This is a genomic window from Vibrio sp. 1S139 (assembly GCF_041439475.1).
Lineage (GTDB): Bacteria > Pseudomonadota > Gammaproteobacteria > Enterobacterales > Vibrionaceae > Vibrio > Vibrio crassostreae_C.
The window spans coordinates 1-57,671 of the sequence record NZ_JBGOOD010000025.1 but is presented as its reverse complement, the minus strand read 5'-3'; the positions used below and the strand labels follow the sequence as shown (position 1 = coordinate 57,671).

At 43.6% G+C, this 57,671-nt stretch carries 47 protein-coding genes (1 of these 47 running past the window's edge); 20 read left to right on the top strand and 27 right to left on the bottom strand.

All coding sequences use genetic code 11. From position 1 onward, the window contains the following. From ACED46_RS10610 to ACED46_RS10600, 3 genes are all read left to right on the top strand, one after another. A protein-coding gene (locus ACED46_RS10610) for a hypothetical protein (RefSeq protein WP_371721418.1) crosses the window boundary here: on the top strand, positions 1–880 show its 3' portion. 779 nt of this gene lie to the left of the window's left edge; 880 of the gene's 1,659 nt are visible here — the last part of the coding sequence; its start codon lies off the left edge, out of view; the stop codon is at positions 878–880. A gap of 129 nt (positions 881–1,009) precedes the next feature. Continuing rightward, on the top strand, positions 1,010–3,196 hold the full coding sequence (locus ACED46_RS10605) for a carboxylesterase family protein (RefSeq protein WP_371721417.1): 2,187 nt from the start codon (positions 1,010–1,012) through the stop codon (positions 3,194–3,196). A gap of 84 nt (positions 3,197–3,280) precedes the next feature. Beyond that, the gene (locus tag ACED46_RS10600; protein ID WP_371721416.1) at positions 3,281–4,738 is read left to right on the top strand and encodes a phospholipase D family protein; all 1,458 of its coding nucleotides are present in this window, start codon (positions 3,281–3,283) and stop codon (positions 4,736–4,738) included. 94 nt (positions 4,739–4,832) lie between these two features. Here the strand turns inward: ACED46_RS10600 and ACED46_RS10595 are convergent, their stop codons facing one another. The 7 genes from ACED46_RS10595 to ACED46_RS10565 all read right to left on the bottom strand — a co-directional run bounded on the left by ACED46_RS10595 (position 4,833) and on the right by ACED46_RS10565 (position 13,968). Then, positions 4,833–5,582: an aspartate/glutamate racemase family protein gene (locus ACED46_RS10595; protein WP_371721415.1), complete on the bottom strand. Its 750-nt coding sequence runs from the start codon at positions 5,580–5,582 to the stop codon at positions 4,833–4,835. A 228-nt stretch (positions 5,583–5,810) separates the two neighbouring features. Next, entirely contained in the window at positions 5,811–7,529 is a 1,719-nt protein-coding gene (locus ACED46_RS10590; protein WP_371721414.1) for an autotransporter assembly complex family protein, read from the bottom strand. A gap of 214 nt (positions 7,530–7,743) precedes the next feature. Further along, complete coding sequence (locus tag ACED46_RS10585; RefSeq protein WP_371721413.1) at positions 7,744–9,033, bottom strand: DEAD/DEAH box helicase; 1,290 nt, start codon at positions 9,031–9,033, stop codon at positions 7,744–7,746. Positions 9,034–9,236: 203 nt separating this feature from the next. After that, the gene (locus tag ACED46_RS10580) at positions 9,237–9,977 is read right to left on the bottom strand and encodes a DUF1223 domain-containing protein (protein WP_136978574.1); all 741 of its coding nucleotides are present in this window, start codon (positions 9,975–9,977) and stop codon (positions 9,237–9,239) included. Between the two features lie 173 nt (positions 9,978–10,150). Further along, a complete protein-coding gene (locus ACED46_RS10575; RefSeq protein WP_017059812.1) occupies positions 10,151–10,339 on the bottom strand; it encodes a hypothetical protein in 189 nt (62 codons plus the stop codon). A gap of 313 nt (positions 10,340–10,652) precedes the next feature. Continuing rightward, a complete protein-coding gene (locus ACED46_RS10570; RefSeq protein WP_371721412.1) occupies positions 10,653–11,654 on the bottom strand; it encodes a TerC/Alx family metal homeostasis membrane protein in 1,002 nt (333 codons plus the stop codon). 574 nt (positions 11,655–12,228) lie between these two features. Further along, entirely contained in the window at positions 12,229–13,968 is a 1,740-nt protein-coding gene (locus ACED46_RS10565) for a bifunctional UDP-sugar hydrolase/5'-nucleotidase (RefSeq protein WP_371721411.1), read from the bottom strand. 238 nt (positions 13,969–14,206) lie between these two features. On the opposite strand from ACED46_RS10565, the gene ACED46_RS10560 reads away from it, so the two are divergent. Further along, complete coding sequence (locus ACED46_RS10560) at positions 14,207–15,958, top strand: ATP-dependent endonuclease (protein WP_017059816.1); 1,752 nt, start codon at positions 14,207–14,209, stop codon at positions 15,956–15,958. A gap of 171 nt (positions 15,959–16,129) precedes the next feature. Here the strand turns inward: ACED46_RS10560 and ACED46_RS10555 are convergent, their stop codons facing one another. Continuing rightward, positions 16,130–16,624 (bottom strand): DUF1097 domain-containing protein, encoded by a 495-nt coding sequence (locus ACED46_RS10555; protein WP_017059817.1) that lies wholly within the window; start codon positions 16,622–16,624, stop codon positions 16,130–16,132. A gap of 204 nt (positions 16,625–16,828) precedes the next feature. Continuing rightward, on the bottom strand, positions 16,829–17,734 hold the full coding sequence (locus tag ACED46_RS10550; RefSeq protein WP_017064628.1) for a LysR substrate-binding domain-containing protein: 906 nt from the start codon (positions 17,732–17,734) through the stop codon (positions 16,829–16,831). A 273-nt stretch (positions 17,735–18,007) separates the two neighbouring features. On the opposite strand from ACED46_RS10550, the gene focA reads away from it, so the two are divergent. Next, positions 18,008–19,459, top strand: a complete 1,452-nt coding sequence (gene focA, locus ACED46_RS10545; RefSeq protein ID WP_371721410.1) for a formate transporter FocA — start codon at positions 18,008–18,010, stop codon at positions 19,457–19,459. A gap of 272 nt (positions 19,460–19,731) precedes the next feature. Here focA and ACED46_RS10540 read toward each other — a convergent pair whose 3' ends face one another. From ACED46_RS10540 to ACED46_RS10530, 3 genes are all read right to left on the bottom strand, one after another. Next, positions 19,732–20,301: a YceI family protein gene (locus ACED46_RS10540; protein ID WP_017059819.1), complete on the bottom strand. Its 570-nt coding sequence runs from the start codon at positions 20,299–20,301 to the stop codon at positions 19,732–19,734. Continuing rightward, positions 20,298–20,837 carry a cytochrome b gene (locus ACED46_RS10535; RefSeq protein WP_172379045.1) on the bottom strand — a complete coding sequence of 180 codons (540 nt, stop codon included), beginning with the start codon at positions 20,835–20,837 and terminating at the stop codon, positions 20,298–20,300. The genes ACED46_RS10540 and ACED46_RS10535 overlap by 4 nt, the downstream gene beginning before the upstream one ends. A 153-nt stretch (positions 20,838–20,990) precedes the next feature. Beyond that, positions 20,991–21,236: a DUF2164 domain-containing protein gene (locus ACED46_RS10530; protein WP_017059821.1), complete on the bottom strand. Its 246-nt coding sequence runs from the start codon at positions 21,234–21,236 to the stop codon at positions 20,991–20,993. Positions 21,237–21,488: 252 nt separating this feature from the next. On the opposite strand from ACED46_RS10530, the gene ACED46_RS10525 reads away from it, so the two are divergent. Next, positions 21,489–22,124, top strand: a complete 636-nt coding sequence (locus tag ACED46_RS10525; protein ID WP_017067365.1) for a hypothetical protein — start codon at positions 21,489–21,491, stop codon at positions 22,122–22,124. A gap of 575 nt (positions 22,125–22,699) precedes the next feature. Further along, positions 22,700–23,437 carry an EAL domain-containing protein gene (locus tag ACED46_RS10520; protein ID WP_029235240.1) on the top strand — a complete coding sequence of 246 codons (738 nt, stop codon included), beginning with the start codon at positions 22,700–22,702 and terminating at the stop codon, positions 23,435–23,437. Between the two features lie 179 nt (positions 23,438–23,616). Here the strand turns inward: ACED46_RS10520 and ACED46_RS10515 are convergent, their stop codons facing one another. The 3 genes from ACED46_RS10515 to ACED46_RS10505 are packed head-to-tail and all read right to left on the bottom strand — an operon-like array spanning position 23,617 to position 28,816. Next, complete coding sequence (locus tag ACED46_RS10515; RefSeq protein WP_371721409.1) at positions 23,617–26,676, bottom strand: efflux RND transporter permease subunit; 3,060 nt, start codon at positions 26,674–26,676, stop codon at positions 23,617–23,619. Then, positions 26,673–27,728, bottom strand: a complete 1,056-nt coding sequence (locus tag ACED46_RS10510) for an efflux RND transporter periplasmic adaptor subunit (RefSeq protein ID WP_371721408.1) — start codon at positions 27,726–27,728, stop codon at positions 26,673–26,675. The genes ACED46_RS10515 and ACED46_RS10510 overlap by 4 nt, the downstream gene beginning before the upstream one ends. Then, on the bottom strand, positions 27,725–28,816 hold the full coding sequence (locus ACED46_RS10505; RefSeq protein ID WP_371721407.1) for an efflux RND transporter periplasmic adaptor subunit: 1,092 nt from the start codon (positions 28,814–28,816) through the stop codon (positions 27,725–27,727). Before ACED46_RS10505 ends, ACED46_RS10510 begins: the two co-directional genes overlap by 4 nt. A 150-nt stretch (positions 28,817–28,966) precedes the next feature. On the opposite strand from ACED46_RS10505, the gene ACED46_RS10500 reads away from it, so the two are divergent. Then, complete coding sequence (locus ACED46_RS10500) at positions 28,967–29,710, top strand: TetR/AcrR family transcriptional regulator (protein ID WP_017064637.1); 744 nt, start codon at positions 28,967–28,969, stop codon at positions 29,708–29,710. 115 nt (positions 29,711–29,825) lie between these two features. Here the strand turns inward: ACED46_RS10500 and ACED46_RS10495 are convergent, their stop codons facing one another. From ACED46_RS10495 to ACED46_RS10485, 3 genes are all read right to left on the bottom strand, one after another. Further along, entirely contained in the window at positions 29,826–31,097 is a 1,272-nt protein-coding gene (locus tag ACED46_RS10495; RefSeq protein ID WP_371721406.1) for a DEAD/DEAH box helicase, read from the bottom strand. 57 nt (positions 31,098–31,154) lie between these two features. Continuing rightward, positions 31,155–31,766 (bottom strand): ACP phosphodiesterase, encoded by a 612-nt coding sequence (locus tag ACED46_RS10490; RefSeq protein WP_371721405.1) that lies wholly within the window; start codon positions 31,764–31,766, stop codon positions 31,155–31,157. Between the two features lie 205 nt (positions 31,767–31,971). Continuing rightward, the gene (locus tag ACED46_RS10485) at positions 31,972–32,100 is read right to left on the bottom strand and encodes a hypothetical protein (protein ID WP_017059831.1); all 129 of its coding nucleotides are present in this window, start codon (positions 32,098–32,100) and stop codon (positions 31,972–31,974) included. A 446-nt stretch (positions 32,101–32,546) separates the two neighbouring features. Here ACED46_RS10485 and ACED46_RS10480 point away from each other — a divergent pair, with 446 nt between their 5' ends. Together ACED46_RS10480 and ACED46_RS10475 are read left to right on the top strand one after the other, a co-directional pair. Continuing rightward, positions 32,547–33,770 carry an aromatic amino acid transport family protein gene (locus tag ACED46_RS10480; protein ID WP_017059832.1) on the top strand — a complete coding sequence of 408 codons (1,224 nt, stop codon included), beginning with the start codon at positions 32,547–32,549 and terminating at the stop codon, positions 33,768–33,770. Positions 33,771–33,918: 148 nt separating this feature from the next. Further along, entirely contained in the window at positions 33,919–35,343 is a 1,425-nt protein-coding gene (locus ACED46_RS10475) for a methyl-accepting chemotaxis protein (protein WP_371721404.1), read from the top strand. 408 nt (positions 35,344–35,751) lie between these two features. On the opposite strand, the gene ACED46_RS10470 is transcribed toward ACED46_RS10475, so the two are convergent. From ACED46_RS10470 to ACED46_RS10460, 3 genes are all read right to left on the bottom strand, one after another. Continuing rightward, on the bottom strand, positions 35,752–36,477 hold the full coding sequence (locus ACED46_RS10470; RefSeq protein ID WP_017059834.1) for an HAD-IA family hydrolase: 726 nt from the start codon (positions 36,475–36,477) through the stop codon (positions 35,752–35,754). A gap of 303 nt (positions 36,478–36,780) precedes the next feature. Next, the gene (locus ACED46_RS10465; protein ID WP_371721403.1) at positions 36,781–38,589 is read right to left on the bottom strand and encodes an HD domain-containing phosphohydrolase; all 1,809 of its coding nucleotides are present in this window, start codon (positions 38,587–38,589) and stop codon (positions 36,781–36,783) included. Positions 38,590–38,649: 60 nt separating this feature from the next. Further along, complete coding sequence (locus ACED46_RS10460) at positions 38,650–39,144, bottom strand: hypothetical protein (protein WP_017064644.1); 495 nt, start codon at positions 39,142–39,144, stop codon at positions 38,650–38,652. A 248-nt stretch (positions 39,145–39,392) separates the two neighbouring features. Here ACED46_RS10460 and ACED46_RS10455 point away from each other — a divergent pair, with 248 nt between their 5' ends. The 4 genes from ACED46_RS10455 (at position 39,393) to ACED46_RS10440 (ending at position 45,461) form a co-directional block, all read left to right on the top strand. After that, positions 39,393–39,872 (top strand): CreA family protein, encoded by a 480-nt coding sequence (locus ACED46_RS10455; RefSeq protein WP_017064645.1) that lies wholly within the window; start codon positions 39,393–39,395, stop codon positions 39,870–39,872. A 129-nt stretch (positions 39,873–40,001) separates the two neighbouring features. Then, entirely contained in the window at positions 40,002–41,306 is a 1,305-nt protein-coding gene (locus ACED46_RS10450; RefSeq protein WP_017069885.1) for an inosine/guanosine kinase, read from the top strand. Positions 41,307–41,600: 294 nt separating this feature from the next. After that, positions 41,601–43,349, top strand: coding sequence for a formate--tetrahydrofolate ligase (locus tag ACED46_RS10445; protein WP_371721402.1), 1,749 nt, complete (start codon positions 41,601–41,603; stop codon positions 43,347–43,349). Between the two features lie 207 nt (positions 43,350–43,556). After that, on the top strand, positions 43,557–45,461 hold the full coding sequence (locus ACED46_RS10440; protein WP_371721401.1) for a diguanylate cyclase: 1,905 nt from the start codon (positions 43,557–43,559) through the stop codon (positions 45,459–45,461). Positions 45,462–45,524: 63 nt separating this feature from the next. Here ACED46_RS10440 and ACED46_RS10435 read toward each other — a convergent pair whose 3' ends face one another. Beyond that, complete coding sequence (locus tag ACED46_RS10435; protein ID WP_371721400.1) at positions 45,525–46,130, bottom strand: beta-phosphoglucomutase family hydrolase; 606 nt, start codon at positions 46,128–46,130, stop codon at positions 45,525–45,527. 87 nt (positions 46,131–46,217) lie between these two features. Here ACED46_RS10435 and arfB point away from each other — a divergent pair, with 87 nt between their 5' ends. Further along, positions 46,218–46,628, top strand: coding sequence for an alternative ribosome rescue aminoacyl-tRNA hydrolase ArfB (gene arfB, locus ACED46_RS10430; RefSeq protein ID WP_017059842.1), 411 nt, complete (start codon positions 46,218–46,220; stop codon positions 46,626–46,628). 93 nt (positions 46,629–46,721) lie between these two features. Here the strand turns inward: arfB and ACED46_RS10425 are convergent, their stop codons facing one another. Further along, positions 46,722–47,039: a helix-turn-helix transcriptional regulator gene (locus ACED46_RS10425; RefSeq protein WP_017059843.1), complete on the bottom strand. Its 318-nt coding sequence runs from the start codon at positions 47,037–47,039 to the stop codon at positions 46,722–46,724. A 200-nt stretch (positions 47,040–47,239) separates the two neighbouring features. Between ACED46_RS10425 and ACED46_RS10420 the strand changes: the two genes are divergently transcribed. Next, positions 47,240–47,566 (top strand): hypothetical protein, encoded by a 327-nt coding sequence (locus ACED46_RS10420; RefSeq protein WP_371721399.1) that lies wholly within the window; start codon positions 47,240–47,242, stop codon positions 47,564–47,566. 91 nt (positions 47,567–47,657) lie between these two features. On the opposite strand, the gene ACED46_RS10415 is transcribed toward ACED46_RS10420, so the two are convergent. The 3 genes from ACED46_RS10415 to ACED46_RS10405 all read right to left on the bottom strand — a co-directional run bounded on the left by ACED46_RS10415 (position 47,658) and on the right by ACED46_RS10405 (position 51,212). Then, positions 47,658–48,728, bottom strand: coding sequence for a trypsin-like serine protease (locus ACED46_RS10415; protein ID WP_371721398.1), 1,071 nt, complete (start codon positions 48,726–48,728; stop codon positions 47,658–47,660). A gap of 279 nt (positions 48,729–49,007) precedes the next feature. Beyond that, on the bottom strand, positions 49,008–50,141 hold the full coding sequence (gcvT, locus tag ACED46_RS10410; protein ID WP_017059846.1) for a glycine cleavage system aminomethyltransferase GcvT: 1,134 nt from the start codon (positions 50,139–50,141) through the stop codon (positions 49,008–49,010). Between the two features lie 447 nt (positions 50,142–50,588). Then, on the bottom strand, positions 50,589–51,212 hold the full coding sequence (locus ACED46_RS10405) for a helix-turn-helix domain-containing protein (protein WP_017059847.1): 624 nt from the start codon (positions 51,210–51,212) through the stop codon (positions 50,589–50,591). A 440-nt stretch (positions 51,213–51,652) separates the two neighbouring features. On the opposite strand from ACED46_RS10405, the gene ACED46_RS10400 reads away from it, so the two are divergent. The 4 genes from ACED46_RS10400 (at position 51,653) to ACED46_RS10385 (ending at position 56,548) form a co-directional block, all read left to right on the top strand. Further along, positions 51,653–52,945 (top strand): serine hydroxymethyltransferase, encoded by a 1,293-nt coding sequence (locus ACED46_RS10400; RefSeq protein ID WP_371721397.1) that lies wholly within the window; start codon positions 51,653–51,655, stop codon positions 52,943–52,945. A 51-nt stretch (positions 52,946–52,996) separates the two neighbouring features. Beyond that, positions 52,997–53,377 (top strand): glycine cleavage system protein GcvH, encoded by a 381-nt coding sequence (gene gcvH, locus ACED46_RS10395; RefSeq protein WP_017067508.1) that lies wholly within the window; start codon positions 52,997–52,999, stop codon positions 53,375–53,377. Between the two features lie 90 nt (positions 53,378–53,467). Next, entirely contained in the window at positions 53,468–56,347 is a 2,880-nt protein-coding gene (gene gcvP, locus ACED46_RS10390; protein ID WP_371721396.1) for an aminomethyl-transferring glycine dehydrogenase, read from the top strand. Between the two features lie 63 nt (positions 56,348–56,410). Continuing rightward, positions 56,411–56,548 carry a hypothetical protein gene (locus ACED46_RS10385; protein WP_371721423.1) on the top strand — a complete coding sequence of 46 codons (138 nt, stop codon included), beginning with the start codon at positions 56,411–56,413 and terminating at the stop codon, positions 56,546–56,548. Between the two features lie 91 nt (positions 56,549–56,639). Here the strand turns inward: ACED46_RS10385 and ACED46_RS10380 are convergent, their stop codons facing one another. After that, positions 56,640–57,512 carry a hypothetical protein gene (locus tag ACED46_RS10380; protein WP_371721395.1) on the bottom strand — a complete coding sequence of 291 codons (873 nt, stop codon included), beginning with the start codon at positions 57,510–57,512 and terminating at the stop codon, positions 56,640–56,642. Between the last annotated feature and the right edge of the window lie 159 nt (positions 57,513–57,671).

Below are 57,671 nucleotides of genomic sequence, written 5' to 3'. Positions count from 1 at the left end.
TAATGTCCTGCATGAAGAGCGTCTAAAAGAAGTTTCAGATCCTCGTATGCAAGAAGCGAGTGTTAAGTTAGATCGAGTATTCCCTTTAATGGGTGACATGGTGCGTCGTCAAGGTATCGATTTACCCCTTCCATTCGGCGTATCAGTGGCTTATCGCAATCAAGATATGGATATACCCATGACAGATTACGTGATTGGTGGAGTGCGCTTGAATGATTTATTTGACCCGGAAGACAGTGTTGCGACGGTCAAAGCGGAAAGTGTTTCGATACGCGGCGACGTAAATATCTTGCCATTCTGGAATGTATTCGGGTACGTAGGAAAGGTAAACGTTGATGCGAATATTGACGCCTCTTATACCGGCGCCGCAGGTGAATACTTAAAAGACAAGCTCAATAACAAATTGCCAGGGCTAGGTAACGCACTTTGCGAAGGTGTCTCTGCCTTATGTAACAGTGGCCGTTTAAATATACCACTGCATCTCGAATATGACTTACGCGGCGCGGGCACCACATTATCTGTTGGTTACAAAGAATTCTTTGCCTCAGTGACGGGTACTTACTCCCAAACACGCCTGAAAGGGTTGGATGATTGGGGCGACGGCATTGTCACGATTCAGCCAATGTTGGGCTACCAATTGGTTGATTATCGAGCTCAGTTTTTCGTGGGTGCTGAATACCAAGGTTTAAATTCACGTATGCAAGGCACCGTAAAAACCGACGACATCGAATTTGATTATGACGTTGGCGTCGATATCGACCAGTGGGCATTCCTAACAGGTGTTAACAAGCAGATCGGCAAAAACTACAACATGACCATGTTGTACAACAAAGGCGAAACTCGTTCGGCTGTAACGCTGAATCTTGGCTACCGATTCTAGTCACCGAACTTTGATTACCAGCCTAGCCCTTAAACCAGGTTGTTCTTAATAAGAAATTTTGTAGTTCTGTTATCTACGCAGATAGTGATGAAACAGACTACGCCGAATACTATTGTGGAAACTCATTTTATGACTATTGCATACCGTTCAATGATCGCTCTTACTATTACTACTGCCTTAGCAGGTTGCGATACTGATAGTGCCCCTACTGTTCCATTCCCAGACAAGCCCGAACCGTTAGTTCCGGCACCGGCTAAACCGTTTGATGCTCAAATCGGTAACGTAACGATTAAAGCGACGATAGAAGAACTGGTTATAACTTCGAATACCGAAGACGACAAACTGGCTTCCGTTGAATCTTTCAAAGGGATTCAATATGCAGAGGCTCAGCGCTTTGAACACAGTGAAGTTGTAAACCTTGTTGAAGGTACTTTGGATGCGACTCAGTTCGGTTATACTTGTCCTCAACTAAAAACGACAACACAAACACAAGATGAGAACTGCCTTAACCTCAATATCTGGCGCCCAGCAGGCGTAGATGCTGATGCAGATCTACCGGTTTATGTATTCATCCACGGTGGTGATTTCGAATACGGTTCTGGTGCAGAGCCGCTCATCCAAGGTGATACCGTGGTTGCTCAAGGAAGCGACGATGGTAAGCCTTTCATCTATGTAAGCTTTAACTACCGTCTTGGTCAGTTAGGTACTCAATGGGTTAAAGGCGCTTACAAAGATGGCAACTATGGCCTAGGTGACCAGAAGCGTGCCTTGGAGTGGGTACACAATAATATTACCGACTTCGGTGGTAACGCTCAAAACGTAACCGTTATGGGTCAAGGCTCAGGTGCTATGTCTATCGGTTTCTTACAGCAAGATCATGATATCGCAGGTCAATATTTCCAACGTGCAATCATGCAAAGCAACCCTTATGGGTTTGAGTATCCAAGCTATGAAGTTGCAAAAGATCGCAGTAAGGGTTTTACAGCAGACACTTCGCTTGACAAGATCATGGCGTCGCAAGAAACAGCTTTGGATGGTATTGAACAACTGAAAAACTGGTTACTTAGTTCTCTGTCACTCTCACTGAATTACAAACTCAAGTTTAAAGATATAGACGAACAAGGAAATATAAAATGGGGTTCCAACTCTGATAAGACACCAATGTCTACCCTTATGCCATTTGCTCCCTATATTCTTTGTAAAGAGCTAGAGACAGACTCAGACGCTGATGAAATTTGCGTAAGTTCTATTGAAGCACCTATAAAAACAGATTTCGCCGTATCTACAGTACTTGGAAATAACGCTAGTGAATCTAACAGCTTCGGCATGTTATTCAATGTGACTTTTTTAGTTCCTACCATAATTGAGTATATAAAGCCCGAGCTCAACGAAGGTACAAACTCAGAAGAACTTGCATTAAGTATATTGGATTGGTTAAGTGATGAAGATAACGTAGCCATGCTTGAAACTAAAATGGGGGGGATGAGTACTGAAGAGTTAACCCAAAACATGACGCTTTCCCTTACGGCATACAAGTCTGTAACAGAGCTATTTTTTGGTTTAGATACAGACATCAACATTGACGTAAATTTGTTAAATTCGATTGCATTTGGTATGTGCCTAGCAAATGCAGCTAATGGTGAGGATAGTTACTTAAGTTGCTTATCAATTATTGGAGACATAGAACTTGCTAGTCATGATGAAGTAAAAGCTGCTCTAGATCTAACAGACTTCTACCCTAACTCAGAAGCTGACATAGGTGGTGCTCTTGACAACATGACGCAATTTAAAACCTTGCTAAATGACACCTTGTTCAATGGTCCAGCTCGTCACATGGCAGCAAACAGCGGAGTAGAAGCAACGCTATACCACTTTGAGCACAAACCAAGCTTTAACATGTGGAACTATAAAACAGGTCTAAATGAAGAAACGGGCGAATACGACCAACTGCCAATCATTGATCTATTCAAAACGATTGGTTGCATCAGCGGTGCATGTAACGGTTCAGAACTGCCATTTATGTTCAACAAAGCTGTACGTTTTGATGGAAGCGAAGTAAATCCATCAAGCAAAGATAAAGCCCTTATGAACGAAATGTCGCGTCTTTGGTTTAGCGATGAATTGTTCCAGAGCTACCAGTACAGCGATGCTACCGACAATGTGCTTGTCATTGATGGTGCAGGATTCAGCGACAACAGCACTACCTTCGACTGGGACTATGTCACAAACCCAGGTGTTGATCCTAAGCTTCGTGAAGGTCGCTTAACGGGTCTAGCAGAGCAAGGTCTTATGCCTTGGGACTGGTACCTAAACTAAACATATTCAACACCCTTCCTACTTTAACGGCCAGCTCGCTGGCCGTTTCTATATCCAAATTTTATGTTTAAACGCAGGTTAGTTATGACACTTAGCAAACTAAAAACAGCATGCACAATAATGTTGATTGCTTTGGTCACAGGATGTGCCCAACCTTACCCCGATGTTGAACCTGACTTCGAAGCTAACTGGCAAAGCACAGAACATCAAGCCGAAGTCTATTTGATCCCGAGTGCGCCTGAAGCCTTTGCGCGCCGCATTGATCTGGTTCGCCAAGCAAAACACTCGATTGATATGACTTACTTCTCTTGGGAAAACGACACTCTGGGTCTGATGCTGTTAAACGAGCTGAAACACGCCGCTGACCGCGATGTGGCCGTGCGCCTCACACTGGATGACTTGTTGGTATTCAATGACAAATGGCTTGCGGAGTTGGACTCACACGCCAATATTGAGATTCGACTGTTCAACCCTTTTGAGTCACGTAAAGCCAGCTGGATTGGTCGTGCGCTCAACTTCTCTACTCATCAAAAACAGTTAGATAATCGACTGCATGAGAAATACTTTAACGTTGATCACCAATCGATGATCCTCGGTGGCCGCAACATCGGTGATGACTACTTTGGCTACAGCGAAAGTGCCAACTTCTTTGATATGGATGTGCTGTTTAAAGGCGACGTGATTGCTGCTTTCGACCGAAACTACCAAGCGTTGTGGAACAGTGAGCATGTAGTGCCAATTCAAGAACGCATTAAAATCAAAGAGAAAGAGCAATACCAAGCGTTCACCAAAGCGTTGAACAAAGGTGAAAAGAATCAAGCATTGATCACGTCTGAAGTCGAAAGGCAGATAAAGAGCTTAAACCAACCGAAGTTCATTTCAGCCTCTGTCACGCCGGTATTTGACTCACTGGAGAAACTCAATGACAACAAGCCCTACTTTCGCCAACGTATTGAACACTTGATGAAGCAAAAAGTACCGACACCTTCTAAGGTTATTATTTCTACGCCTTATATGATGCCAAGCGATAACAAGTTTGTATTCGTCGATGCACTTAGAGAGAGCGAAGCCGAAGTCACCTTACTGACGAATTCATCGGCTTCTAATGATTCGGGCTTTGTGCCTGCGTATTACGAAAAACACCGTGAGACTCTACTCGACAAGGGCGTAAGTATCTATGAGTACAAAAGCCAAGCGATCAATGATGATCACTACTTTCATGTTGATACCTACTACCACAACAAGACAGTAATTTTAGATGAGCGTGTCACCTATATTGGCTCTTCTAACTTCGATCCAAGATCAGACTTTCTCAACGTTGAGTTTGGGGTGTTGGTTGACAGTGAAGAGTTTGCGAAGCAAGTGACACACTACTTAACACGTCAGAAAGAGGAGTTGTTCTGGGCTGTGTCGCGAGAACAATCAGGTGACACCATCTGGGCTTCAGAGGAACAAATCCATACTAAGAACCCGAACTACAGTTCATGGAACAAGGTACCTGATTGGTTATTTCGAAAAATGAATGGCGAGTTCGAGCTTTAAGTGTTCAGCTTCGAATCTTAATTTTCTCCAGTCAAAATGTAAAAAAGCCGCGTAATTCGCGGCTTTTTCATGTTTCAAATACACGTATCTGAGCTTATAGACGGTAGGTCATCGCTCTTTGGGCTACGTAGTTCACCATATCAAGCGTTGTGAAGATCGAATTAACATCATTAATGTTGTAATCCACATGTCCACGCTCCACATATTGCTCAGCGAGACGGTAAATATCAACGACACGCTCAGCTACCGCTTCCATAGGATCAATAAAAGTGACTGTTGGAAATGCCGTTTCAAGTTGCTTTCTAACCAAAGGAAGTTCCGTGCATCCCCAAATAACCGTATCAACGCCCTTCTCTACGATGGATTGAATCGCTACAGCAAGCAGTGCGGCATTACGCTCAAACTCGCCCGCTTTGATCCCGTTGGTTTCTCGGATTGCTTGTCCACACTCTGTCATCTCACCGGTTACTTCACCATAGATAGCACTATGCACGTTATGCTCTTGCTCAAAGGAATCTGGCTTAACGAACACCAGATTCGCGTCCGTTAGGTAACGATCATAGATTCCCGAATTGTATGTGCCGTTGGTACATAAAATACCAACAACAGATTCAGAGTTCTGCTCTTTGATTTGATCAACGGTGGTTTGAAGCATGTCGACGATATAAACGTTGGTGTGCTTTTGAACCTCAGGTCTAAAGTAATGAGCGGTGTTACAGGTCATTACGCCAAACTGAACATTGGCATGTTCTAAAATGCACGCTGACTCAATCAGTTCAGGCACAGGATCGGTACCTTCAGATCGATCGGGGATATCTGAGTTTTTCACCACCATCATGGCCATGTGGTCTTAGTCTTTAAGTGCGCCGTGTTCAATTTCTTTCTTGGCGACGATATCTTGGAACAGAGCATCTGCTTCAGGGCCCATATTACCAAATACACCGAATCGTAGCTTTTTCATTGTTTTTACCTTTGTGTTTGCTAAAGCACAAAGGTTATTACGCTCTTTCGATTTACTTGAATCCTATTAGATGGTTCGCATCCTCGCGAGTGCATAAACAGCGTACAAAAATCAGAATTGAGTACCAAAGGAAAAATGAATACGAAATTCGTCGCCTTCAGGCGCATCTAAGCCGTAAGCAAAATCGAGCTTAACTGGCATTAACTGTGAGTTCCAAATCAAACTCACGCCCGTCCCACGCTTCCAATCCGCTTGTTGATCAAATGCATCACCCACATCAAGAAATGCGCCCAACCAAATTGAACGATAGACTTGATGCTGATATTCGAGCCCAGCAGTTAACATATAACGTGCCCCCGTTAGTTCACCATTCTCGTCTCTAGGGGAGATAGATTCGTAACCATAACCTCGCAAGTTTCCATCGCCACCAGCAAAATACCGCAGTGACGACGGCACATCAGATAATGATTTGGCAATGTTGATGCCTACGTTGGAGCGGAAATGGAGCTTCTGCCTGTCACTAATATCCCATGAAAGGACACTGTTTCCTTCCAACCGCAACAGCCTTGAGTCAGAGAACAGACTAGGGTCAGAATACTCGACAGAATAGATGTGTCGATGATTGAGCTCCAACTGATCATTTTTACGATCAACCTGAGAAAAACTGATGCCAGGTAACAGCAATTGCGATTGCTCTTCCTCAGACGCCTGACGGTACTGTTCGTGCAAGTATTTGACATAAATGGTGCTTTGCCAATCATTGTCTAATTGCCAGTAACGTTCGAACTTAAGATCGTTTGTAAAGCTATTGGTGTCTCGATGATCAATTCGTTTCGATTCAAACTGAATACCAAAGTAATCCGTTGTGACTTTCTCTGTGGGGATTTTGTACCCCAACTGAAGTGATTGCTCCTGTTCAGACAAATATGTCTGTGTTTCAAAGCTGTGGCCTCTCCGGTTATACCAAGGCTTTGACCAACTGAGAGAGGCGCGTAAACCGAGATCAGTAGAATAGCCGCCACCGACCTGCACGATATTTCGAGAACTTGGCTCGGCAATGATTTCAATTGGAACTTCTAGGTTGTAATCAAGTTTGTCAAAGTCACCATGTACGATGACACTTCGAAACCATTGAGTGTCTGACAAATCAGATTGCAGTTCACCTAACTTGATGGTGTCAAAGTCATCACCTTTTTTAAAGGTGGGTATTTTCTCGATACGAGTAGGGTCAACCCCATCATCAGGAATACTTATAGAACCGAACTTGTAGCGTGGACCACTTGCAAAATACAAGTGTATATTCGCGATGTTCTCGCTAGGAATAACTTCAATCTTTGACTCGATAAACCTGCCGTCAAAATAACCTTTCCGCTTTGCTAAAGAGAAAATCGCACGCTTAGTTTGGTCATATTCTTGGTGAGACAAAGTTAAACCTGAGCCTAACTTGCTTTGATTGAGTATATTGATGAACTCCGCATCTAGGCTAGCTTCACCTGTTATTTTTACTATCGATTCTGCGATGCGCATGACAGGACCAGAATCGATGTTAATGATCACGTTATCAGAATCATTGAGGTCGATATCGAGCTGTGGGTGATAATAACCATAAGGGTTGAGTGCATCTTGAATACGTTTAGATAGCTTCGTTTTCGATAGCTGTGATGCAGGAACATCGGCTAAAGGTTCTAAATATAATTCTACATTTTCGGTGAGAGTTTTATTAACCCCTTTAACCTCAAATTCAGCAGCACTAGAAGAGTGTTGGGTAAACAGGAAAAATGAAGTGGCCAGCACTAATTGTTTAATCGAGGTCTTCACGCGGTTACCCAATTGCTCAAAACCCGAACAGGTTATGAGCAAAGCGTTAAATCGCCGAATCTCTTATGGAGGACGCTATCCTTCGAACGGCTTATCGGGTTGCTTAACACTGCAACAGTCGTTTATTAACGACTCAAATCCCAGCCCTACAGACACAAAAAAGGCGCAATTAAGCACCTTTTGAATGTCTATTACTTATTGATTTATATGGCTTGCTGACTCAAGATCAGTTGTTGTTCAGCCACACATCTTGGTTTTTTGGAGCTTTCTTCTTCTTTTTCTTCTTGCCAGTACCGGCCGGTGGCGCAACAGGTTTTAGTGCTGCGATCAGTTCAGCTGTCGCTTCTTCATCCACTTCAAAGCCTTCAATTTGCTCACGCTCAAGACGAATCTTGTTCTTCTTCTCGATGATTTTGAAGTGGTGGTAATCTTCGTGATCGATCAGAGATAACGCAAGACCAACTTCACCTGCACGACCACTTCGGCCGATACGGTGCATGTAGTCTGACGGGCTACGCGGTAAGTCAAAGTTGATTACCACTGGAAGCTTCTCAATATCCAGACCACGTGCCGCGATGTCTGTCGCGATCAGAACGTCAATCTCGCCAGATTTGAAATCTTCTAGGATACGAGTACGTGAACCTTGCCCTTTATCGCCGTGGAATACTTCTGCGATGATACCGCGCTTGTAAAGCTTGTCTGCTAGGTGCTCACAGCTGTTCTTCGCATTAACGAAGATCAGAGCTTGGCGCCATTCATGTTGTTGAATTAGGTGTGCGAGTAACGCTGTCTTGCGACCTTTTTCTACTTCGAATACACGTTGAACCAGTGTGCTCGCATTGGCACTTTGAAGTTGAACTTCAATTGGATCGCTTAGAAGTTCGCGAGTCAGCGTTTTAACTTGCTCTGGGAAAGTTGCAGAGAACAACAAGGTTTGTTTTTTGCTCGGCAAGAGCTTCAAGATTGCATCAAGTTCTTCGGTAAAACCTAGGCTTAGCATTCGGTCAGCTTCATCAAGCACTAACGTTTTCACTTTATCTAGTTTGATAGCGTTGCTCGAAATAAGGTCAAGCAGACGACCCGGTGTTGCCACCAATATATCAGTGCCGCCACGTAGCGCCTGCATTTGAGTGTTTACCGATACACCACCAAACACACAAACCGTTTTAATCGCGCCATTGAAATGCACAGCGTAAGATTTAACGCTGTCAGCCACTTGCTTAGCAAGTTCACGAGTAGGAACCAAGATAAGGCCAGAAACAAAGTTACCTTTGCCTGAACGACGGTCCAGAGGGGCATCTTCATGAATCTTTTGTAACAGTGGAAGTGCAAATGCTGCGGTTTTACCTGAACCGGTATTTGCGCCTGCAATTAAATCGCGTCCTGCTAACACACTTGGAATCACTTGCGCTTGGATAGGCGTTGGCTGTTGATATTCAAGCTCGGTAAGACGAGCTATCAAAGGAGAGATTAAGCCAAGATCAGAGAAGTTGGTTGGTGCTGTGGTGTTAGTCATTAATTGCAGGAACTCAAAGCTAAAATAATAGCGCGCTATACTAACGTATTTCCGCTGTATTACGTAACTAAATCGCCCCTTTCCAGCCTGTAACTTCAATTTAGACCAACTAAAACGGGACGAAGGCGACACAGTACCGGTTTGGTGTCGCCCCAATTGCTAACTTGATAATTGAAGGACAATTGGCGTTGAGCACCGTGAGTTTAATTCAACCACCCTGCTACCGTCTGTTCAGGTGCGTACGAATTAGGTGCGGTTAACCAGACAGCTACGGCATCGGGCGAAGCGACTAGCGGATCAAAGTCCACATTGAATTGCCACTCAGATTCACCACGTTGGTAGCCATCGTACACTACGACAAAATCATGCTCTAACTTCTTACCTCTGTTTTCACCAGCTTTTACACTTGTGACTTCGTTCATCGCCAATAGAGCGATATGTGCCACATAATCACCTTTGCCTTCGTAACTTACGCTGAACGTATCGCCTTTATGGTTGACCGTTAGCTTGGGGTTATTTTGTTGTTTAAGAGAAGGTAACGTTCTGTCTAACCAGTTAAAGTAACCGCGCCACTCTTTTCCATCGACAACAAAGCCGGGTGTGTAAACCCCACTTGTTACTCCATAAGCTTTGTACAAGCGTTGCTTCTGACTAAACGCCTTACTCGCGAACTTGTCGCCCCAACCTAAGTAATCCCAATAATCGACGTGATAGGCAAGCGGAATAACTTGTGTCCAAAGTTTTGGATGGTCTTCAAAAGTACTGAGGTACTGATCAGCAGGTGGACAACTTGAACAACCTTCAGAGGTGAAGAGCTCGATAACCTGTGCGGGCTGGCCTTCATTACTCCAGGTTTGTGCAAGCGACACTGAGGAATAGAAGCCGATCGGTAAGGCAAATAAACAAAGTTTAATCAATGATGAATTGCGTTTGGCGTGTGACATACCGAGATCCTTGTACAAAGCGAATTGAATGGCGCTCAAATACAGACCGTTATGCCTAGGTTTTTCTTTCAGGTGCTTAGTTTAAAGAGATTGAGTTTATTTCAGATACAAAAACGCCAGCTTTAGAGGCTGGCGTTTTCTTAAAATTCTATATTTACATGTTAACGCTGAGATTAACGGTTAATACCGATATCGCGTTGCATGTGACCAGATAGGTCGCTTGCGTAGTAACTACGTGGAGAGTTGTCTACGAAAAGAATATCGAAAATGTGTGCAATCAATCCTTTGAAGTTAACCGAGTAGGTTTTCTTATCCATAGAGTTAGGAACAGCGATAGTATTCATTTGTACTGCTTGAGCCATGATTGCCTCTCTATAAATTTATTAATGTGTTTCGTTCTGATGACAAGAATAATAGGTGATCTTTTGCAGGTTAAAAAATGACTAAAATTAGATTTTGGGATTAGCTTTTCTAATAAAACAAACCATTAACAATGCCACAAAATAGATATGCAGATTATGTGAGTACAAATTCAATATAGTGTTTAAATCATGCATTTAGTACAAATACCCCGCAAACAACAGTGGCCAATGTCACAGAAAATTTACATAAATTAATTTTCCACTTCATCAGCCACGTGTTCATTATCGACTTTTCGATAAGTTATATTTGTTTTTAATTTACTTGTTCAATGCCTGGCTTCTTCGCATAAACCGACGCTATAACCGCAATCGTCATCGTAGAAACCAATACCGCCAATGACCAGTAAGTTGGGATAGCCCACTCGCTATCAACCAGAAGCATTTTCACACCAATGAACACCATGATGAATGAAAGCGCGGGTTTCAAATAGATGAACTTGTCCATCATACCTTGCAGTACAAAATACAACGAGCGAAGACCAAGTAACGCAAACACGTTAGCCGCAAGTACCAAGAACGGTTCTTGTGTTACCGCAAAGATCGCAGGGATAGAGTCTAATGCAAACATCACGTCCATGACTGCGATCGCACCGATGACCAACATCATTGGAGTGAATGCCCATTTAGCACCCTGTTTAACCATTAATGCAGGGCCATGGAAGTCCTCTGTTACCGGTATCACTTTACGAAGTAGCTTTTCAGGCAGAGTATTCACACTCTCCTCTTCGCCCTTGTCTAATGCCAGCTTAATACCTGTACCAATCAAGAACGCAGCGAACACGTAAAGCACCCAGTGATATTCCGCCAATAGCTGTGCGCCTAGTGCGATCATAATTGCACGAAGCACCAATGCACCAATTACGCCCCAAAGAAGCGCACGAGGTCTTAGATGCTCAGGAACTTGGTATTGAGCAAAGATCATCGCAAAAACAAACAAGTTGTCTACGCTAAGGGATTTTTCTAACAAGTAACCCGTAATGAATGACACGGTTGCTTTTTGCGCTGTGTAGTCACTGTTCGGCGCATAAATGTCCCAAAATAGGTAAATCGAGCCAGCAAACAAAAACGCAAGTACAAACCAGAAAACACTCCAGATTGCCGCTTTCTTGATAGTAACGTTACCGCCACGAGTCTGATAGATATCAATAGAGACGAGAATAACCGTTAGCAGGAAAAAGCCCGCATAAGTCGTCATGATTGGCGATGAAAAAAAGGATTCACTATTGGTAGATAATAGAGATTGAGTTGAGTTCATTATTCCTCCGGGCGGAAGAACTGTACAAAGACCTTCCGCAAACAAAGCATATCAAGCTCCATTACGGATCTTGACTGTGATTGCGTTGGTCTCGTTGAAGTGAAATATGGGATTTCACTTTTACATACCGGATAGACTCTTGGCCTAACGAGATGACGATATGTAAACTTGCGCTAACTACTCCCCAAACGCGTGGATAATAATCCTCTGGTTGTGTTTCGTCTATATAAATTTGCACGGAAAAAGCAAAAAAGGAGCAAACGCTCCTTTCTGATTGATGCCACTTTGTCAAATAAACACGCGAATTGATTCTAAGAATAAATTCGCAAGTCAAACACACTATTGCACTGCGTAATGAAGTTGCAAAAAGAGCAATTTACAGCCCTGCGGCAGGTATTAAATACACTAACGCTGACCAAACTGATACCCAACCGACAACCGCTACCGCATCTAACCAATCTTTCTTATCCATGCATATCTCCACAAGAAGGCGACCTGCAGAGATAAAGCATAAACAATGCCAATTTTATAAATAACCCAAAGTAATAGTGTTAAATATCAGTATCAGCTTTAGTTATCTAAAACACTCCATACAATTCAACGGTTCATTGAGTTGAAGCGACTCTGGGTGGTCTTGCAGAAACTCGATGAAGCAGTCTGCCATAGAGTCAGTGGTGACCGTGCCATCACCGATCATATCCAACACAGCGTTATAGCCCTCTTTGCCTTTCATTGTATAGGCTGACGACGCGCCCCGGTAAATACGGTTGCGAGAAACAGCTTGCCAACCTGAATCATCAGAGTGAATTTCTAGATGGTGAATCCTGTGTCCTATAGGCGCTTCTTTGTGGTAACAAAACCTCAAATTATGTGTATAAGGAAAGCTACCTGAACCTGTGCCCACGACACCATTATCAATCGCGTTATTGATTGCACCTTCAAGCATGCCAGCGATCGTTTCACCTTTTACTTCATACACACCAATAGGTACGGCAAACGGTAGTAGTTTTCCGGCAATATCGGCAACAGAGACATCGCCGCTGTTCAGTGAATTTCTTACACCACCGGCGTTGTGAATGGCAAAGTCAACCTGATGCCCTTTCTTGTTCATTAGATGGTGAAATGATTGAGCAACCAAGGGGGCTAGTTGACTCGGGCCTTTAGCATCTGGAATACGTACATGGCGAAGTTTAGTGTCTGCATGAGCAATCACTTGTTGCTGAAGCCTTCGAACTCGCGGCTGGTATTTATCCGTCAGAATGCTCTGCAGCTCAGGAGCTTTCTTACACACTGCAATATTAGGGTGATTGTTTAAAAACTCACACGCCATATCGTGGGCATCGTCTTGCCCTACTTCACTCAGTTTCGCGTCTATAAAGAGTCGACGGCCTAATAACAGTTCGTTTTTACCATTGAAGTGCGTCACTTTGCCTTGAGAATCGAACTCGATTTCGCAGTGTCCTAAGCTCATGGCGTGGAAACCCGCTTGCACAACATAGGTATCGCCAATTTTCACACCGTATTCATCATCTTTAACTAAGCCGATATCAGAGAAATCACCTTGTAAGCGATGACTATGACCACCAACGATGACACCAATACCTGTTACGTTGGCTGCTAACTCTAAATCAGCTTCGTAACCAAGATGGCTAAGTAACACAATCTTGTTGATACCTGCTTGATGGATTTGCTCAATGGTCGCTTTTGCTGTTTCCAAAGCATTTTCAAACGGTGTATCGATATCTGGGTTAGCGATGCCTGCCATCTTGTCGATGCTTAAGCCGAATATTGCGATCTTCTCGCCATCAAACTCTTTCGTTATAAAAGAAGCACTTCGTGTTTCAGGCCGATAAGGCTTAACAATGTCGTTGTCCGCTAGCGTATGAGTTTTATTGATATCCTCATTCGATAGATTCCAGTTACCGGCCAACAGCGGGAATTTGATTCTTTTCGCGAAAATCGCAACGGGCTCATTACCCATGTCTAACTCGTGATTACCGAGCGTCATGGCATCTATATTAAGGGCATTCAACAAATCGGCATTGGCTTTTCCCTTGAATAAGGAAAAGTACAACGTGCCTTGGAAGCAGTCACCAGCGTGCAAGAACAAGGTTCCAACCTTCTGACGCTGGGCATCTTGTTCTATTTGTTTGAAGCGTGTTGAAATTCGAGCAAAGCCACCAGCACTGACATAAGGTTCAATGATGTGGTTGTTCATTTTAAGTGATAGCTGTAACGAGGTTGGTTCAAAGTATGAGTGGGTGTCGTTGATGTGTGCCAACACTATTTTTGTCGGCTTATTCTTTTTAGTCATATTTTCTTCTCTCTTTGTCCCTTCATACTAGGTCGAGAATCATGACAGAATCGTGAATTTTATGAAACTGCACTGCAAAAAAATACTCGAGATAGATCAAAAATCTCATTTTGCACCGTATTAATAAACAACGGGTTTTGTGACAGGTGAGCATACCGGATTTGGATTTTTCGATTATGATTAAAGATATCTGTTAGCTTTCAAATAATTAGCAGAGCCTTCCGTTAGGAGTAAGCCTATGCAACTAGAAAGAATCGAGATTTCTGGCTTTCGAGGTATCAAGCGCATGTCACTCGCGTTTGACGAGCTAACCACGCTTATTGGTGAAAATACTTGGGGTAAGTCTTCATTATTGGATGCCCTTTCCGTCATTCTGCCCTCAGACGGTGTGCCATATCACTTTGAAATGACCGATTTTCATGTCGATTACTCTGTTTCACACCCGCAGTCTCAACATCTTCAAATTGTTCTCGCTTTAAAAGCTAACGATAAGAGCGAACTTAACGCAGGTCGTTATCGCAAACTCAAACCTATTTGGGTTCAAGATGAATTTGGCGTATTTCGCATCTACTATCGCATCAGCGCGACGTTAGAACAGTATGAGACAACAACACACTATGCATTTCTTGGTTTGGACGGTAATCCGCTCAAGCTTCATCATTCAGAAAAGCTTGCTCAAGAATTAATGACCTTACATCCCGTTATCCGTTTGCGTGATGCAAGGCACTTTGATCGTCCTTTCAACGGCAAGTCCCTTAACCACAATGCTCACCTGCCGACTAATGTTCACGCAACTAATGCAAATTCAAACGGGAACGGGAACCATCACACGAGCAATGGCACAACAAATGGAAACGGCGCCAATAACGGTAATGGTCGACAAGCAAGAATAGAAAAACGAATAGACAACACCTGCCGCCGTCTTATGGCGATACCCGGACATGTTAATAAAGGTGAAATGCGCAGTAGCCTAGAGTCGATGCAAAGTTTGATTGAGCACTATTTTTCTTTCAAAAGTACTTCTCGTCGTAACCCTAGAAAACAGCGAGACGGATTGCTTTATTCTGCGGGTACCAATGATCAGAGTATTCATCAACTCGTCGAAGAGACCAAGAACAAACAAACTCGCTTATTATTCATGGGGTTACTTAACGCTTATCTACAAGCTAAAGGGCCAAACGACTTAAGGCGATGTGCGCGCCCTCTGTTGATCCTTGAAGATCCAGAAGGTCGATTGCACCCAACACACTTGGCAAGGGCTTGGAGCTTGATGCAGAAATTGCCCATGCAGAAAATCCTGACCACCAACAGTGGCGACCTACTTGCGGCGGTCCCACTTCAATCGATTCGTCGCTTGGTTCGTCAGTCAGACAAAACCATCGCCAATCAACTCAACATGAACCATTTCAGTAAGGATGAACTTCGACGAATTGGTTTTCATATCCGCTTCCACCGCTCTGGGGCACTATTTGCTCGCTGTTGGCTATTAGTAGAAGGTGAAACCGAGGTTTGGTTGTTCAATGAACTTGCCAACCAATGTGGCTATAACCTAGCAGCAGAAGGTGTGCAGATTATTGAGTTCGCCCAATCAGGACTTAAGGCACTGATTAAGGTCGCGCAAGAGTTTGGCATCGATTGGCATGTGGTAACTGACGGCGATGCGGCGGGTAAAAAATACGCAGCAACGGTGCTATCGAAGCTTGGTAATGATCAGGAAAGACATCGACTCACGGAACTGCCAGATAAAGATATCGAGCATTACCTATATATGAATGGATTTGAGAGCTTTTTCCGTGACATGGTTAAGATTCCATACGATCACCCTATCCCTCCAAAGAAAGTGGTTGCCAAGGTATTGAAGAAACATGCAAAACCCGACCTTGCACTCGCCATTGTTTCTCATTGCGAGAATCAAGGACAAGAATGCATTCCGCTTTTATTAAGGTGGACATTAAAACGCGTGATCACCATGGCGAATGGAAATACCTAAACATAATTTGTTTTATAGATGCTATCAGTTGCTCTACTGATGAAATATTTAGCTAGTCGCCTCAACCAAAAAAGGCACACCAAACGGTGTGCCTGTATAAATCGATATACAAATTAATTGGGGGTTATCTTGCAAGAGTTCACAGTGACTAACTAAGGTTAGGTTAACGAATTAAGCCTTTGCCTGTTTAGCGTGTTGTTCAACAACTTCCGAAGATTGAGTCGATTTCTCGTGAAGCCATAGCCCCGTTGCTTTCATCAAGTATCCAAATACACCACCAAGCAGTAAAGATGGCACTACAAGTTGCCAATCACCACCTGCAGCAAACGTCGCACAGCAACCAATGAAGGTGCCTGGGATATAACCTAGCCACGCTTGTTTCGCTTGAATACACATAAAGAATGCCACAATAGCAGTAATCATGTAGCCTAAAATCTCTAACCCTGCGAAGGTTGAGCTTTCGATAATCACCATTGCCCAGAATACGCCAGTCATGTTGGTCAATAAGCTACCTGCTAGTCCTTTAACGCCGCCTGTTGGCGAAGCAAAGTAACTGGTGCAACCTAAGAAACCTGCCCATGACAATAAGCCGAAAGAGATAGCAATCCATCCCCATAGACCTGACAAAATACCTGTTGTTAATGAAATCGCGACTAATGTACTCATACTATTTCTAAAGCCTAATTACGTAATTGAACGCAACCGGATTTAGCCTCACTTAAAATCAAGTAAGCATACTATGGGAAGATAGCCCTTATTTAGCCGATCACGATCACGTTAATAATGTATGCAGATGTGTATTTATCACTAGATAGAGACCGAAATCGCTTATTCAACATATTTGGTTATCAGTATTTTATCAATTTATCGTTACAGAACCGATGGCTTGCCTTTCATCATGCGCTTACCTTCTCGCTTAATACACTCAGCAAGTGGGTTCTCAGACATATCTGCACGCCAAATAAAGGACAAGGTTCTTTCCATTTCAAGCTCAGGGACATTTAATGTGACCAGTTGACCAGACTCAACAAACTGTTCGACATCGAGATAAGGTAAACACGTTAAATATGGGCCGTTTGCAACCAAACTTCTTAAAACAGGAACGTGTTCATACTCTCGCCAAACATCAAGATCACCAATTAAATGGTGAATAGAGCTATCAAAAACTTTGCGAGTACCCGAACCATGTTCACGTAATACCCATTTTGCTTGTTCTAATTGCGCCAAGCTTACTCGTTCACGCTTCGCAAACGGGTGATGAGCCGATGCAACCACCGTTAAATGGTCCGTACACCACACTTCTTGGTGAACTCGGTTGTCATCACAACGACCTTCGATAACACCCAAGTCATATTGATAATCTAATACGCCATCAATAACCGCATCGGTACTTTGTACGCCGAGCGAGATTCGCATCTCAGGAAAGTCGTTATCAATAATACTGATGAGGTCAGGAACTAGGTGTTCCGCTGGTGTTTGGCTTGCACCGAGTTTGAGCTCTCCACTTAGTAAGTGCTGCTCATAAAAACCCATCTCAATTTGCTGCGCATCTTGCAGTAAACGCTTCGCTTTAGGCCTTAGCCACATTCCCCAATGAGTAAGAGCCATTTGCTTGCCCTGCCTTTCAAACAAAGGCCTGCCGAGCATTTTTTCCAACTGTGCAAGAGACATACTTGTCGCCGACTGAGTCAACGCCAATTTGTCTGCTGCCTGACTAACGCTCCCGGAGTCTGCTACTGCATCAAATACCGCGAGTTGCTTTAATGAATAACGCAAAATTCATCCTTAATGCTTTTAATTATTTGTGTCCTGATGCTCGTTTTTTATAAAGCCAATGAGCAATCAATTTCATTCTACGCGTAACCAAATCTATATCAATAAATTTGATGTGGTTTCTAAAAATTATCAATTTTACCTCTACCCCTCAACGCCCTAATCTGGAATGGCAGGACACAACGAGCCCTGCAAAACATTACTGATTAACCATTACGGATTAACCAGGTCATTAACACTAGGAATTACACATGACGGATTGTTCAAGGGGGGGATATGGCAACCAGCACTTCTGAAAATCATCAACTGTTCTCACCAACAGAAATGATGGCGGAAGCAGAGAAGTTTGCATTAAGTAAAGCAAATAAAACCAGCAGCATGACATTGAGTTTGGCAATCATGGCTGGCGCATTCATCGGGCTTGCTTTTTTATTCTACATCACGGTAACCACGGGCAGCGCTGATGCTGGATGGGGACTGAGTCGCTTAGCCGGCGGTCTTGCCTTCAGTATGGGTTTGATCTTGATTGTGATTTGCGGTGGTGAGCTATTTACCAGCTCAGTGTTATCAAGCATCTCATGGGCTAACAAGCAAATCACCTTCACGAAGATGCTGTCTATCTGGGGCAAGGTGTATGTCGGCAACTTTATCGGTGCCATGTTCCTATTGGCTTTGGTAAGCGCAGCAGGCTTGTATCAACTGGATGGCGGGCAATGGGGCTTAAACGCTTTAAACATTGCTCAACACAAGCTACACCACACCCCAGTTCAAGCGTTTGCTTTGGGTGTGCTTTGTAACTTGTTGGTGTGTTTAGCGATTTGGTTAACGTTCAGCTCTGCTAACGCAATGACCAAAGCAATGATGACCGTGTTACCCGTTGCAATGTTCGTAAGCTCAGGCTTTGAACACTGTGTGGCGAATATGTTCATGGTTCCGCTAGGCATCACGATTCAAGCATTCGCACCAGAAAGCTTCTGGATGCAAATCGGCGCAACACCAGCCCAGTATGCAGACCTAAACGTCATGCAATTTGTCACCGCAAACTTAATACCAGTGACAATCGGCAACATCGTAGGTGGTTCAGTATTGGTCGGCTTAGCCAACTGGAGCATCTACCGTCGCCCACAACTTAAAGCAGCAAAAATTACCGCTATTACACAAACAACAGAAATTACGTCAGTTAAGGAAATTACTATGAACACAGCAACTACTATCAAGCAAATCATGAACACTCAATCAATTACACTGAGCGTAGAAATGCCAACATCAGTCGCGATTGATACACTTTTAGACGCGCAACTTGTTAGCGCTCCTGTTTGCGATGTTGAAGGTCGTCTAGTGGGTATCTTCTCTGTTCATGACGTAATGGTTGACCTTTGGTGCCAAGATTACATCCCAACTAAAGGCCAAAAAGTTGTAGACCTAATGAGCCGTGACGTTGTGGCAATCGACGCAAACGACAAGCTAGTGGACGTTGCTGAGTTCCTATGCATCGACAAAGAGCAACTGTACCCGACGACAAGCATGGGCTTCGCTACTCGCCTGACATCTCTTTCTCTAGAAGAGCGTGCAAAAGCGATGAAAGTAAGCCAACCACATATGCTTCCAGTGTTAGAAAACGGCGTAATGGTAGGTGTGTTGACTCGCATTGAAGTGATGCAAGCACTACGTCCAATCTACGGTGACCGACTAAACGTGGTTCCACAAGCTGAACTAGAAACGGCTTAACTAATCTTAAGTTGAACTATTAGGGATTAGTAGTTCAATTAGATAACTCAGTCATGGCAACGTTGACTGGCTAGAGGTAAACGGTGGCTTTTAACGTACTAAACGGTTTGACACAAAACAGACCTAAACGCGTTGCCATTTATCTCAATAAAAAAGGCGCAAAGTGAAAACTTTGCGCCTTTCTCTATTCTAACTGTTGCTTTCTAAGTATCTATTTAACTTTTGGTGTTACATAAGAGATTGATACTAGTTAGCGATCAACAATAGCTAGATTACTTCTTTACACCTTCAACGTGTAGATCCATATCTACATAGCTTGAAGCGCCCATTACTGGAATGTTGAAGTCAGCAAGTTCTAGACGAGTTGTACCAACGAAACCTGCACGCTCACCGCCCCATGGGTCTTGACCAGCACCGATGAATTCAGCTTCGATAACGATAGGCTTAGTTACACCGTGAAGTTTAAGGTCACCCATTACTTCAAGTTTGCCGTCGCCTTTATCAACAACTTTCGTGCTGTTGAATGTCGCATCAGAGAACTTACCAGCATCGATGAAATCGCCGCTACGGATATGCTTATCACGTTCTGCGTGGTTTGAATCAAGGCTTGTAGTATCAACCGTTACGTTTACTGTAGACGCTTCAACGTTGCTTTCATCAAATGAGAAGTCACCTGAGAATGTGTTAAAACGACCTTGGATAAAGCTGTAACCCAGGTGGCTAACTTTAAAGTTAACTGAAGCATGCGCACCTTTTGTATCAATCACGTAATCAGCGGCGTTCGCAGCGAAAGGCATTGCCATTGCAAATGCTAATCCTGTAGCGATAATTGACTTTTTCATTTTGAAGCTCCTATCATTTTTCGTAGCGTATCGTCTTTGTCGATAACGTGGTGTTTTATCGCCGCTAAGGCGTGTACTGATGCCATGATGATCAGTACCCATGCAGCATAGTAGTGAATCGTTCCTGCGAGATCAGATTGGTTTGCAAACAGTTCACCCATACTTGGTACAGTGAACCAATTGAATACGTCGATCCCGCGGCCATCTGATGTTGAAATCAAATAACCTGAAATAAATAAAACCGCTAAGTTAATGTACATAAAGCCGTGAGCGATCTTCGCTGCTGCAACTTCATAGCTTTTACCTTCTACTTTAGGTGACACGGTAACTAGTTTCCAAACCAAGCGGATAACAGTAACAGTAGCCAAAAGAATGCCTACCGAGCGGTGATAGTCTGGCGCTGTTTTGTACCACTCGCTGTAATATGAAAGATCAACCATCCACAGGCCTACACCAAATAAGCCAAATACTGCGAGAGCTGAAATCCAATGCATCGCTCTAGCTAAAGGGTTGTAATTTCTAACGTTGTTGTCCATGCATCTCTTCCGAATGTTAACGAATCGTGTAGTTTTGAAAAGCGTACCCTACACTAAGTTTGTGTAACATATTATTTACCAAGCTTTACAATAGTTACATCATTGCAAATTAAACGAGTTATTCAAATTATTTGAACAAGTTTGGGCTAAACGTTAAATTTCAACAATTTGCTCGATTTCGTAGAGCTCATCTGAGATGTCTAACATTTTGCGTTCCATCACTTTCTGAGCGTCTTCTATCCCCTTGTTGTAATACACTGCGCCAAATTTTTTGCTGATGAAGTCGACCAAGAATTCCGTGTCGAACTGACCAAGCTCCACATCAAGTTCATCCTGCAGGTACTTTTGGAGCGTATGAGTAAGCTCAGATTTTTGTTTCGAATCTAATTGAATGGTCATGAATGTTTCCAAATAAAGAGTAAGTAGATCAATTGTGATTTGCTGACTAGACTATAGTCGAGGTAACTAGCTAGAATTCCTCATAATTTAGAATACAGACCTGTAGAGCGCCAGTGCTATCCATAAAATCACTCAGCAATGGTTAATTTTGATAGAGAGATCAAGAACTCGCACTTTGACGATAGGTAACGGAACCGCAATTACCGTACTATTGCCCATCAATAAGATAGTAGCTGTGTATAAGGGACTTCATTGTTATTAGATCTAGTGATTAAAAGCGTTAATCAATTTCAAGACGATTGCCTAAAGCTCTGTGAACGCCACTACCCTACGGTGCACAATCAAGGGATCAGTGAGCACCATATAGGAAAGGCATTTGCTCGCCGAATGGAGCACACCTTCGTTAGCTTTAATCATGCAAGCAACATCAGCCCACTTGAAATGCTTTCCTCTAGAGAAACGCCTCGACACTTCCGAATATCTTCCGAAATTGGTACCGTTTGGATGATCAGTCATCATATGGTGAGCGCCGGGAAAACCTGTCGTAGAAAGTTAATGTTGGACATCCATAATTGGCAACAAGAGTATGGATTTTCCATTCAACCCAATGACGTTTTGATCATTGTCTCCGACCATTGGATTAGCCGAAGTAAAAACAGTGGTGAATTATTGCATTGGTGGATGGGTGAACTCCCAGACGAGATCACGGAATATAGCCAACAAGGTATCACGCTAAGAGAGAGTGATTCTCAATTCGCTACTGACTTAAATAATAATTTTAAAATCAGCCCTTGCTTCATTAAATTTGGACACCCTTTAAAGCGGTCAGGAAATCAACAACTGGTTCGTAAATACCTGCAACTTTACGCAGTACTTCAATGGCAGTAAGAATACGGGTCAACTTTTTCATTCAATATTGAAAGTAAATTGTTAGACCTTCATCCCAGTATTTTATAAAAGATAACTCATTCCCTGTTCATTAATTATTCGAACTTCCTGTTTTAATTATTAATAGCCGATCGACTCACAGTCTCGATTTTGAGAGATAGATATCATTTCTGTGTAACTCGCTTAGTCAATCTATTTTATAACTTTGACACTCCCCCATAATTTAAGCCATTAACCCTACTTTTCTCTGGTGTATCAGCGTTCTAGCCTTATATTGGTTGGGGTTAATATGTGAGACGTTACTCAGCCATTAGATTCACTTAAACTATCAAACGCAGTCAATGATAAGTAAATTTAATGGTTAATGTCATTTATCATGCTGATTTTTCGTTAGTTATATTAATTTAAATATTGACGTTACAAATGAACTTTTATTAATTGACAATTTAGTAACACCTGTCAATATTGTGACAGCCGTGACGTATATTCTCGTCATTAAATAAACACCTTTATTAGCGACTATGATTTTATCAGACAGAAGTGAATTTATTAGCTGTATATCTGTGGATGCCGATATGCAGTTTATTGCGAAATACCAAGACCTGACGCTTAGAAGCGTCTATCAACCTATATTCGACTCTTCTATGACTCAAATAGGTGTTGAGGCTTTGGTGCGCATTTCAAATAACAAAGGTGATATTGTTCGTCCTGATCACTTCTTCCATTCCGACGAAACCTCAAGCACAGACAAAATCAATGTAGAGAGGTTGAGTCGAGCGATTCATATCCGTAACTTCGCACAATCGACAATCCGTCATTTACATCTATTTTTGAACGTTCTTCCAAACGTTGGTGAGTTGTTTGCTGCAGAAAAGGTCAGCGATAGCTTGTTAGCTAAACGCCTTCACGAGCTTAACCTTTCATGCGAACAGATAGTGATGGAGTTGGTAGAGTTGAACGCAGAAAGTGAAGAGCGTTTGAAAGATGCCGCTCTTTCTCTTGCGGATAATGGCTTTCAAATAGCGGTCGATGATTTTGGAACACAAGCATCAACCGAACAACGCGTTCGTCACATTAACCCTCATATCATCAAGATAGACCGCTCGGTTATGTTGGACTTTGAACAAGGCGACACTCGAGAAATGGAGTTAGTACTTGATCTTGCAAACCAAATTGGCGCAAAGACAGTGATTGAAGGTATTGAAACCCAACAACAACTCGAAGCGATGCAGGGCTTAGGCTTCAATATGTATCAAGGCTACCACTTAGCCATGCCAAAGCCGATTGAGTTAGACATACGGCTAGCAATTTAGAATCGCCCTATTGTTCTTAAAGCCGCTTGCCCATTGAGTAGCGGATTTTTTAATGCTTGCCTATTCGTACCCTCTTACCGCTCTCACGTGTCAACACATTTCAGGACGGGACAACACGCATAAAAAACCCAGTCAAATTTGACTGGGCTGGCTTAAAAGAATCTGTTTTATATCATTCCCTAATAACCCGCAGTGGACGGTTTGATTCTATATAAAATAGCGAACATCACCGGTACTACTATTAGCGTTAGTACGGTAGCAAAGCCTAAGCCTGCCATGATGGTAATCGCCATCGAGCCGAAAAATGCATCGAATACCAAAGGAATCATACCCAAGATAGTCGTTAATGCTGCCATAGATACCGGTCGTACACGACTAATCGCACTGTCGACAACCGCTAAATATGGGTCTTTACCTGTTGATAGCTCACTGTTGATCTGGTCAAGCAGTACAATGCCGTTCTTCAAAATCATGCCGCTTAGACTCAATAAGCCAAGGAACGCTGTGAAGCTGAATGGCATATTGGTACCTAACAGACCAATTGAAACACCAATGATAGAGAGTGGAACCGTAAACCAAATCACAAGCGGCTTACGAACCGAGTTAAACAGAAGCATCGTGATGATAAACATCAGCAAATAACCCATTGGCAGTGAACCAAACAGAGATTCTTGCGCATCTTTAGAGCTTTCGTACTCACCACCCCAGCTAATGCTGTAGCCTTCTGGTAAATCTAATGCTTCTACCTTTGGTTTCACACGAGCAAACAGACTCGCTGGCGTTTCATAACCAAGAACATCGTGGTCAGCCAATACTGTTAGCGTACGTTTTCTGTCGCGACGCTGAATCAGTGGCTCAGACCATTGAAGCTCTACGCCATCAATCACTTGCTCAACTGGGATGTAAGTTTGTAGTGATGGGCTCCAAATCTTCACATTGTTTAGCGATTCGAAATCAAAACGCTCTTCTTCCGGTAAACGCGCCACGATATGTAACATATGAGTACCATCACGCAGTAGGCCGATGTTGTAACCGCCAAACGCCATCTGTAATGTCTCAGACAAGTCAGTTTTTGAAATGCCTAGGCGACGAGCCTTAGATTCGTTGAACAGTGGTACAAGTTCTTTAGTGCGTTCACGCCAGTCATGACGAACATTTCGAGAGCCTGGATCGGCAAGCAAGATGTCTTCGACTTCAACTGCAATGTTACGCAGTACTTGTGGATCGGCACCGATAATACGCGCTTCAATTTTTGAAGCGGGTGACGGACCAAACTCAATCAACTTGAACTGGAACGTTGGTTGCTCAAATTCGTTCGCTAAGTCTTTGTCTAGCGCCGCTAGAGCCTTAAACATAGTGTCGCGGTCAGTGGTTCTTACTTGTAACTGGGCGTACGCTTCGTAGCTTTTCTCTGGTTGGTAAGTCAGTGCGAAACGTTGCATGCCCTGCCCAACCGTTGTCGTTACAAACTCCACGTCGTCTTGCTGGCGAATGTAGCTTTCAACTTTTTCTGTCTGCTTGATCGTTTCACGAACATCGGTGCCTTCTGGCATCCACATGTCTACGTAAAACATTGGGGTATTTGACGGCGGGAAGAACTGCTGCTTCACCATACCAAAACCGACGACAGAAACTGCTAATAGAGCGACCATACTAACTACAGTAAGCCATCTAAATCGAAGTGCTACTTTCAGACACGCACCGAATACCACAAACAGGATGCCTTTGTATGGGTCTTCGTTCTCATCAACCTTGTCTTCTTCTTTAAGCAACATCTCGGCAAGGAATGGCGTTAGTGTTAGTGCAGTTACCCAACTCAAAAACAGTGAGAAACACAGTACCCAAAACAGTGAACCCATGAATTCGCCTGTCGCATCCTTCGACAAACCAATCGGTGCAAACGCTGTGATAGCGATAATGGTCGCACCTAACAGTGGCCATTGTGTTTGCTTGACGATGTCTTTCGCTGCTTGAAGCTTGGTTTTGCCTTTCTTCAAGCCCACCAAAATACCTTCAACGACAACAATCGCATTATCCACCAGCATACCCAGCGCGATGATCAGTGCCCCCAGAGAGATGCGGTGCAGTTCAACATCGTTGTAATCCATCAGGATGAAGGTACCGAATACCGTCAATAGAAGAACCAAACCGATGATCAAACCACTGCGTAAGCCCATTGCGAACAACAATACAATGATAACGATGGCTACCGCTTCAACTAGGCTGATTAAGAAGTCAGCCACAGATTTGTCTACTTCTTGCGCTTGGTTGTAGAAGTAATTCAGTTCTACACCCGCTGGCTTAATGCTTTCTAGGCGATCCAGTTCCGCATCCAGTGCTTTACCAATCTCAACCACGTTTACACCAGAAGAGAACGCAATACCCAAGTTGATTGCTGGTTTACCGTTGTACGTTAATACATTGCCCGGCTTTTCTTGAATACCACGAGTTACTTCAGCGACATCTTTCAAGCGAATCAGGTTACCTGTATCGCGACCATGAATGATCAGGTTTTCTAGTTCTTCAACCGTGCTTAAGGTGCCGTTTGGCTTGATCGTGAGGCTTTGACCATTCAGCATCACCTCGCCTGCCGATACCACACTGTTTTGCTGTGCTAGCAGTGACGTAACCGTCGACATATCTAGGTTCAATGCGGCTAAGCGTTCCAGTGACATCTCAACAAACAGTTGTTCTTGTTGGTCACCTGCAATGCTTACTTTACCGACACCGTCGACCAGTTCGATTTCACGCGTTAGGTAATCTGCGTACTGTTTGAGCTCAACGTAATCGTAACCATCACCGGTCAGCATGATCATCACACCAAACACATCACCAAAATCATCGATGATCTGAACGGAATTTACACCACTTGGCAGTGTTGGTTGTAGATCGTTGATCTTACGGCGCATTTCATCCCAGATCTGAGGCAGCTCGTCTGGACCGTAGTCCATCTTCATACTGACCATAATTTGGGACATACCGTTCGATGATGTCGAGGTAATCTTGTCGATGTACGGAAGCTGTCTTATCTCTTTTTCTAGTGGGTAAGTCAGCTCTTCTTCAACTTCCATTGACGTAGCGCCAGGGTAAGTTGAAATAATCATTGCATCTTTAATGGTAAAAGCTGGGTCTTCTAGACGGGATAGATTACCAAAAGACGTCACACCGCCAATGGCCAAAATGACTAGAAACAGCCAGCTGATTACTTTGTTCTTTATTGAATATTCTGCGATGTTCATTCTGCTTTTCCTGACAATTGGATTCCGTCACGGAGTTTTCTTAAATTCGAATTTACGAGTAGCTCACCTTGCTCAACACCATGAGCGATGAGTGCGCCTTGGCCACTGATCTTGTCGACTTCTACTTCGCTTTTGAATGCTTGTCCGTCTTCCATTTTCCACACATAGAACTGATTCGCTTCAGAGCCCGCTTCTAGCGTTGTCATTGGTAATTGGTAGCCTTGAACATCGCTCAGGCCCGCTTTCGCCATATCTACATTGACCGTAACGCTCGTGCCTGGCAGGATTTCACTTTCAGGCTGCTGCATCTGCATCCAAAATTCGTAGGTACGGGATTGTGGGTGCAGTTCACTGGTGTGTTCTAGATACGTCAGTGGATATTGGCCTGTGTGACCGCCAAAGGTCGCCTCAGGACGATAGCTATTTGAACGCATGTCTGGGCTAATTGACGCCAAGATCGAATCTGATACTTGAATTCGCACATACACCTTGTCGTTCTGGTACACACTCAGTAGTGTTTCTCTAGGCGTCGTATTTTCGAATCGTTGCTTATCGACAGTTGAAACTGTTCCTGAGAACGGCGCTAAAAGTTCTGTGTAACTCAGCTTGCGTTTCGCCGCCGCCAAATTCGCCGATGCGAGCTTATAGTTAGCCGTCAGTTGGTCGTGTTCTGATTGCGATAACATTTCGCTGCCAAACATCTCCGTTCCACGGGCCAACTGTTTGCTTGCCAGTTTGAATTGAGATTGAGCATCAGTCAGATCTTGGACGTACGTTGCGTTATCTAAGGTGGCTAATAACTGCCCTTTTTCGACATTGTCGCCCGCTTCTACTAATACTTGTTGAATCTCGCCTGCTAGCTTAAATGCCAAGGGAGTCAATTCAGCTGGCATCACCTGTCCATTAAAACTTCTGAACTGATTAGTAAGCGGTGCGCCAACTTCAAAGGTAGAAACCAACAAAGGTGGTTGTTCACGGTGTACAGCTTCATTGTTACAGGCTTGAAGTAACAGAACCGACGCGACAACAACTGATAATTTTGAAAGGTTCAATAAATACCGCCCTCACGAAGCCAAGCTTTTACTTGTTGTCCGTCTGATAACACATCCACACCCGCTTCAACGATAAGGTCACCAGACGACAATCCGTCGATAACCTTGCCTTGCTCATCAAGAAGGACTTGTACTTTAGAAATCAGTTGAGAGTCAGGGTTATAACGCCATAGTTCACCATGGCCTACGTCTTTGTTTAACCAAGCTGAATCCACAATACCAATGCCGTAGTCAGATTTACTTTTCTGAACTTCAACTTGCGCTGTCATACCAGAAAGTAGATTGATGCCTTCTGGCTTTTCGATAGACACAACCGCTTGGTAGCTGTTGGTATCTTCATCTGGTTGCGTTGAGATTTCTTTAAAGCGAGTCGGGATACGAATGCCGCAGTGGCTGTCCATCACAACCCACATGTTTGAGCTCGTTAGGTCTTGAATAGAACGGTCTTCAAGCTTTGATACTGGAATTGAAAACGTCACATCCATTTCACTGTGATTCAAAATATTCAGTACAGGCTGCTTTTCTGCGATCAATTGATATTGCTTTCCAAACACCATCGATACCACGCCATCGAATGGAGCAACTAAGGTAGTGTAGCCAAGGTTTGTTTTTGCTTGGTCCAACTCAACTTCAGCGGCAGTAAAGGTGTTTACGGCTTGGTCGTAGTAATCGGTACTGACCAGTTTTTTCGCATACAACTCAGAAGCTTGTTTGTATTGGCTGTTCGCCAGATCAAATTTAGCTTGGGCTGCGTCAACGGCAATACGGTAATCCGTCGCGTCTAATACGGCTAACACCTGACCTTTCTTCACTTCTTGTCCCATACGAACATCGAAGGTTTCTATATCTCCACCCACTTGGAAAGAAAGTGCCGCACGGTCGGTTGCATCAACCTTTGCAATGAAGCTATCGAGATCAATATCAGTCTGTTGTGGGATTTCGAACAGCTTGACTGGCTTGATTACCTGCACATTTTCCTCTGACTGAACTTTGTCACATCCAGTTAGAGAGCCTGCGAGCAATAGTGCTGCAATAACAGCTCCCATGCCCTTGCTCGATATGGCATTGATAGACAAATTGAACTGCATGATGCCTCTCCGTTTAATTATTATGATTTATTACACAGGTGGGCAGTATATTTAATATTAAATAATTCTCAAGATTTACTTTCCACTTGTGCAGTATTTTTTATTTCAGTAAAAACAGTGTAGAATGTTGTAATCAGGTAATTATGTGAAATGAAGATGACCGAAAAGAAGCAAGGTAGAAGAAGTGCAAAAGACGCCGAAGAGACGCGTTTTTTGATCATGAGCGTTGCCGCAGACATGTTCTGTGACTTTGGCTACGATCGTGTATCACTGCGAAACATCAGTGAAAAGGCAGGCGTCTCGCATAGCCTTATCCGCCACCACTTTGGTAGCAAAGAAAAGATTTGGCATGCAATAAGTGATTGTTTACACGATTATTTTCAGTCTTACATCAGTAAGATTATGGAAGAGCTGCCAAAAGATGTTGCGCCAAATATCGCTATCTACCTGTTTAGTATGCGTCTGTTCACCAACATGATTCACTCACGTAGGCCAATGCAGCTTATTTCAGACTCTGTTCGCCAAGAAGACAACCTAGTTGATTACTTCATCGACAATGTCGGCGATGTTGAAAAAGAGATTAACGGGCTTGCCGCTGAGTACAATGCAGCTAACCCAGACAAAATGATCAACATTTACGAAGTTAAATGGCAAATGATCATGTACGCAAACGGCGCTGTATGCCTCACTCCCTTTATGGAAAGCACTTGGAATGAAGGTGATATGGTCACCTCACCCGAAGACGCCCTACTTAAGCATTGGCAGCTTTTCAACACGCAGATGGTCAGCAAGTTCAATATTGATGAAGAGTGGGCTCTAAATCCAACCTCGATTGAAGAGCTGATTTATGAAGTGCCATGTGAATGGAAGTGTAACCAGGAACATAAAGCTTAATCGGGTTCATAACCATTATGAGCTTATAAGATACAAAAACGCGCCGTTACAGAAGTCACTGTAACGGCGCGTTTTTATATGTATAGATCTTTAAACTGGAGCTTTGTACAGCTTATTAGCGACGTGCTTTACCGCGGTTTTGGTGAATCTTAAGCTTCGCTTTCATCTTACGTTTTTCTGATGAACGGCTTTCGCTGCGACCACCACGATCGGGCGCTAGATCTTTTTCAAGGCTTGGTTCAAAGCCCTCTAGCCACTCTTGAGGCAAGCGAGTATCAAGTAATCGCTCAATATCACCCAATAGGTAAGCTTCATCCTGACTCATCAAAGAGATCGCTAAGCCGCTGTTACCCGCACGGCCAGTACGTCCGATGCGGTGAACATAATCTTCTGCTTTAAATGGCATGTCATAGTTCACAACTTGTTCTAGCTGCTGAATATCAATACCACGAGCTGCCACGTCGGTTGCGATCAACGCACGAACTTTGCCTGACTTGAAATCGTCTAGGGCTTTTTGACGCGCACCTTGGCTCTTATCGCCATTGATTGATGCCGCTTTAATGCCGTCTAACTTAAGCTCTTTAACGAGAGCATCAGTGCCCTGCTTAGTCTTTGTGAACACCAACACTTGTTGCCAGTTTTTTGAACCAATCAAATACGCTAATAGCTCACTTTTACGCGACTTATCTACCGGGTAAACCATCTGTGTTACGGTTTCAGCGGTGCTGTTTTTTGGCGTAACTTGGATTTCACTTGGCTTCTGCATCATACGGTGTGCAATCGCTTTGATTTTGTTATCAAACGTTGCAGAGAAGAACAGAGTTTGACGCACTTCGTTCATGCGAGAAAGAATACGCTTGATGTCAGGCATGAAGCCCATATCTAACATACGGTCAGCTTCATCCAGTACCAGTACTTCCGTTTGGCTCAACATGATGTTTCTAGTGAACATGTGATCAATAAGACGACCAGGCGTCGCGACAAGAATATCTGCGCCACCGCGTAAGTTATCAGTTTGCACCTTCATGCTAACGCCGCCGTAAGCCACCACGACTTTAATGTCGGTGCCCTTTGCGTAGCTAGTTAAGTTATCGAAAACCTGTTGTGCCAATTCACGAGTTGGCACTAATACAAGCGCACGAACGAGCTTAGGGTTCGGAATAACGTTGTCTTTTGTCTCGATTAATCTTTGAATAATCGGTAAACCAAACGCAGCCGTTTTACCTGTACCCGTTTGAGCACCAGCCAGTACATCTTTGCCTTCTAATACCAATGGAATTGCTTGTTCTTGAACACTGGTAGGAGCCGTAAAATTAAGCTCAGACAACGTGGCAAGAAGATGCTCAGATAATCCTAGTTGGTTAAAAGATTTTGTAGATTCAGACATAGTATGATGCTCAAAGATTAAATAGGCGCGGATTGTAGCAAACCTGCATTACGCTGTTTACCTTTCCTTTTGATTTTTCTTCATTTGAAGCGCATTAAACTGCTTAACTTCCTCTAAAACGTTGGGATAAAGCTCATTAAAGTGACACTGCAACGTATCATAGTGACGTTCGAGGTCATCGTAACATGCCTCGAGCATACCGAGCTTAGGCCTTCTCAACGCCATTCGCTGCAACACCACCTCTATAGATGACATGTCTTGATAGCTCTCTAACCATCTATGCTCAGCCATTTTCTGATGAACCATAACGAAATTTTCAGGCCAGTGTGGCTCTTGATGTTCAAAGATCTGCTCATGGCTATCTAAACAAAAACGCTCTAATGTCTGCTGTGAAAACTGATCCCAATGATTGGCTAAGCAGTGATCCCAAAATACATCGAGTGCGATAGGCGCAAAGCGTCGTGTTTGGTCTGAGAAAAGTGATTTTGCAGAACGAGATACATCATGACGATCAGTATAGCTATCAACAAATCGATGAAGCCTAATACCGTCAGAAAGGGAATCAGAATAGTGTTTATTAGGGTCGCCTTTAACAAAATCACCTAACAGGTTACCTGCTAAGTTGCTGTTACAGTGCTTGGCGATGTGAAGGTGTGCGAGAAAGTTCATTGAACCTCATTAAAGTATCGAGAACTAAGTAACATGGTAAACGTACTCGTTTATCTTCGCGAACTTTAATGAGGATAGTTTTGGTATGACGTGTGAGCGAATACGATTTGCTCAGTTTAGAATTGTTTGCTTTGAGAATCTTTAGCTAAGAAAACTTTTAGCTTTAAAACGTTTCAGTTGAAACTGAATTAAAGATCTTAAAAGCTTAGTTCGAAGACTTGAAAAGCTCTTCTGCTAACTGTTTCACTGTCTGCTCATAGTCAGACAAATCAATGCCAATTTCCATAGCATCTAACAACTCTAGACTTTCGTCATTATAAGATTGGTCACTCATTGTGCCCCCTCTATTCCTTGATGTGGACATGATGTCCGATTAACTAGTGCACCATCTTGGACTTATATTATGTCACTTTGATGAACGCACTCTACTCTACCCATTCCATATTCATAGCTTAAAGCTACTCGCGATCATTAACGCTTTTTTGCGCTAAAGGGGTATACGCGAACGACATATGTACTGCCACCTTACACCAAGTACAACAAATTACTCTATAAATTTTGAAACCGATCATGGTCAAACGTTTGCTTTGCTCATTTGAATGCTGACACGCCCCTTTGTGTAAATATTAATTTACAGTGGATGCTTTTAATTACAATAAGAATTGCATTTGGAATTAAACTCAATCAGAATACTTCAAAATCGAGATATTCTTTGGGTTTATGCGCTTAAGCTAGAAGAATTACAATGAAAACACACCCTAACGTAAAGAATTATATACAATGAATAAATCAAAGGTTTTTGGTAGTACTTTGATCATTGCAGGCACAACCATTGGTGCTGGCATGCTCGCTCTTCCACTTGCTTCTGCAGGTATTGGCTTTTCAACTTCACTTTTCTTGATGCTGGGTTTATGGGCGTTAATGGCTTTTACTGCGCTATTAATGGTAGAGCTTCACCAATTCGCAGAATCTGACGCTACCCTACACACGTTAGCTCATACCATTTTGGGGACAAAAGGAAAGTGGATTGCGAGCTTCGCGGTGATGTTTCTTTTCTACGCTCTGTGTGCGGCATACATAGCTGGCGGCGGTGCGCAATTTAACCAACGAATTTCGGATATCGCGGGTATCGAACTTAATGCTCAAATCACCACGCTTCTATTTACCCTATTAGTTGCCGGCGTTGTTACGATTGGTACACACAGTGTTGATAAAGTTAACCGCGTTTTGTTTGGCTTAAAGCTTATCGCGATGGTTTTGGTACTCAGCTTCCTAGCGCCAAACATTACCTCTCAATACTTAATGAGCATGCCTTTACAGCAAGGCCTGATTGTTGCGGCTATTCCGGTTGTGTTTACCTCTTTTGGTTTCCACGGCAGCATCCCATCAATTGTTCGATACCTAGATGGTGACGTTCGTTCTTTACGTAAGGTAATGATTATTGGCTCGGCACTGCCTCTGGTTATCTACGTTTTCTGGCAAAGTGTTACTTTGGGCGTGATTAGCCAAGAGCAGTTGTTGTCTGACACAAGCTTGGGCGCGCTATTAGTCTCGCTATCGCAAACGGTTCATCAATCCAACCTAAGCGTGATCGTCGGTGTGTTTGCAGACCTTGCACTGCTGACATCTTTTATTGGTGTGAGCTTGGGCTTATTTGAATTCATGGGCGACTCACTGAGCAAGAAACTAGGTAACGCAAAACGTGTTAAGACAGCTGCTATCACCTTCTTACCGCCACTGGGGTTTGCCTTATTTTACCCACAAGGCTTCATCATGGCTTTAGGCTACGCAGCCATTGCACTTTCAGTGCTCGCGATTCTGTTACCAACAGTGATGGTCTACAAGGTTCGTTACACTGATTTCTCTGTCAAACCACAATCTTCAGAAGCCAGTTACCAAGTGTTAGGCGGTAGCAAAGCGTTGTTTTTAGCAGGTAGCGTTGGCGTATTTATCATTGCGATTCAAGTTCTTATTTCAGTAGGGTTACTGCCTTCTTTAGGCTAATAAACCTATACAGAACTAATTTACTTGATTCAGATCTCATAAATGACATATCACTATCATTAATTTTCACAATTAGTCGATTGAAGTCACATTTTTATTGAGGTCGGTTATTTAGAGTCCACGGTAAAGGATTTACCGTGGAGTTTTTATGAAAGAAGTACAATTTCGAACGATAGACAAACTGTTTATTAAGATGTCGATCAACGACAAGTTTTGGGTCATTTTCTTAATCTTTTTTGCCGCTCTGGCAAGCCTAGCTGGACTGAACTACGTCAACAAAATGGAACACATTGACGTAACTGCAAAACAGCAGGTCGAGTATCAACTGCAAGGCATTTTATCAGCATCAGATTCCCCGGCATCTGTTCGCTCTGTTAGCCAGCAAACTCGCGCTCAACAAACCACTATTTCAAATAATGGTTCTGTGACTGCCACAGCACTCGCACAAGATGGCAACTACTACTCACTTACCGTTTCAACTAACGATATACAGAATCAAAAGCAGCAAGCACTGAACACTTTATTACTGAGCTTCTTGTGGTGTGTGCCTTTTGGTCTTTTCTGTTACTGGGTAGCGACTTTCCTAGGCGGCGCACTTTGGGTTCTTTATTCAACGACTCAAAAGATTGGTGATGGTGACTTAACATCACGCCTTGGCTTCCACCCTGGCCGTGATGAGTTCGGCACGATTGGTTGTGCGCTTGACCGTTCAATGGACACGCTTAGTGAGTTAGTCAACAACGTAAACCACAGTGCAGCAACGCTAAGCGAAACATCGGCTTCTTTCGAAACTGAGATGAAGCGCAGCGAAACACAAATCATGAGCCAAAATGCCTCTCTAGACTCTGTAGCGACAGCAATGGATCAGATGACAGCTTCGGCAAATGAAGTCTCTAACATCTCTGCACGCTCAACTGAACAAACAGAACAAGACGCGCAGCAAATCAACGATAGCCACGCGAAGGTTCAACAGGCAATCTCGGAAATCACCACCCTTTCTTCTTTGATTGAGCAAACCTCATCTTCTGTTACTAGCTTGAATGTGAATACGAGCCAAATTAACGAGGTCATCACGACGATCAATGCTATTTCAGAGCAAACTAACTTACTTGCTTTAAATGCCGCGATTGAAGCCGCTCGTGCGGGCGAGCAAGGCCGAGGTTTCGCTGTTGTTGCTGATGAAGTAAGAACACTGGCAAGCCGCACTCAGTCGGCTACTGTAGAAATCCAAGCGATGATTGAACGCTTACAGCAAGAGAGCCAAAATATCGCGAAGATCACCGAACAGACGGTTGACCAAGCGCAAACCAGTAGCCAGTTGATTTCAAACATTGGTCACGACGTAAACTCGATTGCAGATTCAGCTCAAGCACTAATGGACATGAGTATCCAAATCGCAACATCAGCCGATGAGCAAAGTAACGTTGCCAATACGATTGCAGCAGAGCTTAACGATATTCGAAGCCAATCCGATGTGATTAAAGACGTGGCTCAGAATTCTTCAAATGGCGTATCTAGGCTAACAGAAGCGTCGGTTTCTCTATCTCAGACATTGGCACGCTACCGAACTTAAGGATCAACTGGTGAACTAGCGGCGTGAATTGAAAACAAACTAATGAGGACTCGTAATGGGTCCTTTCTTTTTGGCTTTTGTTTAATAACATTACAAGAACCATGGTCAATAACGATGACATTATCAATTACCATGAAGCAAGTCGCAAAGGAGAGATTAAGAAGTGTCAGAACTGTCTAATATTCGAGCTTAGGAGTAATCTAATTGAACGGGTCTTTTTTCGCTTACCCCCTTGCTGCAGGTGACACATAATGAATAAAACAGAAACACCAAACACCGACGACATTACATGCCCTTTATGCCAACACGACGAGTATCTGCTTTCAGAAAGTGGAGAAAAGTTTACTTGTGCATCTTGCGGTTTCCACACCAAACAATTTAGTAAGGTAGTCAGCCTTCAACTAAGCTCTACCCCACCAAAGCTGCAGAATTCGATATACCACCATTTGAGCAGTGCTTGCCATTAATCCAAACTGAAATTTCTTCTAAACTGTAGATATCCTGAGCCGCGAGTTCTGCTGAGTCGGCTTCGGGATCTACGATTGCTTCATCAATACTCGGGCGTAATCGAAACGATTGGATACCCGCGCGAACACCAGCCTCAATCCCTTTCAACGTATCATCCACGTAGATGCACTCATTTGGCAGAAAGCCCATGTTCATGGCCGTGTACATGATTAGATCAGGCTCTGGCTTCCAGCTGTTAGCATCAAAAGCTGAGAACACTTTGCCTTTGAAGTCGTCTAGCATGCCTGTCATCGCCAATGAAGATTCAACCCTAGATTTCGGTGCATTGGAAGCAATACAAAACTCGATGTCTTGTTGTTTGAGGAATTCAATAAGTTCGATAGCGCCATCCATCGGTTTTAAATGACGCTGGAACAGTGCTTGTAATTCATTGCGATATAACGGCTCAAGTGTATCAATCGAGATAGATAACCCAAGACGTTCTTGTGTATCCATTAAGATGTCGGCTAGCTTCCCGCCTTGAAAGTGCGCATAGCAGTCGTTGACGTTTAGCTCCGCTCCAAAGCCAGTGAAAACGTTCACCAAAGCTTGGCAGCACAGCTTTTCACTATCGATAAGTGTTCCGTCACAATCGAAAATCACACATTTAGTCTGTTCTAACCGCATAGGTATCTCACTCAGATTGAATCCAAGTTTTATCCTATAGTGTTCTTTCAATGCGCGAGATGATTGAGGTAACAGTTTGCAGATACAGACTTATTTCTCTTCGCGAAATATGGAGTTGATCACTTTATCGCTCAGCATAAGCAACAGTTTTCATTAAATTAACCCAGATTCTACGAAACCAAATACTGCGAGGTTTACATAAGCTACTCAATTTCAGGAGAAAATATAAATCACTACTTCCTAGCCGGATCGTGGTGAATCGATAAAAAAAATGGCTTATAGGCTACTCAGATAGAGCGACAATTAGCTAACAACCGACTCTTCTAAGACCTTAGCTTCAAGCGAAGGTGAAGACGCATATTCTACAGTTCCAGTATCGGGGTACGAATCTCGGATAGCGACAAACTCGGATAAGTGTTTCAGTAGCAATTTAGTTAGCTGAGGATCAAACTGGTAGCCACACTCTCGCTCAAACAAATCGACCACCATATCTAACGGCCACGGTTCTTTGTAGCAACGTGCACTAAGCAGCGCATCAAACACATCGGCTACGGCAGTGATACGAGCAAACAGGTGTATTTCATCACCCACTTTTCCATTCGGGTATCCAGCACCATCCCAACGCTCGTGATGTTCGTTAGCAATGATTGCCGCGAGGTTGGTAATATCACCCGCTCCGCTCTTTAGTAAGTTATAGCCAGCCGTAGTATGAAGCTTCATCACCTCCCACTCTTGGTCGGTTAATTTCCCAGGTTTATCCAAGATTGATTCAGGGACTGAAATCTTACCCACATCGTGCATTGGGCTGATGATCTCAATCATCTCGACCTCGCGATGGCTCAAGCCACGATACTTAGCAAGCAGTGCAGACAACTTGGCTACACGCTTAACATGATTACCAGTTTCGCCAGAGCGGGTTTCAATTGCCTCTCCGAGAACATGAATCATATCCTTTTGGATATTCAAGGTCTGTTTCTGAAGCTTTAAGATTCGTTTGTTCTTATTCGCCAACTCTTTCTTTTGGCGCAGAGTGACAAATTGCATCAAGATGATCAGGCTCAAACCCGCAATCACCATCGACAGCCCCAATAACAACTGGAAGTTTTTGCGAATAAAGGATGAAGGCTCGTTAATGAAAACCGCTTCGTCAGGTAACGCGTTTCCACTAATCCCGTATCTCTTCATTGCAGGGTAATTGAATACAAAACGTTTGTTGTCTCCGGGAGTTAACGGTGTAGTAAAACCAAGTGGAAGGTATTTATCCAACGCATCGACGGCCTGTTCACCCATGCTTTGTGAGTGATTAACGTAACCACCGAGTACATCACCCGAAATATAGAACTGCCATAAAGCAAACACCGGAGCAGCACTCGCTTTTGACAACGTATCCGCAATCTCTTGGTAAGTGTGATAAACCCCTTGCTTTAACTCGGTGTTGTAATGACTGAGCAATACCGCATCGTCCGCAGAGATCCCTTCCAAAAATTGGCTCGTATGCTCCAGCGACAAGTCGCGAATTTCTACGAGATTGATATTTGAAAATTCAGCCATCATTTTGTTCATTTCTTTATGAATCAATTCAGACGTGACACTGTAATCATTTACAAAATAGAGATTCTTTAGATTAGGTCTTAATTTGGAGATCAGCTTAATATTAACGTCTATCTGATCGTTATCGTAAAGCACAGTTGCTCTGTCAGACACCGCGTACATGTCGGTGCTGAAATCATTGATGCCGGCTGCAACGACAGGTGTGGAGCGATCAATCAAATTAGGCAGAGATTCAAGAAAATTGGCTGCGTTATCGTCCGTCGCAATTACGCCATCAAATTTATAACCTGCATACTTCGCACGTAAGTAGTTCGCGAGAGAGTCGTAATACTCTGGGCTGTGGACACGCTTTGAATCCAAATACTCTATTGAGAGTTTAACTTCGGTTTGAGACTGGCTGAACGCACTGTCTATCCCTTTTTGGAAGTCAGCAGTCCATTGATAAGAAGGTTCGTATGAGTGTAAAACTAGGATGCGTTTAATATCCCAGTCGTTAGCAAAACTGAGTGAAGAATAAGCGCTAACACATAATACAGCGATTGATATCAATAGCTTGTACATACAATACCCTTTAAATAAGACGGGGTATTGTACTTAGATTAACGCTTTGTCAAAGAATCTTTAGTTCTCGATCCATACTTTATCGCAAGAAGCATGATCTTGTGCCCAAAAATCGTGTAACTGCTTAGCAAAGTTGTTGATACTTTGACCATTTTCAGCAACGACATCCGAGATCAATAGGGAACCATCCGCTTCTGTGACGATAGCGCTCGCCACAACTTCACCGTTTTGAGTACCAATATATAATACATGATCGTCAGAAAGCATAATTTGGCTCAAGAACTCAAGCATGTGTGCCCTTTCGATTTCATCTTGGTAAACGCTTGCTTGGTTGAGTGAAAATAGCACGGTCAATTTATGGAAATCGACTTTATGCAGTTCATCAATTTGGGAAGGAGTTTGATCTTGTGCTAGGAGTTGGTATGTCTTGGATGGAAGTTTGCTTTGATAAAGTTCACGGCCGAGGAGACTCTCTTTTGCGGGGTAAGCAATATCGAGCTGACTAAATAGCCATTGGTTTTTCTTGTGTGCAATTTCAGGTATTTCGTTATTCATTCTTTTAGTACCTACGGTTAGTATCCCCAAATATCGCAGTTATTTGGAAGACATACGGTCGGCTGAGGTGCCGAGCTACAAGCAGAGAGCATACAGAGCATGACCAAGGCCAACAAGTACTTTAAATGCTTCATATTTTTCATTATCCAACAACATCCTTTAAGAACTTAACGAAAAGCTCTACACTCGTATCCAAGCTTTCAATATCCTTATAGTAAACAGAACTATATAAATAAAAAGGACTTCTTATGAAAAAAGCCTTAATAGCAGCAGGTATCGTGACAATGTTAGCTGGCTGTTCGGACAACGAGGTTGGCGACGTCTCACTGGGTTTCTTCACAATGAAGGATATCAAGATGTCTTCATTAGATGACGATAAGATCGCGGGTGTTACCTGTCATATCGCATCAATCGAAGCAAACCTTAGCCTTTCTGATCCAAGTGATAGCTCTATATCTTGTCGTCAAACAGGTGAAATTACACCAGAAATGATTGCTCAAATAGACAAGAGTAAGTCTGGCGAAGTGGTATTCAAGCAATCGAAAAGTATCTTCTTTAAAACAATGAAGGTTCGTCGTATCTACGATGCAGAGAATCAGTCGCTGCTCTACTTGTCTTACACCACCAAAGAAACAGAAGGTAGCTTCAAACACAGCCTTTCAACTGTTCCACTATGGGGTACAGAGGCTTACGTTGATCCAGCGACGTTAGTACAGCCAACCGAGTAGTTTCAAACATATAGTTAGTTGAATCACCTGTACAGACATTGTGCAGGTGATTCAAAATGTAATAAAAATGAAAGAAACAGAAACAAAATGTGATATCATGCGGCAAAATTTTTTCACTGTATTTTTCATATGAAGTTTCCTGGACAGCGTAAATCTAAGCACTACTTTCCAACTCACGCACGTGATCCGTTGGTCAACCAAATTCAACAAACGCCTAAGCTTCACCGCGCAACGATTGTGGGTGTTGGCCAAACGATTGTTGATATCGAAGCCCGTGTTGACAACGAGTTCCTAGAAAAATACGAGCTGAGTAAAGGTCACTCACTGGTATTGGAAGAAAGTAAAGCAGATGCGCTGTATGAAGAGTTAGTTGAGCGCGGTTTGATCACGCATCAATATCCTGGCGATACTATCGGCAACACACTGCACAACTATTCCGTACTTGCGGACAGCAAATCTGTCCTGCTTGGCGTAATGTCTAAGAAGATTGAAGTTGGCTCATTTGGTTATCGTTACCTTTGCCGCACTTCTTCTCGTATGAATCTAAACCACCTTCAAACTGTTGATGGTCCAATTGGTCGTTGTTACACGCTGATTTCTGAAGATGGCGAACGTACGTTTGCAATCAACGAAGGCCACATGAACCAACTTCTTCCAGAAAGCATTCCTGAAAAAGTCTTCGAGAAAGCTTCTGCATTGGTTGTGTCGTCATACCTAATGCGTGGCAAACCTGAAGATCCGATGCCAAAAGCGGTACAAAAAGCGATTGAATACGCGAAAGCGCACAATGTGCCTGTTGTACTAACACTTGGTACTAAGTATGTGATCGAAGGCAACGCTGAATGGTGGCAAGAATACCTGAAAGAAAACGTAACCATCGTCGCGATGAACGAAGATGAAGGTGAAGCGCTAACGGGTGAAAAAGATCCTCTATTGGCTGCTAACAAGGCACTTGAGTGGGTTGACCTAGTTCTATGTACTGCAGGTCCTATTGGTCTATACATGGCAGGTTACACTGACGAACCAGCGAAACGCGAAACCACACTGCCATTGTTACCGGGTAACATCCCTGAGTTCAATAAATACGAATTCAGCCGTGCGATGCGTAAGCAAGACTGTAAAGACCCAGTAAAAGTGTACTCTCACATTGGCCCTTACCTAGGTGGCCCACTTGAGATTAAGAATACCAATGGCGCTGGCGATGGTGCACTTTCAGCACTACTTCACGACATGGCAGCAAATAGCTACCACCACGTGAATGTACCAAACTCAGAGAAACACGAGCACACTTGTCTAACTTACTCTTCACTGTCTCAAATTTGTAAGTACGCAAACCGTGTAAGCTACGAAGTGTTGACTCAGCACTCTCCTCGCCTTTCTCGTGCATTACCTGAACGCGAAGATAGCTTAGAAGAAACATACTGGGATCGTTAATCGACCATATTAGGCAGTTACCTCTTAAAGGTTAACGCCAAGTGAGATTACCCATTCCTTGAAGGGCTGCTATATGCAGCCCTTTTTGTATTCAACACCAATATAACGGCATCTGAAGTTAATCATATCGAATATTTTGCTCGTTTAAGATTTGATCTCGCGCAATGACTCTTTAGATCTGTTATCTTCCAGCACATAATTCGTGTGGTTTGCCTTTACTTGGCAAATTTATACAGCACTATCGCCACGCAAACGTTTACGTACCACCTTTCGGTTCTGATATAAGGATCAAATATGCTGTCTGATATTGATATTTGTCGCTCTACTCCCCTTAAAAACATCAGTGAGGTTGCCAAGCAAGCTGGCCTGCACCACAACGAACATCAGCCATTAGGGCAATTCAAATCTAAAGTGTCTCTCACATCACTTGAACGCCTCGCCAACCAACAAGATGGTAAGTTAGTCGTAGTCACGGCGATCACACCGACACCTCTTGGTGAAGGCAAAACCGTCACTACTATCGGATTAGCACAAGGCCTCGCAAAGATTAACCAATCTGCAATGGCCTGCATTCGTCAGCCTTCAATGGGCCCGGTATTTGGTGTAAAAGGCGGCGCAGCGGGCGGTGGTTACTCTCAAGTTGCCCCTATGGAACAATTAAACCTGCATCTCACGGGCGATATTCATGCTGTTACGGCCGCTCACAACCTCGCCTCCGCCGCCATTGATGCACGTTTGTATCATGAACAGCGTGAAGGGTTAGACGCCTTTGAAACGCGCTCAGGCTTAAAAGCACTGAATATCGACCCAAGTAGAATCGTTTGGCGACGTGTACTTGACCATAATGATCGCGCATTACGCATGATCACGGTTGGCAAGAACGAAGCAGACAAAACAATTAACGGCTTTGAGCGAGAAGATGGATTTGATATCTCAGCCGCTTCTGAACTAATGGCCATTCTTGCTCTAGCCAATGACCTTCAAGATTTGAGAAAGCGCATCGGACGAGTGGTACTTGCTTACAACAAACAAGGCTTGCCGCTAACCGCAGATGACTTCAACGTTGCAGGCGCAATGACCGTGACCATGAAGGATTCTATTGAACCAACATTGATGCAAACCCTTGAAGGCGTTCCTACCCTAATTCACGCCGGGCCTTTCGCGAACATCGCACATGGTAACTCTTCAATTATTGCCGATAAAATAGCGTTAAAGCTGAGTGACTTTGTGGTAACTGAAGGTGGTTTCGGCTCAGACATGGGCTTTGAGAAAGCGTGCAACATAAAAGCGAAAGCGTCGAACAAGAAGCCCGATTGCGCTGTGGTTGTCGCAACCTTACGTGGATTAAAGGCTAACTCTGGTTTATACGATTTGAGACCGGGCACTCCGTTACCTGATTCAATCTTTAATGATGACCAAGACGCGCTTGTTGCAGGGTTTGAGAACCTAAAATGGCACATCACTAACGTTAAGCAATACCAAGTGCCTACAGTTGTTACGATTAACCGATTCCCACAAGACTCAGCTCAAGAGCTCGATGCTTTGAAACAGATGATCACCGACTTCGATCCAAGCGTTAGCGTTGAAGTAAGCGAAGCATTTGGTCAAGGTGGCGAAGGGGCGACTCAACTGGCTCACGCCGTGGTAAAAGCTTGCCAAAAACAGAGTGGATTTAAGCCTTTGTATCACTCAGAGCAAAGCCTAGAAGAAAAGCTGATGGCAGTCGCTGAAGTTGGCTATGGCGCAGCAAGTATTACGTTATCTCCACTGGCTAAAAAACAACTGGCCGAATTCAAACTGCATGGCTATAACGACCTATCGGTTTGTTTAGCAAAAACACCATTATCGATCTCGACAGAAGCACACGTAAAAGGTGCACCAATCCAATTTGACGTGCCCGTTAGAGAACTAAAATTGTGTGCTGGTGCTGGTTTTATTTACGCGTTGTGCGGCAATGTGATGACCATGCCAGGCTTGCCTGACAAACCGGCGTTCATGTCGTTAGATATTGATAGTAATGGAAATATCGTAGGCCTAAGCTAGCTGTCCTTAGTTAGATAAGCGGCAATTAATCGCGATTAATTTGGCTAATATTTCGGAACATCGTTCTATATTGAGCAATCAAGCTTAAGTGCAAGAAGTTGCACTTAAATCGTAGTTATATGCGAATCTTGTCTTAACTTCTCGGTCAAGATCACATTAAAAACCCTATAAAATATATAGTATTGCGTTGATTCTTTGAGGACAGTGATGAATACAAGTATAAAAAAACTAGTCAGCCAATTTCTATGTACCATCTTTGCCCTAGGACTAGTCCCTGCCCTCTACATCAATTCTGAACTTGACAGAATTGATGCTCAGCACACTCTAAATATTAAGCAGTCTAGCCAAAATCAAATCGAATACAGCTTTCATGAACTCGCTGTTATTGTTGAGCAAATATCTAACTCTGTTCCTTCAATCGCCGACTCTCAAACACTACTCCGAGCGATTCGAGAACCTTCTATTATCCATAAAGAAACCCTGCAAGATCTTTGGGTGATGTTAGCTCGTGGCCAAAAATACTATTCCCAGCTTCGTTACCTCGATCTAGCTGGCAACGAAGTGTTTCGCGTTAATTATAAAGACAATCAAGCAATCGTGGTTCCAGATAGTGAACTGCAGAACAAGTCTTCGCGTGATTACTATGAGGTACTACAGCAATTAAAGATTGGTGAGATTAGCTCTCGCGGTATTGATCTTGAAGTCGAAAACGGAGAGATCGTTCGCCCTTTGATTCCAGCACTACGCATTATGACGCCAGTCGCTGAAAACAACCGCATTATTGGTTACTTCATCGCAAACCTGAACATGCTTGAGATTTATAAGCGCCTTCACTATCAAATTGGTGCATCTTCTGCTGTTCCTATTATTCTCAACAAAACCGGACACATAATCATGGGGCCGGATCCTACGGAATCTTTCGGACATGTAATTGAATCACGTTCAGAGCAGACTTACGCAAAGTTATACCCTGAGCTTTGGACTGCGATTCAAGACAAGACATCTTCGAGCTATTTCGATGGTGAGAACTGGTATTTTCATTCCGACATCAGCCCTAAAATCAAACAGTTTGAAGGCCCTATTTACATGGTTCTTCACATTGAAAATCAGCAGTTCAGCAGTCAATACCGAGAAGAAAAACAAGCGATCGTCGTTCAGATCATCACCTTGTCTTTCTTGATTTCGATGATCTCCGCTGGCTTCGTATTGTGGAACAGCAACCACAAGAAGAACAGTATCGAGAGCCAACTTGCTAAGGCCGCAATGAATGGCATGTCTGCCTTGGTGATTACCGACAGAAACAACCGAATCATCAAAGTAAACCAAGAGTTCACCCGTGTGAGTGGCTACGAGTTAGAAGACGTAAAAGGCCGCCAACCGTCCATGTTTGCCTCTGGTCGCTACAACGAAGAGTTCTACATCAAGATGTGGAGCATCATCAAAGAGAAAGGCATGTGGGAAGGCGAAGTGGTTAATCGTCGTAAAGACGGGTCTTTGATCACGGAAATATTGCGAATCCAAACCATTAAAGACTCGAAAGACGTGATTCAGTTTTATGTCGCTTCATTTGTGGATATAAGTAAACACAAAGAGCTAGAAAACAAACTGAGAAACCTGAGTGAAAAAGATGCCTTAGCTGGGTGTTGGAACCGCCGTAAATTCGATCTTGAGCTGCGAGATGAGTGCTCTCGTGTTAATCGTTACCCTACTCGCGAACAGTCTTGTTTAGCGATTTTGGACATAGACCACTTCAAACGCATCAACGACAGATTTGGTCACGATTATGGAGATCGCGTCATTCAAACCGTTGCTCAAGTATTACAACGAGAGTGCCGAGAAACTGATTTTGTGGCTCGTATTGGTGGCGAAGAGTTTGGCGTTATTCTGCCTCATACCACAACAGAAGAAGCTGAGTATGTACTTAACAGATTGAGAATCGCAGTCAGTATTGAGCTCGATAACGTGGTGACGGTCAGTGGTGGAATTACCAACCTGACCAACGACCCTGCTCTTAACTACAAGTGCGCCGATTTAGCACTTTATGAAGCCAAAGCAGCAGGTCGAAACAGTGTGTGCCTGTTCCTAGACAGCGAAATGAGCGAAATCGCCTAACAGAAAATCAGTATTGTTCCGCTAGGCTATTAGTTTGGCGGTTTAACAACCCAATCCTTGCAATCAGCTTGGTGCAGGATAGAACTCTAGTTTGTTCCCCTCTACCACTAGAATACAATCCATGTTCGCAGCATGAGCAGCCTGCTTACCTAGGTTCGTATCTTCAAACACAACACACTGCTTTGGCTGCAAACCCATACCAAAACACGCATCTAAGAAAGTATCCGGATTTGGTTTGTGATTCTTAACGTCTGTTGCTGTCACGAGAATATCGAGCTTACTCAAGATCTCTGTCTTATCCAGTAACTGTTCGGCACTTTTACGTTGACTGCCCGTTCCGACTGCAATCTTCTTGTTACCCAGATGCTCTAACAACAGAGAGTGAGTACAAGGGATAACGTCTCCTTTGTCTTCGATAGCCGCAAACGACGCCATTTTAAACGTAGAAACCGCTTGTGGGTCGAGCGATAAACCGTATTTGCTGTTCACCTCACCGGCTATCTTATAACTCGGCATGCCACCTAAGCTATGCAGCCAAGACGCTTCAAAATGAAAGCCAAACTCTTCAGCCGTTCGCTCCCACGCCTTTACATGTTCAGGCATTGTATCGATCAACGTACCGTCCATATCAAAGATTAATCCTTCATATGCCGTTAAATCTATTTTCATCACTACTACCACTCTTAAATAAAGTTACTGATACCATAACCAATATTCAGTATCATGGCGCCATATTACCGTTCAAAATGGATGTTTATGTTACAAATATCTAACTCTGTTTCGATTCAAGACTGGGAACTCCAGTTAACAGCGATCAGAGCACAAGGAGCCGGCGGTCAGAACGTCAATAAAGTATCGAGCGCGATACATTTACGTTTTGATATCAAGCACTCTACCCTACCTGACTTCTATAAAGAAAAGCTCCTCGCACACAAAGATAGCCGCATCACCAAAGACGGTGTGATTATCATTAAAGCGCAACAGTATAGAACTCAGGAACAAAACCGAGATGATGCTTTAGTGCGCTTGAAAGAATTGATCTTGGAAGCGACAAAGGTTCAAAAAGTAAGACGAGCAACTAAGCCGACGCGTGGCTCTCAGAAAAGACGTTTAGAAAGCAAAAAACAAAGAAGCACCACCAAACAGCTGCGTGGAAGAGTGAGCTGATGGCTTCATGCCCTCAGAGAACACATTACCCTAGAAGTATCTGTCAATTTGACTAACGAATCGATCTATTACGCTGTTTATTTGAAAGAAAGACTACTGCTTCTTTTTGACCGACAAAATCAGCTTGATCAACAACAGGCGCTCTTCGCTGGTCAGCAGACGACTGACCGCAGCTACATCTTCCGCTGTTACTTGTGATGCGCCAACAATATCAAGCACCACATCCAAATCCGTCACTTTTAAGGTTCTAGTGATTGAACGATACTGAGACATCTTGATGTCCGCCTCTCCGCGTTCAATCCTTTGATAGGTTTTTAAGCTCATTCCTGCACTCGAGGCTAACTTTTCTTGAGACAAGTTGGCTTGTTTCCTACGCTCAATCAGCGCCAATATTATGGGTTCTTGTGACATAAGCTCATCCTCAAAAGACAGTTATGTCCTAAATTCAGCAAGAAGCAGACCATATTGACTTGTGATGGTTTACATAAGCCATCAAAGGCATATTATTCGCTTGATAAAACCGTTACGTTTCATAAACCTTCACACTGATATCAGTTGTGAACGTACAGGCTAGGTAACTTGAGTATTCAAGTGTTGGGAAATTAGAAAAATTGCAAATTGCGAATAAGAAAGACGTCATATTGGAAATTGCGAATCGTTATAAATTGGCATTTCCTTGCATTAAGCACGCATTAGAAACGGACAATGCCCGCTCCGAAATTATTGCAGTGCAGCATAGGCTACTCACTTACAAAGAAGTGCTGCTGCACGGAAGTATGTTGGAAGAGAAAGAATTGAAGCAGGCCTTTTCTGCTCTGAACCAAAATGAAAAAGGTGTCGCACAAGGCGGTATTCAAAGCATCAACGACGCAGTTAAAGAGATGGATGTGATTGTCGAAAGGTACAGTAGAAAAGCGTCTACTGAATTCTGTGCCTAATCCTCTGAACGGCTTAAACAAACAAAACAAAAACGGCCAGTCATAGTTGAATGACTGGCCGTTTGTTTAGCTAACATGAAGACGTGGGTATCTAACAAGACATCGCTCTTCTAAACCTACCGAGTAACATCAACGCGCCTAGCACGCCAAACGACAAACTGCCTCCACTGCCGCCTGAACCAGATGAAGTCCGTGCATTCACATAAGCCGTTCGCTTAGCTTCTGTTGCTGAAATTTGAACGGTTTCAGAACTATCTATCACACCACCAGTTACATCTGTAATCCAATCTCTGTAGTCATAGATTTCAGTGAATACCGAAGTTACTCTTGAGCTGCCACCACACGTTTCAGGACCAAAGCTGGTAATCCCTACTTGTCTGTAAACCGAACCATCCTTCCAGTAGACAGGACCTCCAGAGTCACCTTGACAAGTGCCACCGTACAAGCCAGAAGTAGCCACATCTCCAACGAAACAAATTTGATTCTCTGTTAACTCATTGCCAGCAGCAAATACCGTTTTACAAGTCGCATTGTCTACATAATTGAGGTTTGCTTTTTGTAGCAAAGTGGTTCCATCGAAACCAGTGCGTGTATCACCATGGCCCACAGCGGTAAACGCCTCAGAAGAACTGCGATAACCATCCGAACTAGGACGCTTTACAACATCATTGATTGAGTCGATATTCAGTGCGCTTTCTAACTTAAGTATTGCAACGTCATTGCGTAATAGGTCGCTCAACGCATTTAAATAATCGCTGCGATAGTAAACCTCAGATACACGAGCTTTTTGGATGTTACCGTTGGGAAACTGAGAAGTATCTTCAATTTGAGGGACGACAACAGTAAACAACTGCCCTTCTTCATTACCGTATATACAATGCGCTGCGGTTAGAATATGCGTTGGATCTAAAATTGTTGCACCACAGTAAGGGCCTGTTGAATAAACACCGTCATAATCAATACGATCAATGAACAAGCTTGCCATCGAAGGAAATTCCATGACTGAAGCGTCGCTACCATTCACAATATAGGGTGTTACACCCACATCAGGAGTACTTTCGCCCGTGTTTTCCGTTGCCATAACACTTGATGTGTAAATTAATGGCGCTAAAAGCCCTAAAACGGCTTTACGAACCGGACTCATTGTATGGTTTACGTTCATAGTTAACTCCTTGTAACCCCTACTACTTATTTACAAAAATGATGAATCGTCACCATAACACGTCACAATCGTGATTATAGTAAGTATTTGTAACGATATCGCCACATATCTCATTTTATAAACGAATTTTAAGTAACCGTTGTTAGTGGATAACGTTAAAAGCAATACGTTACCAAAGACATACGCTACCAAAATCAAAAAAGCCTACCGTTAGGCTTCCCAATAAAGAGAAGCAAACAATAGGCTTTCATTTAGCTTAGTGGTTTCTCTTAAAAGAGATTAGCCACGATAGTAACGCTGAGGTACGAATGGCATTTTTTCTACTGTCATTGGTAGCTTCTTGCCACGAACTTCAGCGAATACTTCAGTGCCAATAACCGCTAGGTCAGTACGAACGTAAGCCATAGAAACAGGCTTGCCCGCGTTAGGACCCGCAGTACCACTTGTTACAACGCCAATCTTGTTGTCTTCAGCATCGAACAGCTCAGCGCCTTCACGTACTGGTGCTTTAGTCTGACCAACAAGACCAACACGCTTGCGTTGAACGTCTTTAGTCGCGATTTGCTCAAGGATGATATCAGCGCCAGGGAAACCGCCTGCACGTTCACCGTCAGTACGACGCACCTTTTGGATACCCCATAAAAGGCTAGCTTCTACCGGCGTTGTTGTTGTATCTAGATCGTGACCGTACAGACATAGACCACACTCAAGACGAAGTGAGTCACGAGCACCAAGGCCAATCCACTCTACTTCTGCTTCTGATGTTAGTTTACGAGCAAGTGCTTCAGCGTGATCGTTCGGTACTGAGATTTCGTAGCCATCTTCACCGGTATAACCACTGCGGCTTACGATGCACTCTACGCCGTCGATATCGACTTTTTGAACATCCATGAACAGCATGTCTGCAACGCTTGGTTGGAAACGAGCCAGAACTTCAGACGCTTTCGGACCTTGAAGTGCTAATAGAGCGCGGTCATCAATCACTTCCATTTTTACGTCTGCAGGAAGGTGAGCCGTTAGGTGGTCGATATCTTGTGTTTTACACGCCGCGTTCACAACAACAAATAGGTGATCGCCAAGGTTAGCAACCATAAGATCATCCATGATGCCGCCCTGTTCATTAGTAAAGAAGGCGTAGCGCTGCTTACCAGAAGGCAGGTCGATAATATCTACTGGAACCAGAGATTCTAAAACAGCGGCTGCATTTTCACCGTGTAGACGCAGTTGCCCCATGTGAGAAACATCAAAAAGACCAGCAGCGTCACGAGTGTGTAAGTGCTCTTTCTTTACACCTAGTGGATACTGAACTGGCATGTCGTAGCCAGCAAAAGGAACCATTTTTGCGCCGACTTCAACGTGAAGTGCATGCAGAGGTGTTTTTAGTAGGTCTTGATTAGCGTGTTCTTGAGTCATTTTATTCTCCATGAAGCGTTGCAGGCTTTCCAAATCGAATCTGCCGCTTATATCTCTATTTAGAGTCGCCTCTAACGATATGGGTTAACGTTAGAAACAGTAGATAGTAAAAAGTGATGTCTTCTATATAGGCTTTTATTACTAGCGATATAAAAAGAGGCTTCTGTATAAAAGCTATACGACTCACTTTCTAAGAATTCACTTCAGTAAACTTCAATCAACATGAGTAAACCGTGTTCACTATAGTAAACAAGCCTGAGTCAGTTTTACACCCTTAACAAGATTAAAACAGCTCAAAATGTGATATTTAACAATTTAAAAACAACTTTCAGTCGCATACAAAAACGCGATATTGATGCTTTTCACACCAACATCGCGTCTTTTGGCAAACGTTAGAAACAAAAGCAAACGTTTGCATTCACTATAAGAAATTCTAACTTTGTTAACTTATTTTGCAGTCACCCACAAAATCAGTGCATCTTCTGTACTAGTAGAAATCAACATATGCCCCATGTTGGCGTCGTAATACATGCTGTCACCTTCGCTCATGGGTACCGGCTCATAGAATTCTGAGTAGAACATCACATCACCAGAGATCACCATCAAGAACTCCTCACCATCGTGGCGAACCCAATCGTTATACTCTTCAAAGGTGCGTGCTCTCACTCGGCTCTTGAACGGCATCATCTTCTTATTCGAAAGTTCTGTCGCGAGCAGTTCATGCTCGTAAGTCGGAGTTGGGTGAGGTTTGCCCTGACCTGCTTTAGTTAAGTCACGACGTCCTGTGGCAACCTTTTTTCTTGGTGGCTCAAAGAGTTGCGGCATATCAATTTGCAAACCCATAGCCAATTTCTGCATCGCTTGGAACGTCGGTGAGATTTGTTCGTTCTCGATTTTACTCAGCGTAGAGCGCGCCAAACCAGTACGTTGGCTCGCCTCTTCTAACGTAATGCCCAGCTTGCTGCGGATATCTTTAATACGCTGGCCGAGCCTAAGTGGTTCGATATTCTGATCTAACGTCTCTTTCGCCAACGTTAAAGATGGGTACTCATCATAAATGTCTTCTGACATAGGTCCCTCATTCATTTCTTACTTCCTGTCTATTGATTTCATTGTTGCATGAAGCGCTTTGTTGATTAAAGAGCACACAGGGAAATAAAGCGTGCTCCCTGTAGCAAAACGAGAAAATCTGTTTCCTATTGGAAATTTTTATTGAAAATTGATTTTATCGGAGCTATGTTATCGATTTGTTAGATGAAGAGATGCTACTTCAGCTTGCAGCAAGTGATAGATTTAACATTTGTAAGAGCTGTTTTTTACCCGAAATTTTTGGGAACCAATTCGTGCTGCATTGACCCTACAACGATCGCTTTGACGCTATGGTCGTATAAATAAGAAGCAACGCACTATTTATACACCTATATAACGCAAACGATACCGATGCAGAAATCAACGTAAGACCTAATGGACTATAAAAACAATCACCATTAGCTTAATGAAAGGTCTCGACAATGAACGCTTATCAAAACCATAGCTTAGACAGTTTTTTCTCTACGAACCTATCTGCGACTGACGACGCAGTATTTGCTGGAATCCAAGCAGAGAACACTCGTCAAAACGAACAAATCGAACTTATTGCTTCTGAGAACATCGTTTCTAAAGCAGTAATGCAAGCTCAAGGCACTTGCCTTACCAACAAATACGCAGAAGGCTACCCAGGTCGTCGTTACTACGGTGGTTGTGAGCACGTAGATACAGTAGAAGCTATTGCGATTGAACGTGCTAAACAGCTATTCAAGTGTGAATACGCGAACGTACAACCTCACTCAGGTGCTCAAGCGAACGGCGCAGTTAAACTTGCCCTACTTCAACCTGGCGACACTATCCTAGGTATGTCTCTTGACGCTGGTGGTCACCTTACGCACGGTGCACGCCCTGCGCTTTCAGGCAAATGGTTCAACGCAGTTCAATACGGCGTAGACCACGACACTCTTGAAATCGATTACGAAGCGGTACGCGCTCTCGCTATCGAATGCCAACCTAAAATGATTATTGCAGGTGGTAGTGCTATCCCACGCGTTATCGACTTCGCTAAATTCCGCGAAATCGCTGACGAAGTTGGCGCTATCCTTATGGTAGATATGGCACACATCGCGGGTCTTATCGCGACAGGTGCTCACCCTAGCCCACTACCACACGCACACGTTGTTACAACAACAACGCACAAAACACTTCGTGGCCCACGCGGCGGTATGATTCTGACGAACCACGAAGACATCAACAAAAAGATCAACTCTGCAGTGTTCCCTGGCCTACAAGGCGGCCCACTCATGCACGTTATCGCGGCTAAAGCAGTGGCGTTTGGCGAAGCACTTGGCCCAGAATTTAATACTTATATTGATTCAGTGATCGACAACGCAAAAGTTCTTGCTGAAGTGTTGCAAACTCGCGGTTGTGACATTGTGACTGGCGGAACAGACACGCACCTAATGCTGGTTGACCTTCGTCCTAAGGGCTTGAAAGGTAACGTAACTGAAGAGGCATTAGAGCGTGCAGGGATCACATGTAACAAAAATGGTATACCATTCGATTCAGAGAAGCCTATGATTACCTCTGGCATTCGTTTAGGTACGCCAGCTGGAACCAGTCGTGGTTTTGGCACTGAAGAATTCAAACTTATCGGTGAATGGATCGGCGATGTACTTGATGGCTTAGTTGAAAGCCCTGAAGGCAACGCTGAAGTTGAGCAACGTGTTCGCAAGCAAGTTAAAGAGCTTTGCAAGCGCTTCCCTCTTTACCGTTAGACCGTTTTTAAGATTTAAATTAAAACCTCATAAATTTTTGGAGAATAAGCAATGGACAATACACTAAAGTTTGCAGACAGCCACGAGTGGGTAAAAGACAACGGTGACGGTACTGTAACTATCGGTATCTCTGAGCACGCTCAAGAGATGCTAGGTGACGTTGTGTTTGTTGACCTGCCTGACACTGAAGACGAAATTGAAGCTGGCGAAAGCTTCTCTCTAGTTGAGTCAGTTAAAGCAGCTTCTGATATCTACGCGCCAATCTCTGGTGAAATCGTAGAAATCAACGAAGAACTAGAAGATAGCCCAGAGCTAATCAACGAAGAACCTTATGAAGGTGGCTGGATTGTTAAAGTGAAGATGTCTGATGCGTCTGAACTAAACAACCTTAAAGATGCGGAAGAATACCTAAGCTCTATCGAAGAAGACTAATAGGTAACCTCATTACGATAAAGCTGCTCTTGTGAGCAGCTTAATTTTAGGGGCTAGCTCACGGCTCCAGAGAGAAAGTAGAACGATATCATGACTGAATTACTTCAAAGCCAATTACTAAAAGACTTGGGTACTCAAAACGAGTTTGTTGCTCGTCATAACGGCCCTAATAAAGCAGACCAGCAAAAAATGCTTCAAGCGATTAACGCGACTAGCCTAGACGCACTGATCGACGAAACGGTTCCTGCACAAATCCGTCTTGAAAAACCAATGACACTTGCTGCGCCACTGAGCGAAATGGACATGCTGACCTCTCTAAAAGAGATCGCTAACCTAAACCAAGTGAAACGTACTTTCATTGGCCAAGGCTACTACAACACATTCACTCCAAACGTTATTCTACGTAACGTTTTAGAGAACCCAGGCTGGTACACAGCTTACACACCATACCAACCAGAGATTTCTCAAGGTCGTCTTGAAGCTCTACTGAATTACCAACAAATGGTAATGGACCTTACAGGTATGGAAATCGCGAACGCGTCTCTTCTTGACGAAGCGACAGCGGCTGGCGAAGCAATGACACTGTGTAAGCGTGCTGGTAAAAGCAAGAGCAAAGTATTCTTCGTTGCTGACGATGTTCACCCTCAAACACTAGAAGTTGTTAAAACTCGTGCTGAGTACATCGGTTTTGAAGTAATGGTTGGCGCTCTTGAAACACTTCCAGAGCAAGACGTATTTGGTGCGTTAGTTCAATACCCTGGCACAACAGGCGAAGTTCGTGATCTAACAGACATCATTGCGAAAGCTCAACCTAACAAAACACTAGTTACAGTTGCTACTGACCTACTTGCTTCTGCTTTACTTAAGCCTGCGGGCGAGATGGGCGCAGACGTAGTTATCGGCAGCGCACAACGTTTCGGTGTTCCTATGGGTTACGGCGGTCCACACGCTGCATTCATGGGTACTCGTGAAAAGCATAAGCGTACAATGCCAGGTCGCGTAATCGGTGTTTCGATCGATACGCACGGTAACCAAGCGCTACGTATGGCGATGCAAACTCGTGAGCAACACATCCGCCGCGAAAAAGCGACATCGAACATCTGTACAGCTCAAGCACTTCTAGCAAACATGGCGTCTTTCTACGCGGTTTACCACGGTGCAGAAGGCCTACGTACTATTGCTCGTCGTACACACCACATGACAGCTATCCTAGCGGCTGGTCTGACCAAAGCAGGTTACGAGCTAACGAACAACAGCTTCTTCGATACCATCACAATCAACTCAGAAGAGAAGACAGATGCACTGTACGCAAAAGCGCAAGCAGCAGACATCAACTTACGTCTACTTCCTGGTAAGATCGGTATCAGCTTAGACGAAACAACTACTGTAGATGATGTGAATGCCCTATTCGCTATCTTCGATGTGAAAGAAGACGTTCAAGCACTTTCTTCTGACATTGCATCAAACGAGTTTGCAGCAATTCCAGAAAACTGCCGTCGTGAATCTGAGTTCCTGACTCACCCAGTATTCAACACGCACCACAGCGAAACGCAAATGATGCGTTACCTAAAACAGCTTGAGAACAAAGACTTCTCACTAACGCACGGCATGATCCCACTGGGCAGCTGTACGATGAAGCTGAACGCTGCTGCTGAGATGATCCCAGTAACATGGCCTGAGTTTGGTTCTATTCACCCATTCGCACCTCTAGAGCAAGCGGCTGGTTACACAGCACTAGCGAAAGATCTTAAAGAGAAGCTATGTGAAATCACCGGTTACGACGATTTCTCACTACAGCCTAACTCTGGTGCATCTGGCGAGTACGCAGGTCTAATCGCGATTCAGCGTTACCACGCAAGCCGCGGTGAAGCTCACCGTAACGTTTGTCTGATTCCAAGCTCGGCGCACGGTACTAACCCTGCAACGGCATCTATGGTTTCAATGAAGGTAGTGGTAGTTAAGTGTGATGAAGATGGCAACATCGACATGACAGACCTAGCAGCGAAAATCGAGAAGCACAAAGAAAACCTATCAAGCATCATGATCACTTACCCTTCTACGCACGGCGTATACGAAGAGCAAGTGAAAGAAGTGTGTGAACAAGTACACGCAGCGGGCGGTCAAGTTTACCTAGACGGCGCGAACATGAACGCTCAAGTAGGTCTAACTTCACCTGGCTTCATCGGTTCAGACGTATCTCACTTGAACCTACACAAAACATTCTGTATCCCACACGGTGGTGGCGGGCCGGGTATGGGTCCTATCGGTGTTAAATCGCACCTAGCACCTTTCCTACCAGGTCACATCGAAAACGGTGTACAAGGTTCTGACTACGCGGTATCAGCAGCAGATTTAGGTAGTGCTTCAATTCTACCTATCTCTTGGGCTTACATCGCAATGATGGGCGAACCTGGCCTAACAGACGCAACGAAAGTAGCGATTCTGAACGCGAACTACGTGATGGAAAAACTACGTCCTCACTACCCTGTTCTTTACCGTGGCACTAACGGCCGTGTAGCGCACGAATGTATTATCGATATTCGTCCGCTTAAAGAAGACACAGGCATCAGCGAAGAAGATATTGCTAAGCGTCTAATGGACTTCGGTTTCCACGCACCTACGATGTCTTTCCCAGTAGCAGGCACGCTAATGGTTGAGCCAACTGAATCTGAAGATTTAGAAGAGCTAGACCGTTTCTGTGAAGCGATGATCGCAATCCGTCACGAAATGGCAGCAGTGAAAGCGGGTGAATGGCCACTAGACAACAACCCTCTAGTGAACGCACCGCACACACAAGTTGACCTTTCAGGCGCAGAATGGGATCGCCCTTACTCTCGCGAACTGGCTTGCTTCCCATCGAAAGCAACGAAGAACTCGAAGTACTGGCCTACTGTTAACCGTGTAGACAACGTATACGGCGACCGTAACCTAATCTGTTCTTGCCCAAGCATCGACAACTACGAAGACTAATTTTTGTAGATTTTAGATAAACAAATGCATTGACCTTACCGTAAGGGAAAGGTTTAAGGTGAAATGAATCCAACGATGAATGAGGAAACAATTATGGGATGTTGCAACAAAGCACCAAAAGGTGGAGCCCCTCTTGGCTTGCTTTTAAAAGTCACGCTTGGGATTGGTCTTTTTGTTTTTCTGCTGACGTTGTGGCAATAGGAGGTTTACACGCGGCCAGATTTGAAGCTAAGAGATGATGGTATGCAAAGGGTAGATAGCGCCAAGTTGCTGTTGGCGCTAAAGTCGTTTGTTAAGTTAATTTTTCACGGGCTTCGCTAAACTTTTTAATAACTGTGCCGTCAGGGTAACCGGTATCGAGGAAGCCTTGATTCTTTAACTGAAACCATAAAGATAATGCAGCATCTAAGCCAAACTTATTTTCTTCTGGGTCTACGTTTTTCAGGTACACATCTGGTTGTTCAACCAAATCTTCTGGGTACCATCGAACACCATAAGGAAAATGGATGCCGTCTTGGCCAAAGTCTAATAAACATTCACCACTAGCATAACAACTGACCGTTGACGTATCTAGATATAGCCCTCTGACATATACTTGATTTTTCCAGCACATCGCAATACTTGCAGCTATATAGCCTCGTGACTTCCAGTAAGAAAATACCCACCCACTACAGATATAATAACGGAAGTAAGGCTTATTATTGATATGACCTAGAGTCTCTTGAAGAATGAGGACTGATTCTATTCCTCTGTCAATTTTATCAACTGTCAGTAACACTCCTTCAAGATTCTCACTTCCGCATTCTGCTATTAGTCCAGAAAGAAAATCACTAAACTTCTGCGGGTCTTTATAAAAGTTATAAGTCGGGTATACCTCTTTTGATGATCCGTCTAACCAATCTCGGTTTATACCGAATAGCTTACAAGTAGAAGCCAGAACTTCGTTATTTAGCTTTTCAAGAAGATATTCGTCACTACTAACATCATGGAGTGTTAAACCATGCCCGATAATATTAGGAATTTGATTTCTATGAACTCCATGAGCTTCAAAAATACTAACTAGACGAGTAGATAAGAATTCCTGAAGTGTTTTGTCACTCTTTTTGAAAGGCTTGATTACCCTTTCAACTAAAGATAAAAATGACTCAATTTCTCCGAATATCAACTCAACTTCTCCTTATTATCCTAACATTAAGTTTGGTGCTATACGATTTGGCACTACAATCAGCGAAGCGAAAATGCCATACGTTGATGGTCGCACTTTAACGACTTGTTGAACGAAGCCGCTACGCGGCAGAGTAAAACGAGTGCGAACCATACTCTT

What these genes read in the sequence shown, in the direction of transcription:
- ACED46_RS10445 (WP_371721402.1), top strand. Translation starts at nt 41,601, where the DNA reads ATGCTGTCTGATATTGATATTTGTCGCTCTACTCCCCTTAAAAACATC.
- ACED46_RS10565 (WP_371721411.1), bottom strand. Translation starts at nt 13,968, where the DNA reads ATGACTAAAAAGAATAAGCCGACAAAAATAGTGTTGGCACACATCAAC.
- gcvP (WP_371721396.1), top strand. Translation starts at nt 53,468, where the DNA reads ATGACTGAATTACTTCAAAGCCAATTACTAAAAGACTTGGGTACTCAA.
- gcvH (WP_017067508.1), top strand. Translation starts at nt 52,997, where the DNA reads ATGGACAATACACTAAAGTTTGCAGACAGCCACGAGTGGGTAAAAGAC.
- ACED46_RS10595 (WP_371721415.1), bottom strand. Translation starts at nt 5,582, where the DNA reads ATGGCCATGATGGTGGTGAAAAACTCAGATATCCCCGATCGATCTGAA.
- ACED46_RS10460 (WP_017064644.1), bottom strand. Translation starts at nt 39,144, where the DNA reads ATGAATAACGAAATACCTGAAATTGCACACAAGAAAAACCAATGGCTA.
- ACED46_RS10465 (WP_371721403.1), bottom strand. Translation starts at nt 38,589, where the DNA reads ATGTACAAGCTATTGATATCAATCGCTGTATTATGTGTTAGCGCTTAT.
- ACED46_RS10480 (WP_017059832.1), top strand. Translation starts at nt 32,547, where the DNA reads ATGAATAAATCAAAGGTTTTTGGTAGTACTTTGATCATTGCAGGCACA.
- ACED46_RS10400 (WP_371721397.1), top strand. Translation starts at nt 51,653, where the DNA reads ATGAACGCTTATCAAAACCATAGCTTAGACAGTTTTTTCTCTACGAAC.
- ACED46_RS10540 (WP_017059819.1), bottom strand. Translation starts at nt 20,301, where the DNA reads ATGAAAAAGTCAATTATCGCTACAGGATTAGCATTTGCAATGGCAATG.
- ACED46_RS10555 (WP_017059817.1), bottom strand. Translation starts at nt 16,624, where the DNA reads ATGAGTACATTAGTCGCGATTTCATTAACAACAGGTATTTTGTCAGGT.
- ACED46_RS10495 (WP_371721406.1), bottom strand. Translation starts at nt 31,097, where the DNA reads ATGTCTGAATCTACAAAATCTTTTAACCAACTAGGATTATCTGAGCAT.
- ACED46_RS10440 (WP_371721401.1), top strand. Translation starts at nt 43,557, where the DNA reads ATGAATACAAGTATAAAAAAACTAGTCAGCCAATTTCTATGTACCATC.
- focA (WP_371721410.1), top strand. Translation starts at nt 18,008, where the DNA reads ATGGCAACCAGCACTTCTGAAAATCATCAACTGTTCTCACCAACAGAA.
- ACED46_RS10605 (WP_371721417.1), top strand. Translation starts at nt 1,010, where the DNA reads ATGACTATTGCATACCGTTCAATGATCGCTCTTACTATTACTACTGCC.
- ACED46_RS10425 (WP_017059843.1), bottom strand. Translation starts at nt 47,039, where the DNA reads ATGTCACAAGAACCCATAATATTGGCGCTGATTGAGCGTAGGAAACAA.
- ACED46_RS10470 (WP_017059834.1), bottom strand. Translation starts at nt 36,477, where the DNA reads ATGCGGTTAGAACAGACTAAATGTGTGATTTTCGATTGTGACGGAACA.
- ACED46_RS10385 (WP_371721423.1), top strand. Translation starts at nt 56,411, where the DNA reads ATGAATCCAACGATGAATGAGGAAACAATTATGGGATGTTGCAACAAA.
- ACED46_RS10600 (WP_371721416.1), top strand. Translation starts at nt 3,281, where the DNA reads ATGACACTTAGCAAACTAAAAACAGCATGCACAATAATGTTGATTGCT.
- arfB (WP_017059842.1), top strand. Translation starts at nt 46,218, where the DNA reads ATGTTACAAATATCTAACTCTGTTTCGATTCAAGACTGGGAACTCCAG.
- ACED46_RS10570 (WP_371721412.1), bottom strand. Translation starts at nt 11,654, where the DNA reads ATGAACTCAACTCAATCTCTATTATCTACCAATAGTGAATCCTTTTTT.
- ACED46_RS10520 (WP_029235240.1), top strand. Translation starts at nt 22,700, where the DNA reads ATGCAGTTTATTGCGAAATACCAAGACCTGACGCTTAGAAGCGTCTAT.
- ACED46_RS10515 (WP_371721409.1), bottom strand. Translation starts at nt 26,676, where the DNA reads ATGAACATCGCAGAATATTCAATAAAGAACAAAGTAATCAGCTGGCTG.
- ACED46_RS10530 (WP_017059821.1), bottom strand. Translation starts at nt 21,236, where the DNA reads ATGACCATTCAATTAGATTCGAAACAAAAATCTGAGCTTACTCATACG.
- ACED46_RS10415 (WP_371721398.1), bottom strand. Translation starts at nt 48,728, where the DNA reads ATGAACGTAAACCATACAATGAGTCCGGTTCGTAAAGCCGTTTTAGGG.
- ACED46_RS10485 (WP_017059831.1), bottom strand. Translation starts at nt 32,100, where the DNA reads ATGAGTGACCAATCTTATAATGACGAAAGTCTAGAGTTGTTAGATGCT.
- ACED46_RS10585 (WP_371721413.1), bottom strand. Translation starts at nt 9,033, where the DNA reads ATGACTAACACCACAGCACCAACCAACTTCTCTGATCTTGGCTTAATC.
- ACED46_RS10450 (WP_017069885.1), top strand. Translation starts at nt 40,002, where the DNA reads ATGAAGTTTCCTGGACAGCGTAAATCTAAGCACTACTTTCCAACTCAC.
- ACED46_RS10500 (WP_017064637.1), top strand. Translation starts at nt 28,967, where the DNA reads ATGAAGATGACCGAAAAGAAGCAAGGTAGAAGAAGTGCAAAAGACGCC.
- ACED46_RS10505 (WP_371721407.1), bottom strand. Translation starts at nt 28,816, where the DNA reads ATGCAGTTCAATTTGTCTATCAATGCCATATCGAGCAAGGGCATGGGA.
- ACED46_RS10560 (WP_017059816.1), top strand. Translation starts at nt 14,207, where the DNA reads ATGCAACTAGAAAGAATCGAGATTTCTGGCTTTCGAGGTATCAAGCGC.
- ACED46_RS10580 (WP_136978574.1), bottom strand. Translation starts at nt 9,977, where the DNA reads ATGTCACACGCCAAACGCAATTCATCATTGATTAAACTTTGTTTATTT.
- ACED46_RS10435 (WP_371721400.1), bottom strand. Translation starts at nt 46,130, where the DNA reads ATGAAAATAGATTTAACGGCATATGAAGGATTAATCTTTGATATGGAC.
- ACED46_RS10535 (WP_172379045.1), bottom strand. Translation starts at nt 20,837, where the DNA reads ATGGACAACAACGTTAGAAATTACAACCCTTTAGCTAGAGCGATGCAT.
- gcvT (WP_017059846.1), bottom strand. Translation starts at nt 50,141, where the DNA reads ATGACTCAAGAACACGCTAATCAAGACCTACTAAAAACACCTCTGCAT.
- ACED46_RS10455 (WP_017064645.1), top strand. Translation starts at nt 39,393, where the DNA reads ATGAAAAAAGCCTTAATAGCAGCAGGTATCGTGACAATGTTAGCTGGC.
- ACED46_RS10405 (WP_017059847.1), bottom strand. Translation starts at nt 51,212, where the DNA reads ATGTCAGAAGACATTTATGATGAGTACCCATCTTTAACGTTGGCGAAA.
- ACED46_RS10490 (WP_371721405.1), bottom strand. Translation starts at nt 31,766, where the DNA reads ATGAACTTTCTCGCACACCTTCACATCGCCAAGCACTGTAACAGCAAC.
- ACED46_RS10575 (WP_017059812.1), bottom strand. Translation starts at nt 10,339, where the DNA reads ATGGCTCAAGCAGTACAAATGAATACTATCGCTGTTCCTAACTCTATG.
- ACED46_RS10475 (WP_371721404.1), top strand. Translation starts at nt 33,919, where the DNA reads ATGAAAGAAGTACAATTTCGAACGATAGACAAACTGTTTATTAAGATG.